The following is a 56103-nucleotide window of genomic DNA, read 5'->3' as shown; positions in this document are numbered from 1 at the left end:
CGATGACGCCGTGGTTGGCCAGGATGGTCAGGTTGGCGCCGCCGATGCGGGCCGCGAGTTCCGCGGCCCGTGCGGGACTATCGATTTCGCCGTCGTAGGTGTCGACCAGGCACAGGTCGTCGAGGAACAGCGAACCCGTCTGGTGCACCAGCTCTGGCAGCCTGCCCAGCGCGGCGAGCACGCACGCGTAGTAGGGATGGTTGTGGATCACCACGCGGGCGTCGTCGCGGACCCGGTGCAGCTCGGTGTGGATGTGGATGGCCGGGGTCACGTCCCAGCGCCCGCGGACCACATGGGCGTCGCGGTCGACCACACAGATGTCGGATGCGGTGATCTCCTGCCACCACAATCCCCAGGGGTTGACGAACATCTCCGTGTGACCGTCGGGCTGCCAGGTGATGTGCCCTGCCATGTTCTCGGCGAATCCGATGCCGGCCAGGTGACGGAAGGCCACGGCCAGCGCCTGTTCGCTGGACAGGTCGACGCCGATGGGCGGCACCACCGAGGGCGCCCAGACTTCCAACCCGCCGCGCCGTGCGTTAGGAGCGTTCATCACCGGCCTCCATTCTGGCTCCAATATCCTCGCGCAGCCGGCCTTTGGCTATCTTTCCGCCCGATGACCGGGGCAGTTCGTCGAGAACGATCAGCCGTTCGGGCAGCAGTTCCTTGGAAATCCCCAGCGCCAGCAGGTGTTCGACGAGCCCGGGCAGGTCGATGCGGGCGGAGTCGGCGAGTTCGGCGTAGAGGCAGACCTTTTCACCGAACACCGGGTCGGGCATCGCGACGGCCGCCGCCATCGCGATGGCGGGATGGGTCATGACGGCGTCTTCGACCTGGCTGGCGCTGATGTTCTTGCCGCCGCGGACGATGAAATCGGAGGTACGCCCGGTGACCCGCAGGTAGCCGTCGGCGTCGATCTCGCAGAGGTCACCCATGCGCATCCACCCGTCGCGGGTGAACAGCTTGTCGTGGTCGGTGCCGCCGAGGTAGCCCAGGCTGGTCGCCGGCCCCCGGCAGGCGGGCTGGCCTCGCCCCGTGGCGGTGACGTCGCGGTCCCCGTCGAACAGCCGGACCGACATTTCGGGGATGAGCCGGCCCGCGGTGCGCAACCGGCGCTCGCGCGAATCGCTGAGCGTTGTCGCGCTGAGCATCCCGGTCTCGTTCGAGCCGTAGAACTGCAGAATGGTGGCGCCCGAGAGTTCCTCGAACTCGGCGGCGGGCCGGTACGGCAACGCCTCGCCGCCGGTGTACACCACACGCAGCGAGCTCAGGTCGTAACCGCGGCTGGCCGGATCCGCCATGAGCATCGTCAGTTGCGTGCTGACGCAACACAATACGGTGACCCTGTGCCGGGCTATCGCTTCGCAGGTGGCGTTGGTGGTGAACCGGTCCAGCAGCACCGCGGTGGCGCCGAGGTGGATCGGGGTGGTGTGGCTGGTCCACAGCCCGAAGCCGAACGGCGTGGGTATGACCGGCAGGAATACCTCGTCGGAGGTCAGCCGACCATTGGCGACGGCTTTCTGGTGGAAGTAGTGCCAACGGTTCTGGGTGTGCACGACGCACTTGGGCAGCCCGGTGGTGCCCGAGGTGGAATTGATCAGGAAGACGTCGTCGGGACCGAGTTGGGCGTCGGGGTCCAGCGGCCTGGGTTCGGCGTCGACGTCGAGGCGAAGCGTCCCGCCGTCGTGACCCAACACCACCTGGGGCAGCCGCAGTGCGTTCGCCACTTCCCCGGCCGCCGCTGCTCGCGGCCCATCGCTGACCAGGATTGTCGGCTGGGCGGTGCGCAGGATCGCCGTCGCCTCCCGGGTGCCGGCCCGCGCACCGATGCCGACCACCACCGCACCGCAGCGTTCGATCGCGACGAACAGCACGTGAATGGCGGTGGAGTCGCCGTGCCATACCGCCACCCGGTCGTCGCGGGCGACGCCGGCCCCGGCCAATGACTCAGCCAAACCGTTTGCCGCACTGTCGAACTCATGCCAGGTGAGGGAGGACCCGCCATGGTCGAGGTAAGCGATGCGGTCCGGCGTCCGTTCGGCGTTGCGGCGCACCGCATCCGACAGCGTCGACAAAGACCACCAGCCGGCGGCGCGAAACCGGGCCGGGTCCTCGTCGGTGAACGCCGGCGAGCCCATGCTTCCCAGCCCCGCGGCGCCCATCACCAAATGATAGGAAAGCCGTCCGCGGTTTCGGCGCTAGGGATTCGGCGGTGCGGGCGCGGAGTGCTGGTTGTTGTCGGCGCTCGGGCGGCGCGGGTGCGGTGCGGGGCAGGTGATGTTGCGGATGCACCCGCAATTGAGGCCGATGATGCAGCCGCCTCCCCCGACGGGTTGCACCGGCACCGCGCCGCCCGGAGCCGGGGGCGCGGGCGTCACGACGGACGGCGTGGCGGTGGCTTGTGCGCCGCCAAACGAGAGGCCCATCGCCACGACGAACGCGGTCACGCAGCCGCACAGCGCGGCTCGCGTCGCGGCGTTCGGGGTCCCCATGAGGCACAACGATAGTGGCTGGTCGCGGTGGGCGCAGGTCGGCGGGGAGAACTGCGAGCACACTCCAAGGATCCTTCCAGGCGCCGGCCGCGGCGTTGCCTCGCCGTGAGTGGGATCGGTAGCGACGCAGGAGGTCTGCGTTGCCTACCCGTCATCACCGGCGGGCACAGTCCCAGCGAGGGCGTCTTCCAGAGCCGCGACGAGGTACGCGAGATCGCGCCGTCGCGACGCGGCCGGCCAGGCCACCCAGGTCCGACGCACCAGCGGGCGGCCGGCGAGGGCCAGCCAGCGCACCGAGTCCGGCAGCGGTTCCAGCCGCCCGGCGGGGGCCAGCGCGAATTTTCCCCCGGCGCTCACCGCGGCCAGCTTCACCTCCGGCAACAGGTCCTGGTCGTAGGACGCCGCGGGCCCCGGATCAATGCCATGGCTGCGTAGCACTGCCGTCAGCTCGTCGTACCAGGCCGGGCTGCCCGCGCGGGGAAACCCGAGCCACTGCAGGCCCGACAACCGGTCCAGGCGAATCTGCCCCTCGGCCGCCTCCATCGCGTCGGCTTGCTCGGCCGCAAGCAGCACGCCGAGCGGTTCCTCGGTGACGATCGAGACGTCCAGATGCTTGGCGATCGGGCGTTCGCGCACCAATCCCACGTCCAACTCCCCGGCCGACAACGCGTCGGTCTGCGCAGCGGTCGACAGATGACGAACCTCCACCACCGTCAGCGGGAACGCCGTCGCCAGCGACGCGAGCGCTCCCGAGAGCGGCTGTGCCGGCAGCTCGAGGGGTACGCCCACCCGCAGTGACCGGCCCTCCTGCGCCGAATGCTTGGCCATGGCGGTGATCGCGTGGTCGTAGCGCGCGATCACCGCCCGCGCCTCGCTCAGCAGGGTCATCCCCGCCGGCGTGGGCGCGACGCCCGAGCTACTGCGGGTCAACAGCTTGACGTCGAGTTCCTTCTCCAGGGCCTGGATCGTCTGGGACAGCGATGGCTGGCTGATGTGCAGGCGGCGCGCCGCCGCGGAGAGGCCCCCGTCCTCGACCACCGCGACGAAAGCCCGCAGATCCCAGATCTCCATGCAGTACTCCAACACGCCGTTCGCCGGCAACTGTTCCATTGCGCCACCCGATGGCGGCTATCGCGGACCGAAATGGGCGACCGCGGCGCCGGCGCCCGGGCATCGGGTTGTATTGAGGGATGCCTGACAGGGAGCCGGCCACATGACCGCCGCGCACGTCACCCGGTTGCTCGAGGAGTATCGGTCCTCGGGGCGCACCTTCAGCGCCGGCGGGCTCTCGTCGTTCGTGATCGAGGCGGGCCCGCCCGACGCGCCGCCGGTCGTGTGCGTGCATGGCGTCCCCGCCTCGGCCTACCTCTATCGCAAGGTGGTGCCGGAGCTGGGCGCTCGCGGGCTGCGCGGCGTCGCGGTCGATCTGCCGGGGCTCGGGTTCGCCGAGCGGCCCGATGACGCCGACTACTCCTGGACCGGGCTGGGCCGTTGGCTGCTCGGCGCGATCGACGCGTTGCGGCTGGACCGGTTCCATCTCGTGGTGCACGACATCGGCGGCCCCGTGGGATTCGAGGTGGCGCACGCGGTGCCCGAGCGGGTGTTGTCGTTGACGCTGCTGAACACCATCGTCGAAGTGGAGTCGTTTCACCGGCCCTGGCCCATGGAACCGTTTGCGCATCGCGGTATCGGCGAAGCCTGGTTGGCCTCGATGCACCTGCCCGGTGCCTTCGCGGCGATCATGCGCCTCGTCGGGGTGAGCCGGCGCGTCCCGTCCGCCGAACTCGCCTGCTGGCCGCCCCTGCTGTTCGGTGACGACGGCGGGCGAGCGTTCCTGAAAATCATGCGCGGGTTCGAACTTACCGCCGCCAAGCAGCAGCGCTACCTCGACGCCGTGCGGCCGGCGCGCTACCCCGTGCAGATCGTCTGGGGCGTCCGCGACGCGATGCTGCCCTGGCGGCGCTACGGCGTCCAGGCCCAGCGCGCCGCCGGTGTCGCAGACCCGATCCTGTTGCCGGCCAAGCACTTTCTTCAAGAGGACCATCCCGCGGAAATCGCCGCGGCGGTTCATCGCCTGACGACGCGGACCGCGTAAATCGCGGCGCTGACCCCGAACATCGCCGCGGTCAACAGCAACCAGCGGCCAAGGTAGGGGTCCTGGGTCTGGCCCGTGGCGGCCGAATAGGTGGCGGCGCCCTGCTTGATGATTCCGGGAAGGAACACCACCAGCGTCAGACCCGCTCCCAGCGCGGGCACCCGGATGTAGTTGACCACCGGCACGCGGGGCGGTTCCGGCCGGACGGCGGCCCGCGACAGCAGCGCGTCGAGGAGCGCATAGACCGGGAACAGCACCAGGTCGTGGACGACGATGGCCGCGGCGAACCACACGACGATCGACTGCCACCACACGCGCGAGTTCCACAGCGTGACCGGATCGATGGTGGCCACCACGTAGCCCACTAGCGCGAACCCGGCGAGCAGGGTCAGCAGGTGCAACGGGCCCGACCCGTAGAGCTTGACGAAAACCGCTCGCGCGCTACGCATTTGCCGCCGCCCGAAAGGCGATCGACTGCACCCATTTGGTGTTGTGCACGCCGGGCAGCGCCGGCACGATGATGCGCGCCGGGAAGCCGTGATCCGGTGACAAGTCGGTGCCGTTGACCAGCAACGCCAGCAGCGCGTCGGGGTGGCGCACCTGGCTCGCCTGCAGGGTCGCGCGGCCGAACGCGCCCGAGCGCTCCAACGACGACACGTGCGCCGATTCCGGTTCGGGCACGCCGGCCAGCCGGGCCAGATCCGCCAGCCGCACGCCGGTCCAGCGTTGGGTGGTCGACCATCCCTCCACGCAGGCGATCGGCAGCACCGAGGTGTGCTGCGGCATGGCCAGCAGCGCGGCGCGGTCCACTGTCACCGGGCGGGAACCACCGGTCAGGGTCAGGCGCCATCGGTCGCCGGTGCTTTCCGCGGAGATCCCGGCCGCCACCGCGGTCCGGTTGACCTCGAAATCGTTGGGTCCGGCCCCGCGGGTGCGCCCCCGCGGCAGCAGCAGCGCAGCCGGCCGCGCATAGCCACCCAGCGTCTGGCCCGCCGTGATGACCGCCATGAACAGCGCGCCGCCGCCCACCAGCGCCAGCGCGCCGCGGCGGCTCATGGTCGCCGGGCGCGGTTCCGAGGCGACCAGCCCGTCCGGCTCCCACTCCTGGGCTCTGGTGCCGGCACGCCCGGTCCGCGCGACGTCGCTCGGTGCGATCGAGCGCAGGCCGGACCACATCTTCGGGAACTTGATCGCGACATGCACGGCGAATCCGGTGATGAACACCCACGCCCCGAAGTAATGCGCGGTGTAGAAGCTGAACCCGAAGATGTAGTCGTACTGGATGTCCAGCACGCCGGTGACGATTTCAAACAGCACGCCCCCGACCAGCATCAGCAGCGAAACCCGTTCCAGCAGTTGGGCTATGGACCTCGCGGGCGGCCACACGAACAGCCGGGGTATCACCGACCACAGTTTGGCCAGCACGACCGGGATCAGGACCAGGCCGAGCCCGACGTGCAGGCCTTGGGTGAGCCGGTACAACCATGACGGGCGGGTGGGCCAGTCGAACGTCGGCAGCTTCAGCCACCCGACGTCACCGGGGATGGCCTGCCCGAACCGGGGCCCATAGGCGATGTACGACAGCAAGCCGGTGAGGATGACGATCGGCAGCGTCACCAGCAGCACCGACCCGAAGACCGATGTCAGCCACGGCCCGCGCAGCGGGCTGCGCCACCGCTGTGCCCGCCGGGCGCCCGGGGGCGGGTGCTCGCCGAGCCAGCGCCACAGCCACGCGGGGAATCCGTAGCCGCCGGGAGACCCCGGCGCCTCGGTGCCTTCGGGAGCGGGTGAGCGGACGGGGCGCATCATCGATGATGATCCACGACGAGTCCGGGAAAATGGTTCAGATTCGGTGCGCGTTCAGGCGGCGGCCCCGCCGCCGTCGACGTACAGCGTCGATCCGGTGACGTAGCCTGCCCGCGGCGACGCCAGGAACAGCACCGCCTGGGCGATCTCCGCCGGGCGCGCGGTGCGGCGCAGCGGGAGGGTGGTGGCGATGTCCTCGATGGACTCCCCCCACTCGGCGAGGACACCCGCGGTGCGCGTGGGCCCCGGCGAAACGCTGTTCACCCGGACACCGTGCGGGCCGAATTCGGCGGCCCATGTGCGCGTCAGCGACGCCAGCGCCGCCTTCGTCGCGCCGTACACCGATGCCCCCGGCATCCCTTTTCGAGCCGCCAGGGACGTGACGTTGACGATGCTGCCGCGCTGACGGGCGATCATGCCGGGGGCGAGTTGCGCGACCAGGAAGTAGGCACCCCGCACGTTGGTGTCGAACATGGCCTCGAACGGGGCGAGACCTTGCTCGACAGTGGGTGCGACGGGGAAGGCGCCGGCGTTGTTGACGAGCACGTCGACCGGTCCGGCTTCGCTCACCAGCTCCGCGATCGAATCCATGTCACCGAGGTCGGCGCGAACGAACCTGACCTTGCCGTCGATTTCGGCCACGGCGCGGGCACCCCGGTCGGCGTCTCGTCCCGAGATCACCACCTCGGCGCCCTCGCCCGCCAGCAGGCGGGCCGATTCGAGGCCGATGCCGGCGGTGCCGCCGGTGACCAGAGCGATCTGGGATTCGAGTTCCATCACCCCATTCAAACCGGCGATCGGCGCGTGGAGTCCTCTCCGGCCATTGGGATCGCCGATGCCATCGATCAACAATCCCGATGAGGTCGGCCGCGGATCAGTCCTTGCCCCGCGGCGGCGGCTGCACCTCGACGCCACCGGAGTCGTGTTCGGGGCCGGCGGAGGGATGCTCGGCGGGCACCCGGTCACGGGAGCGATTGCCCTCGCTCGGCCGCTCGGGATCGGGCCGATGCACGTTGCCGTGGTAGGGACCCGGCTTCGGCCGGGGCTTCCCGCCCGGGAAGGCCAGCCGAAAGATGCTGCGGTGCACCATCGCCCACTGCTTCGAGAAACGGCCGGAGTTGTAAGGCAGCTCGTAGCGCTCGCAGATCTCCTTGACCTGCGGCGCGATCTCGGAGTATCGACTGCTCGGCATGTCCGGGTAGAGGTGGTGCTCGACCTGATAACCGAGATTGCCGCTGATGATGTGGAACAGCGGGCTGCCGTCGATGTTCGCGGCGCCGAGCAATTGGCGCACATACCAACCGCCGCGGCTCTCGTCCTCGACTTCTTCCGGCGTGAACGTGTACGTCTGGTCGGGAAAGTGGCCGCAGAAGATGATGGCGTGGGCCCACACGTTGCGGATGACGTTGGCCAGCGCGTCGGCGGCCAGCGTGCGCAGGTAGGTGCTTTCGACACCCGGCGCGACCTTGTCGAGGAACTTCGCCACGGCGCCCGTGCGGCGGCCCGTGGACACCCTGCGCAGCCGCCTGGCGACGCGGGACTGCGCCGGCTGTTCGAGCCGGCCACCCGTCGCCAATTGCGCGAGCCCGAACGCGCCCGCGCTGATCAGCGGCCACCCGAGATAGTCCTTGACGATCTGCGCGCGCGCCTTGACCCCGATCCCTTTGAGGTCCTTGCGCACCTCGGACCAGGGCTTCTCCCGCTTGCGGATGGCGTCGATGTCCATGTCGTGGACGGCGACGCCCCACTCGAACAGCAGCGTGAGCAACAGGTTGTAGATCGGCTGGCCCAGATACCGCGGCGCCCATTTCTGGTTGGGGTCGATCCGCATGATCTCGTAGCCGAGATCTTTGTCCTTGCCCAGGATGTTGGTGAACGTGTGGTGGATGTAATTGTGCGAGTGCTTCCATGACTCGGCGGTCGACGCCGTGTCCCAGTCCCACACCGAGGAGTGGATATCGGGATCGTTCATCCAGTCCCACTGGCCGTGCATGACGTTGTGGCCGATCTCCATGTTCTCCAGGATCTTGGCCATCGAGAGGCACGCGGTGCCCAGCAGCCACGCGGTCTTCGAGCGCGAGGCCAGCAGCAGCACCCGGCCGGCCACCACGATCTGCCGTTGCGCCGAGATGACGTTCTTGATGTAGCGCCGGTCGCGCTCGCCGAGGTCGGCGAACACGTCGTCGTGAATCGCGTCGAATTCCTTGGCAAGCTTTTCCAGCTCTTGCTCGCTCAAGCGAGCGAGTGGGTTGTCAGCGGCATTCTTTACGGCAGTGGTCACAAGCCGCTCCTTTCGATCAGAGTTCGAGTTCGACGTCGCCCTCAGCGGTGTTGATGCAGATTCGGACGTCTTGTCCGGTCGGTTCGATGACGTCACCCGAGCGCAGGTCACGCAGCTTGCCCGACTTCAGCGTCCCGACGCAGGTGTGGCAGATTCCGATGCGACAGCCATAGGCGAGGTTGAGACCGGCCTTCTCGCCGGCCTCGAGAATCGATGTGCCGCCGTCACATTCGACTTCCTTCTCACTGTCGGAGAAGCAGACGGTGCCGCCCTCGCCGGCGTTGGCGTCGCCGCCGATCTTCGGTTGGAACCGCTCGAAGTGCAGGCGGTCGCAGTCGCCGTGTTCTTTCCAGTGTTCGATCAGCGCGTCGAGCATTTCCCCGGGACCCGAGCAGAAGGCCTCGCGCTCACGCCAGTCCGGGCACACTTCGTCCAGGTCGCCGGGCGTGAACCGGCCCTGTTCGGAGGTGAGGCGAAGATCCAGCCGCAGCCCCTCGTGGCGCTGCTCGAGCTCTTCCAAGGCGGGCAGGAACATGGCCTGCTCGCGGGTTCGCGCGGAATGGATCACCAGCGCGTCGCGCAATTCGTCGCGATGGTCGAGGTCGCGCAGCATGCTGATGATCGGCGTGATGCCGCTGCCCGCGCTGATGAACAGCATCTTGGCCGGCAGCGGTTCGGGCAGCGTGAAGACGCCCTCGATTTCGCCCAACCGCACGAGGTCGCCCGGTTGAATCTTGTGCACGAGGTAGGGCGACACGGCGCCGCCGTCGACGCGCTTCGGCGTGACGCTGATCAGGCCGTCTTCGGGCCTGGGATCCGAGGTCAGCGAGTACGCGCGCCAGTGGTAGACGCCGTCGATGACCACCCCGAGGCGCACATATTGACCGGGCTTGTGGCCGGGCCATTCGTAGCCGGGGCGAATCAGGACGCTGGCCGCCTCCGAGCCCTGCTGCTCGATGCGTTCGACCTTCCCGCGCAGCTCCTTGGTGGTCCACAGCGGGTTGATCATCTCGAGGTAGTCGTCGGGCTGCAGCGGGCTGAACAACCGTCGCACCGCCCGCAGGAATAACCGCCGTCCGCGTGGGACGTTGGGCTGGGCACCGCGTTCAGCCATGTGTTCTAGAGTACACAGTTGTACACCGACTCCAAACATCGAAATGAATTCTGTTGGCGCGCAAGCTTAGACATATGTCGAACGCGCGCACAGCGCAGGCATAGCCGTTCACTGGCTGCTGCGTACCGATGGTTAGGGCTATGGCGTTAGATACCTCTGAGGTGCCCCGGCCGTCCGTCGGCCAAACGTTTGCTCAGCAGTTTGACAGGAGCCAGGCGCCGCGGCGTACGGCCGCCGCGGCGCCTAATGTCGATGGGTGTGCTGATCGGCTTCCTCCTCGCGCTGGGCTGTTCGCTGTGTTACGGGACGGCGACCGTGCTGCAGGCGGCAGGGACCCGCTCCGTGGAAGCCGGCAGCGGCTCGGGCGTCGACGCCGTCCTGCTGTTGCGCGCCGTGCGGCAGTGGCGCTATCTGGCCGGGGTCGGTCTCGACGTCGCCGGGTTCGCGCTTCAAGTCGCCGCGCTGCGCCTGGTCCCCATCTACGTCGTCGCGGCCGCGCTGGCCGCCTCGATCGCGGTCACCGGCGTGGTGGCCGCGTGGGTGCTGTCTGCGCGGCTGTCGTCGGGGGAATGGACGGCCGTGGGCGTGGTCTGCGCCAGCCTGGTCGTTCTCGCCCTGGCCGCCGGCCCCGGCCACTTTCGGCACGCCCCGGCCGGGCTCGGCTGGGCGTTGCTGGGGGTGGTGGCGGCGATCTTCCTCGGCGGCGCCGCCGCGGGGCGCTTGCCCGACCGCGCGCGTGCGCTCGCGCTGGGGCTGGCCGCCGGCAGCGGCTTCGGCGTCGTCGAGGTGGGTGTGCGGCTGATCGAGGCGATCGATCCCACCAAGCGGGCGTTCTACACCAACCCCGCGCTGTACGCGGCGGCCGCCGGCGGGGCCGCGGGTTTTCTGTTGCTCACCTCGGCGCTGCACCGCGGATCGGTGACCACGGCCGTCGCCGGCATGGTGGTCGGCGAGACGCTCGCACCGGCATTCGTCGGGGTGGTGTGGCTGGGCGACACCGCGCGCGAGGGGCTGGGCTGGCTGGTGGTCGCGGGCTTCGCCGTCGCCGTGTGCGCGACGCTGGTGCTGGCGCGGTTCGGGGAGGCACCCCAGCCCGACCCCGTCGAGGAAGCGGGCTGAGGCCGCTTCACGATCCTGCGACGCCGGATGCCGCACGGCCGGCGGCGTTTTCGCTCACCGGGACATAACTGCTGCCACGTGCCGGGCGCGCCCACAACAACCCCTCCTGCGCGGTCACACCCGCGGCGATGAGCGCCCGCTTGAGAATCTTGTTGGTCGCGGTCGCCGGCAGTCGGTCGTTGATCCGCACGTAGCGGGGCCATGCCTTCGGCGACAGATCCGGCTGCGCGGCAAGGAATTTCGCGAAAACGTCCGGGCTCAGGCGGGCCCCGGGGCGCAGCACCAGGGCGGCCATCACCTGGTCGCCGACCCGGTCGTCGGGAACCGCATAGACGGCGACCTGGCTGATCTCGGGCAGCCGCGCCAGAATCCGCTCGATCGGGCCGGCCGCCAGGTTCTCCCCGTCCACCCGCATCCAATCGGCGGTGCGGCCGGCCAGGTAAATCCAGCCGTCGTCGTCGCGATAGGCCAGATCTCCCGACCAGTACATCCCGTGCCGCATGCGCTCCGCGGTGGCACCCGGATCGTTGTAGTAGCCGGCGAAGGGGCCCGCCCCCTGGGTGTTGACGAGCTCGCCGACGGCGTCGTCGAAGTTGGTCAGCGCCCCGTGGGCGTCGAACTTCGCGGGTTCGCATTCCCGCAGCGTCGTCGGGTTGTAGATGCTCACCCCCGGGTACGGCTTGCCGATGGAGCCGGGCGGGGTGCCGTCTTCGCGCACCACGATCACCGCGAATTCACTCGACCCGAAGCTGTCGACGACCCGGCACCCGAAACGCCTTGCGAATTCGGCGATGTCGCGATCGGTCGCCTCGTTGCCGAAGGCCACCCGCAAGGTGTTGTCGGCGTCGTCGGGACGCTCGGGCGTGGACAGGATCAGCGCCAGCGGCTTGCCGACGTAGTTCACATAGGTCACGCGATAGCGACGCACATCGTCGAGGAAGCGGGACGGCGAAAACCGCGCCGGCACCATGGTGGCCCCGCTGCCGATGGCGACCGCCCACCCCGCGGCGACGCCGTTCGAGTGAAAGAGCGGCATCGACAGGTAGCAGACGTCGTCGGCGGTGACGTCGTACTGAAAGATCAGGCTGGCACCGCACATGATCGCCATGCCGTGGGCGAACCGCACCACCTTGGGGTCACCGCTGGTGCCCGAGGTGAAGATCATCATCAGGGTGTCTTCGGCTGCCACCTCGCGATGCGGCGCCAGCGGTGGCGCAGCCGCGACGGCGTCGGCGTAGTGGCCGCCGGTCACATCGATTAGCTGAATACCGTTGAGGTCCAAGTCTTTCAGCAGTTCCAGGTGCTCCGGGTCGGCGAGCAATATCTGGCAGTCGGATCGGCGGATGTCGGCCAGCAATCCCGATCCGCGCCGCGTGGTGTTGATCCCGCACAGCACGTAGCCGCCCAGCGCCGCCGCGGCCATGGCGCGCAGCATGGCCGGGGAGTTGCCCAGTACGGCGCCGACATGCAACGGGCGTGCGGGGTCGGCCAGCGCGATCAGCGCGGCGGCCTCCGCCTCGGCTTCGGCGAGGTGCTCGCGCCAGGTCCAGGTCCGCTCGCCGTGCACCAGCGCCCGGGCGTCGTCATGGCGACGTTGCCGCAGCAGCTGTTGGACCGTCTCCGGCACGGGTTCACCTCCTCGTCGACGTCATCGGGTGGTCAACACCAGCCCCGCGTAGTCGTTCTGGGCCACCTCGTCGCAGCGCCGCCGATAGGTGCCGAAACCGCCGATGTAGGGCATGAAGACTCGCTTCTTGCCCTCGATGTTGGTGCCCAGGTACCACGAGGATGCCGCGCTGGGGAACAGGGTCCGCTCGGCCGCTTGGGCCACGTGTTCGGTCCAGGCGATCGCCGCGTCGTGGCGGGGCTCGACCTCGTCCACGCCGAGGCGTCGCGCGGTCCGCACCAGGTCGACCACCCAGTCGACCTGAACCTCGGCGTGCAGCACCATATTGGACAGCACCGACGGGCTGCCCGGCCCGCTGATGGTGAACAGGTTCGGCAGGCCGGGCACCATCAGGCCGAGGAAGGTCACCGGGCCGCCGGCCCAGAGGTCACGCAGCCGCTGTCCCCCGGGACCTTTCGGGTCGATCCGGGTCAGCGCGCCGGTCATGGCGTCGAAGCCGGTCGCGAAGACCAGCACGTCGCAGGGGTATGTCGTCGCGCTTGTTCGCACCCCGTCGGCGGTGATCGTCTCGATGGGCTCGCGGCGCAGGTTCACCAGCCGAACGTTGTCGCGGTTGAAGGTGGCGTAGTAGCCGTCGTCGGTGCAGATGCGTTTGGTTCCGATCGGGTGATCGACCGGAATGAGATCGGCTGCGACGGCGGGATCGTTGACGATCTCGCGGATCCGCTGCTCGGCGAACGTCCTGGCGATGTCGTTGGCGGACAGGTCGCTGGTCTGGTCGGGGAAGGTCTTGGCGAACAGCACTCCGCCTTCGCGCCAGCGTTTCCACAGCGCTTCGGTCCGTTCCTGCGGTTCGGTGTCGACGGCGTTCTTGTGGTAGGTGCCGTGCGGTGTGCCCGCCGGCGCATAGGCGGAGAGCCGGCGGCGTTCGGGGTACTGCTCCTGGATCTGTCGCTGTTCCTCGGCCGACCACGGCCGGTTGGGCATCGGGATGGTGTAGTTCGCGGATCGCTGGAATACGACCAGGTTTTCGGCGGCGGCCGCGATGATCGGGGCCACCTGGATCCCGGACGATCCCGTGCCGATCAGGCCCACCCGCTTGCCGCGCAGCTCGGGATCTTCGCGCGGCCACGCCGCCGTGAAATACACCTGCCCCGAAAAGTCCTCGGCCCCGGGGATGTCGGGACGATTCAGCGCCGACAGGCAGCCGGTCGCACACAACAGGAACTGTGCGACAAAGCGCTGTCCGGTCGCGGTGTCGACGTGCCAGCGGCCTTCCTCGAAGCTGGCGCCGGTGACGTCGACGCCGAATCGGTAGTGGCGGCGCAGCTCGAAACGGTCGGCGACGTGGCGTAGGTAGGCCAGGATTTCCGGCTGGGCGGCGAAGCGTTCGGTCCACCACCAGCTCCGCTGCAGTTCTTCGTCGAATGAGTAGGAGTAGTCCACGCTTTCGACGTCGCAGCGCGCGCCGGGGTAGCGGTTCCAGTACCAGGTACCGCCGACGTCGGGGGCGGCCTCGATGCCGGTGACCGACAGGCCCGATGAGGCGACCCGGTGCACGGCGTAGAGCCCGGCGAACCCGGCGCCGATGACGATGACGTCGCTGTCGACCGGGTCGTCCATGTGCACCTCCGACCTACCGCCCGGGCTCATGCGGGCCGATATTTCAGAAGGGTGATGCCCTCTTGGGGCAGATCGTAGAACACCGGCCGCACCCGCATGCCGATGCGGATGTCACCCGGGTCGACGTCGACCAACTCGGTGCTGAATTTCGGTCCGGCATCCCACTGCACCACCGCGGGCAGCTGCGGCAGCGCGTCGGCCCACGGCGGCCCGGTGGGCCGGCGGGCGACCGTGAAGGTGTATAGCGTTGCGGCACCGTCAATTTCGCGCCACTGCAGGTCGTCGGCCAGGGTTCCGGGGGTCAGGGTGCGCGGATAGAACACGTAGCGTTGTGCTGACGGCGAGTACTGGACCAGGATGCGGTGCCGGGCCAGGCCGTCCCAGAAGGGCTGCGAGACCGGCGTGGGCTCCGGGATGGGGCGGGTCATGGTTAGTCCCCCCGCAGGAGCAGTGCGACCTGTTCGCTCATGATGCCGCCGTTGCCGGTGACGAACGCCGTGTGGCAGTCGGTCACCTGCGCGTCACCCGCGCGGCCCATGATCTGGCGCGCGCCGTCCACCACGTGGTGCATGCCGCCGGCCATGCCGGCCTGACCGAAGGACAGCTGGCCACCGGCGGTGTTGAGGGGGAAGTCGCCGCGGTAGGTCAGGTCGTGCTCGTTGACCCACGACATGCCTTGGCCTTTCGCGCAGAATCCGGCGTCCTCGAGACTCATCAGCACCGTGATGGTGTAGCAGTCGTAGATCGACGCGATGTCGACGTCCGATCGGTCGAGCCCCGCCATCGCGAAGGCCCGGTCGGCGGCGCGGGCGATCGGGGTGGACAGCAGGTCCTCGGCATAGGTCGGGGTCTTGAAGGCGATGTGTTCGCCGAAGCCCTTGATCCACACCGGGCGGTGGCGGCCGCGGCGGGCGATGTCGGCGTTGGCGATCAGCACCCCCACTCCCCCGTGCACCCGCATCACGGTTTCCAGCATGTGGATCGGGTCGGCGATCATCGCGCTGTCCAGCACGTCGTCGACCGTGATGGGGGTGCCGTGGAAGACCGCGCCGGGGTGCGCACACGCGTTGGTCCGCTGGTCGACGGCGATCTTGGCGACCGCGGCAGGGTCGTAGCCGAATTCGGCCGCGTAGCGCTGAGCGATCTGCGCGTAGGGCGCGTTCTGGCCCACGTTGCCGTAGGGGATCTCGAACTCGGCCTGCGGCGAGCCATAGTTGTTCGACGACGCCCCATACCAATTCGGGTCGGGTGCCGGTCGCCGCTGCGACAGCGGCACCGCGGACGACCCGGGCACCACCGCCAGCACCGCGTCGCAGATGCCGAGTTCGACGGCCGCGGCGGCGCGCCAGATCATCCCGGCCGAGGTTGCGCCGCCCAGATCGACCCGCTCGCCGAAATCCAGTGCCAAGCCCAAATATTCGCACAGTGTCGCCGGTGCGAACATCGCCGATTCGGCGATGCCGTGGGTCAGCAGGCCGTTGACACGGCCGGGATCCACCCCGGCGTCCTCGATCACCAGCTTGGCCAGCATCGCGTACTGGTCGAGGGTGAACAGCGGCGCCCGGGTGGGGCGGCGTTCGGCGGGCAACTCCGCGATGCCGACGATGGCGGCCTCGCCGCGCAGCCCGGTCATGGCTGGGCTCCCCGCATCGGCAACTCGACCGTGGCCATGCCCGGCATCAGGATCGTGTCACCGCGGCGCCCGGCGATCACGAGATCGACCAATCCGGTCCCGTTGTCGCTCAGGCGTTTACCAGTGATCTCGCCACCGAAGCTCAGCGACTCGCCCGGATAGGCGATCGCCCGGTTCTGCACCGAAAAGGACACCAGTCGGCCGCGCCCGCCGATCCAGTCGCCGAGCGCGCGGGCCAGCAGCGCCGCCTGCAGCGGGCCGTGCACCAGGACGTTGTCGTAGCCTTCGGCGTCGCGGGCCCACTCCTTGTCGTAGTGGATGCGGTGGCCGTTGTAGGTGGCGGCGCTGAAGAAGAACATCTGCGTTTCGTCGACGGTGACGGTCAGCACGGGAATATGCTCGCCCACCGCGATGTCGTCGAAGAACGGCTGGTGATCGGTCATGGCGCACAAGGCCTTTCTAGGGGCGGGCGATCATCGACGTCGACGCTTCGGCGAGCAAGTCACGATCCTGGTTGTGGTACACCGTGTTCCAGGTGACGAGAACGAATCTGCCCGAGCGGCCTTGCTTTTCGGCTATCGAGGAGATGGTGCGGACCATTTCGACCTCGTCGCGGTGGTAGGCGGGCAGGTGAAAGGTGAAGCTCTCGCCGCCGGCCATCCGCTTGGGCGCGCGCGGGAACGCCAGGCCGCCGGAGACCGCGCCGGACGAGCCGTCGGGACGCAGCGATCCCAGCGGGGATACGCCGAGGACGGCGTACTGCAGGAACAGCGGGGGGCAGACGATGTCGCGATATCCGTTGGCCCTGGCGTAATCCGGGTCGAAGTACAGCGGGTTGTGGTCACCGACCGCCGCCGCCCACCGCTGCCAGTCGCGCCGGTTCACCTCGCCGCTCGCCGACGCGGCGACGGTGCCCACCCGCGCCGCCGATTCCGCATCGATCAAACTGTCCTCGCTCAAAGGCGCTCCCCTTCGTCGTCCATGCTCTGCTCAAGCCAGGCCGCGGCGACGTCGGCCCCGCCGCCGAATGTCGAACCCAGCCGCGCCCGCTCGCTCCACAGATGCAGGTCGGTCTCGGTGACATAGCCCATGCCGCCGTGCAATTGGTGCGCGTCGAGCGTGATCAGCCGGGCCGCGGTCGCCGCGTGCATGCGCGCGATGGCCGTCTCCCTGCTGGCGACGCGCCCCCGCCCCAGCCAGAACACCGCCGCGTGCGCCGCCAATCGCGCCGCCGCCAGCGCGATGTGCATGTTGGCCACCAGATGCTGGGCGGCCTGAAACGACGCGATGGGCCGGCCGAATTGATGACGCAACTTGGTGTAGTCGACGGTGCGGTCCAGCACCGCCTGTCCGACGCCCACCAGGTCCAGTGATCCCAGCGCCACGGCCGTGTTGGCCACCCGGCGCAGGGCCGCTGCGGTGATCCCGTCGAGCGCCGCGTCGGCCGTCGCGTTGTCGAAGCACACGGTGAAAGCCCGGATGCCACCGGCCATCTCGAGCGGTTCGAGGCCGACGCCACCGGCGCGGACGTCGACGAGGAAGACGAGCGTGCGCCCGGCCGCCGTGGCGGAGACCACCAGGAGATCGGCGACGTCGGCATCGAGGACGTAGTCCGCGGTTCCGTGCAGCCGCCACCGCCCCGCGTCGGGATCGGCGCGCAGCACCGGGGTGACGACGGCGGCATCGCGGGCGTTGTGCAGGGCGGTGCTGGCCCGCACGCTCCCCGACGCCAGCGCCGGCAGCCAGCGGCCCTTGAGCTCCGGGGAGCCGAGCTGATCGACGGCCAGCGCGGCGAGAACGCTGCTGTGCACCGTCGTCGGGCACAGCGCGCGGCCGGCCTCGGTGTAGAAGACGGCGAGGTCGTCGAGGCGGCCGCCGGCCCCGCCGTACTCCTCGGCGATGGCGAGGCCGAAGACGCCCGCGTCGGCCAGCGCCTTCCACAACGCCGGCGTGCCGCGGTCGGCGCCGGGTTCGGCGAGCGCGCGCACCAGGGTGGTCGGATTCTCGGCGGCCAGCAGCGCGCGCAGCGCCGCGGCGAACTCGCGCTGTTCGGCGGTGGGGATGATCTTCATCGGTGCCGTGCGGGGGCCGGGGTCAGCGTCCATAGGAGGGCATCGCGTGCCCGCGCTGGGCGATGATGTCGCGCAGCACCTCGTTGGTGCCGCCGCCGAAGCGCATCAGCGGGGCGGCCCGGTAGAGCCGCTCGAATGTGCCGGCCAGCGGGGCCTGTTCGCTGCGATGCGCCAGCAGGCCGTCCGGACCGAGGAGGTCGAGCGCCAGGCCGGCGATGCGCTGGCGCAGCTCGCTGGTGAACACCTTCTCGACGCTGACCTCGACGGTGGGGATGACACCGCTGTCCAGGATCGACGCCGCCTCGTAGCCCATCAGCGTGGCGACCGCGACGTCGGCCTCCGCCTGCACCAGGCGGCGGCGAAGCGACGGATCGTCGGCCGGCACGGTCCCGTCGCGTCGTGGCCGGCGCGCCAGCCCGCGCAACTCCTCGACGGCGCGGCGCAGGTCGCCGGCGTTGGTCAGCGCACCGCGTTCGAGATCGAGCGCACCGGTGATGTAGGTCCAGCCTCGATCGACCTCGCCGACAAGGTTGCCGGCCGGCACCCGAACGTCACGGAATCCCACCTCGTTGGTGCGATACCCCGACCACGCATACAGCGGCCGAATTTCCACACCCGGGCTGTCGATCGGCACGATGATGACCGAGATGCCCCGATGCCGGACGCCGCCGGGATCGGTGCGGACGCACAGCCATTCGTGCGTCGCGCGCTGAGCGCCGCTGTTCCAGATCTTGGTTCCGTTGATCACCCATTCGTCGCCGTCACGGGTGGCGCTGGTCCGCAGGCTGGCCAGGTCGGTCCCCGCCTCGGGCTCGGAATACCCGACGGCGCAGATCATTTCGCCCCTGGCGATCAGGGGCAGCCATTCGGTCTTGTTGCGCTCAGTGCCGTGCCGCATGATCATCGGCGCCACCGACGTCACCGTCAGATCCGGGCCGGGCACGCCCCAGTATTCGAATTCGCTCATCAGCAGGTGCAGGTGCATCGCGCCGAGCCCCAGACCGCCGTACTCGCGCGGCCAGTTCAGCCCGAACCAGCCCCTCTCGCCGATCTTGCGGCGGAACCGGGCCACCTCGCCCTGGGGATATTCCAGGTCGTGCTCGGCGAGCTCGGCCCGCAGTTCCGGGGTGACGTTCTCGCGCAGAAATTCGCGAATCTCGCTGAGCCAGGCCCGCTGCCCAGCGTCGAGTTCGAAATCCATTCCGGCGCCTATGCCTTTCTGCCGGCCTTACACGGGGCAGCGCCAGCGTAACGCCACGGCGAGAATGCGCCCGGGATTTCGCGGTGGCGTTACGCCCGTCGGGCACCGAGGGGTCGCGCGCCCCGGCTGTAAACGCGCTGTCAAACTCCCGTTAAAACACGGCCGCGCTCTCGCGGATACGCCAACGGGCTGGGAGGATTTTCAGATCGGCTGGTCGACGCGGACCAGGCTCGCCGCCCAGTTCCGGCCCGAGGGAGAAGTCATGCCCACTGTTGAGATGCGCCTTCGCGAAGACCTGAGAAACTACGCCGTCGAATTGCGGCAACTCGCGTACACGCTGCCGCTGGGCGTGGGCGAGCACGGTCTGCTGCAACTGTCCGACCGCATGCGCGCCGCGGCCGACCAGATGGTCCGCAAGGGCGCCTGACCGGCCCGCGGGCGCTCAGCCGCCCCGCAGCCGGATCTTCCAGCGCACGAACCCCAGGTACACGGCGCTAATCACGAACAGCATGCCGACGTCGAACCACCACGTCGCCGGGGTGTGCCGCCAGTGCGAATCCTTCGGGGTCAGCGGGCCGGGCACCAGCTTGGTCAGGTCGGCGGTCGACGCCGACGCCGCGAATCCCCACCGCGCCGGGGTGGCCCACGACATCTGGTCGAGCCCGACGCGCGCGGTGACCGGAATCATCCCGCCGGAGAACACCAGCTGCGACATGACCGCCACCACCAGCAGCGGCATGATCTGCTCGTTGGACTTGGCGACCGCCGACAGGGCCAGCCCCAGCATCGCGGACGCGACGCACGTCAGCGCGACGTCGGCGAACAGCTCCAGGCCGGGCTTGCCCAGCGCCACCGCCCCCTGGGTCGGGGCGCCCTTGCCGAGGACCGCGATGACGCTGACGATCGCCGACTGGACGACCGCGAAGACGGTGTACACGCAGACCTTGGCCAGCAGGTACGCCGACGTGGACAGCCCGACCGCCTGCTCGCGCAGGAAGATGGCGCGCTCACCGATGAGGTCGCGGATGGTCAGGGCGGTCCCCATGAACACCGCGCCGACGTTGAGCAGCACCAGGATCTGGCCGGGTTCGTTGGGCGCGGCGCCCATCGGGTTAGGGATGCCGAACCCGACATCGCCGGGCACCGACATGGACAACGACCCCATGATGAACGGCAGCAGCGCGAGGAAGACGAAATAGCCGCGGTCGGAGACGATCAGCCGCATCTGGCGGCGCGCGATCGTGGAGAACTGCCGAACCAGGCTGGTGTGCGCGGGGTCGCCGAGTTCGGCGGGTTTCTCCGCGGGCGGCGGGGCGGGCGGCGGGCCCGTCCGGGCCAGGTAGCGCGCGCGGGACCCGTCCGGGTCGTTGGCGACGGTGCTGAAGATGTCGGCCCAGTTGGTGGTGCCCATCGCGGCGCCGATCTGGCTGGGCGGCCCGCAGAACGCCGTCTTGCCGCCGGGGGCGAGCAGCAACACCTGGTCGCAGACGTCCAGGTAGGTCAGGGAATGGGTGACCACCAGCACCACACGACCGGCGTCGGCCAGCTGCCGCAGCATGGTCATCACCTGCCGGTCCAGCGCCGGGTCCAGGCCGGAGGTCGGCTCGTCGAGGATCAGCAGCGACGGCCCGGTGAGCAACTCCAGCGCCACCGACGCCCGCTTGCGCTGGCCGCCGGAGAGCTTGTCCACCCGGGTGTGCAGGTGCTGGGTCATCTCGAGCTCTTCGAGCACCCGGGCCACCACCTGGGCGCGGTCGTCCTTCGTGGTGTCCGGGGGCAGCCGCAATTCGGCGGCGTACATCAGCGCCTGCTGCACGGTCAGCTGGCCGTGCACCACGTCGTCCTGGGGCACCATCCCGATCCTGCTGCGCAACGAGGCGTATTCGGCGTGGATGTTGTGACCCTCGAACGACACGGCCCCCGTGGTCGGGTGCGTGTACCCGGCGACCAAGCGGGCGAAGGTGGACTTGCCGGCGCCGGAGGGCCCGATGATCGCGGTCAGCGTGCCGGGCAGCGCGGTCAGCGAGATGTTGTCGAGCAGCGTCTTGTTGTTCTCGATCGTCCAGGTCACGCCGCGCACGTCGAGGCCGCCGCCGCGGGTTGCGGTCGCGGCCTGGTCGCGGCGGGCCAGGTTGCCGCCGTGAAAGACCAGGTCGATGTTGCCGATCGTGACGACGTCGCCGTCGCGCAGCACGGCCGAGTCGACCCGGACGCCGTTGACGAAGGTGCCGTTGATGCTGCGGTTGTCCTGGATCTCGGTGCCGGAGGGCGTCGGGATCAGGGTGGCGTGGTGGCGCGAGGCCAGGACCTCGGGGATGACGATGTCGTTGTCGTTGGCGCGCCCGATCTTGATCGCGCCGGGGACGTCCGGCCCGGCCCGGCCCGGCCGCAGGATTTTCATCATCGACGTCGCGAGGATCGACGAGTCGCCGCCGATGCGGCCCGTCGGGGGCACCGCCGGCTGCGCGGTGGTCGGCGGCGCGGAGTGCATCGACGGCGACCGGTAGATCTGCGGTGCGGGCTGGGAGCCACTCGGCGGGGCGCTCGGCAGGCCGCTGGTCGGGTAGCGCGCTTGCGGCGCCGAGGGGTGACTCGGGGTGGGTCCGCTGACCGGCTGGCTCGGCTGCGCGGCCGTGGGCGGATGGACGGGGTGGCGGAACGAGGCGGACGCCGGCTGCTGGGGATGGCCGGGGCCCTGCGCGTCGAGCGGTTGGCTCTGCGACGCCCGCGCCGGCGGTTCGCTGGGGTAGGTGACGATCGGTATCGACGTGGTCAGGGGCGGCCGCCCGGCCGAACCCTGATGGCGGCCGACCTCGAAGGTCAGCGCCGGGCCGTCCGGATTGCCGACGTTGACCCGCAGGCCGTCCTGGATGTCGACGCCCGGGACGCGGCGGTTGTGCACATAAAGCCCGTTGAGGCTGCCGTTGTCGATGACGACCCATCGGCCCTGGTCAAATCGCACGATGAGGTGGGTGCGGGAGATCAGTGGGTGCGCGACCCGGACGTCGGCGCGGAGGTCCCGCCCGATCACGACATCGTTGCCTGGCGCGAAGGTGCGCTCGGCTCCGTCGTACCGCACGGTCAGCGCAGGCGGGGCTGGTGGGCTCATCGAGACCAACTGTAACGGCAGCGGCGCAACTTATCCGCCTGGTTCACCGCCGGGCACCTTTCGCACGCGCCGCCGGCGGGCAAGCCCGCGCCGAAACCGTGCGAACCCGCCGAGGCGGACGGCGGCGAACGAGTGGCGAACCGGCCTGCGGGGCAAGTACTTTCGCTGTCTTCAACCCGCAACCGCGGCGTTGCGCAGGCCCCGTACGCTCGGGGCCTTGCTGCGCGCGGCGGTGACATCCTTGACGAAATCACCGATGTACTTCAGGGCCCGCCTGCCCTCGGGCAAGACGTCGGCCGCTATCGGGAAGTCGTGAATCTGGCCGTCCCACAAATGCAGATCGCAGTGGATCCCGCTGGCTTCCAGGCGTTTCGCCATCAATTCGGCGTCGGCGACCAACAGCTCGTCGGAGCTGGCGTGAATGGTGACCGGCGGCATCGAGGACAGGTCGGCGTCCACCGGCGAGGCCACCGTGGCATCACCGCGGCCCTCCAAAACCTGTGCCTTGCTGAGGTATTGAGCGAACATCGAGAATGCGCGGCGGGTGAACATGGAGCACTTGCGGGCGTTGCGGTGCTTGAGCTTTCGCACGGGGTCCGCATCGGTGAACGGCGAGATGGTCGCCACGCCGGCCGGCTCCATGATGTCGTCGCTGATCGCCAGCAGGGTGGTCATGAACGCCAGATAGCCGCCGGCCGAGTCGCCCGCGACGACGATCTGGTCGCCGTCGAAACCGCGATCCTGAAGCCACCGAAGGCCGTTGATCCCGTCGTCGATGGCATCGGTGATCTGGTGGGCGGGCAGTTTCCGGTAGGCAACGGTCAGCACCGCGGCATCGGCCGCTTTCGACAGGCGGGCCACCATCGAGCGATGGGTGTTGAGGCCGCAGGTGAGGAAGGCGCCACCGTGCAGATACAGGATGGCCCGCTCCCCCGATACGCCGGGCGCGCGGACCCATTCCGCGGCGCAGTGCTCCAGTCGCACCGGCTCGATTGTCGCGTCGGACCCGACACGCGGGACCAGGCCCGCGACGCCGTCGACGAATTCGAACGGCCAGCGGAGGTTGGGCGTCAGCGCCCACGCGCGGACGGTGTTCTTGACGATCAGGCGGCTGGCGAGCCCGACTGCGACCGATTGCGGGCTGTGGCGATGGTGGACGCGCCGCGTGATCGCCACGCTCGGCAATATGCGGGCCGGTTCGGTTGCACTCACCATTGGGCTTCAACCTCCTAAGTGGAAGGCGGGTACCCGCCGCAGCGCGAGGTTAATGGGAAACGAACGGAAGACAATTGTCGGGTACGTCACGTTTGCTGCGCGACGAGATGGGTACCACTGGTCTAACTCTTTCGCGGTCCTTGCGCGGGCTCGATCCGGGCGGACCGGCTGTTGGCCAGCCCATCGCATGCCCGAAGATATGAGCGATGACACACGCGAAGCGCCCCGTTCCGTTGCTGGCCGGCAGGGTGGCGGTCGTGACGGGCGGCGCGGGCGGTATCGGCGCGGCGACCGCGCGGCTGTTCGCCGAACACGACGCGGAGGTGGTCATCGCCGACATCGACGCCGACCTGGCCGCCGCGACGGCCGCCTCGATCACCGAATCCGCCGGGTCCGCCCTGGCGGTCGCCACCGACGTCCGTGACCCCCATCAGGTCGCCCGCTTGGCCCGGGCGGTCCTCGACCGGTTCGGCCGGGTCGATGTGCTGGTCAACAACGTGGGCCACTGGCTGCGGCACCCCGGAAGCTTCGCCGACACCGACCCCGGGCTGTGGAACGACCTCTACCGCATCAACCTGCACCACGTTTTCCTCGTCACCCACGCGTTCCTGCCGACCATGGTTGAGCGGCGCGCCGGTGCGATCGTGAACGTCTCGTCGGTCGAGGGGCTGCGGGGCTATCCGGAGGATCCGGTCTATGCCGCTTTCAAGGCCGCCGTCATCGCGTTCACCCGCAGCCTCGCCGTCCAGGTAGGCAACGACGGGGTGCGGGTCAACGCGATCGCACCCGATGTCACCGAATCCCTGCAAGTGCCCTGCTCCCAATGGCTTTCGGCCGAGGAGCAGGCGCAGTGGCCGCAGTGGGTCCCGGTCGGGCGGATGGGCGTGCCCGAGGATCAGGCCCGGGCGATCCTGTTCCTGGCCTCGGACCTGTCCGGGTTCGTCACCGGTCACACCATCCCCACCGACGGGGGCACCGGCGCGGCCGGCGGATGGTTCCGCTCGGCGCGCCGCCCCGACCGCCAGTGGACCAATCGGCCCATCGCCCCCTGATCGGGGCCGGCGCCGGTCAGGCGTAGCCCAGCGCGGCGTTCTCCGCGCGGATCCGCACGTTCAGCACCGCGGCGTTGGCCGCGCTGAACACGACCGCGGTCAGCCACGCGGAATGCACCAGCGGGACCGCGGCGACCTCGGCGGCGACCGCGGCGTAGTTGGGGTGGCGCATCCAGCGGTACGGTCCCCGCCGGACCAACGGCGCGTCCGGGATGACGATCAGCCTCGGATTCCAGCGCCTGCCCAGCACGGTGACGCAGCGCCACCGCACGGCCGTGCTGAGCGCGACGACGGCCAGCATCGGCCAGCCCAGCCACCAGATGAACGGCCGCCCGAGGCTCCAGGTCTCGACGACGCACGACATCAGCAGCAGCGCATGCATGCTGACCATCGCCGGGTAGTGATCGCGGCCGAACTCCTTGCCGCCGTTCGACATTGACCATCGGGCGTTGCGCCGGGCGACCACCAACTCGGCCAGCCGCTCGGCTGCGATCGCGAGGACCAACAGGTAGTAGTACATCTCGATGCCCCCCGTCACCACTGCAGCAGGAGTAGCTCGAAGCAGAACCCCGGCCCCATCGCCAGCATCACCCCGAACGCGCCGTCGGACGGCGGCGCGGCGACCGTGCGGCGCAGCACGTCCAGCACGGAGACCGACGACACGTTTCCGTTCTCGCGCATCGAGTTTCGGCTGTGCGCCAGTGCCTCCGCCGGCAGGCCGACCGCCCCCTCGATCGATTCGAGGACCTTCGGACCGCCGGGATGACAGACCCACGCCGAGATGTCGGCGACGGTCAGCCCGTGGCCGGCCAGAAACGCGTCGACCTCGGCGCGCAGGTGGTCGTCGGCCATTTTCGGGACCTCGCGCGACATCACCAGCTGGAACCCGCTCGAACCGACGTTCCAACCCATCACGTCAACGGAATCGGGGACGACGCTGCTGCGGGTCGCCAGGATGCGCGGGCCGCTGGCGCTGTCCGCCAGGGGAATTCGGTCTCCACCGGAAACGACGGCCGCGGCGGCGCCATCGCCGAACAACGAGACGCCGATGAGGGCGGGGATCGAGGTGTCGTCGCGCTGCAGCGTGAGCGAGCACAGTTCGACAGAGAGCAGCACCGCCACGTGGCCGGGGTAGCCGCGCAGGTAGTCATGCACGCGCGCCATGCCCGCGGCGCCAGCCACGCAGCCGAGCCCGAACAGGGGGACGCGTTTGACGTCGGGCCGCAGCCCGATTCGCGTCATCAGTCGTGCGTCGATGGTGGGCACGGCGATTCCGGTGCTGGAGACCACCACGATGGTGTCGACCTCGTGGGCGGCCACGCCGGCGGCCTCCAGCGCCGAATTGATCGCCCGCTCACCGAGGTCGACGGCCACCTCGAGGTACACGTCGTTGGCCTCGGTAAAACCGCTCAGCCGCGGATACCGCGACAGCGGCAGCGCGAGGCTGCGCTGGTCGACACCGGCGGACTGGGCGAAGCGCACGAATCCCGGATCGGTGAATTCGGTGAGTTCGCGCGCGACCTCGTCCTGGTTGTAGCGGTGCGCCGTGAAAGCCACCGCGGTACCGGCGATCCGGGGAGCGCCGCATCCTCGGCCCGCGGCCCGAGGCGGGAAGGGGGAATACGTTATTGCAGTCATGCCTATCCGGACGACGGCCACCCCGTAAAAGGTTCATCGGATCGGCGCCGGGGTGAGATGAACCACAACGGGACATCGCCCGTTAATCAGCAGACCAATCAGGTTGGCGCGGGCGAGAATCGCGCTTGATCATCGATGATCGTGACAGGAATGCCGTTGAGCACGCCGTTGCCGGAGGGCTCGTCGATGAAGGTCGGCGGGGAGAGCACGTTGGTGTTCGCGCCGGGTGAGTTGTTGGCCACCGACATCCGGGTGCCCGGCTTGCCGTGCCCCCAGCCGTGGGGCATCGACACGACCCCGGGCTTGATGGAGTCCGTGACCTCCACGGGCACCTTGATCTCGCCGGCCTCCGATTTCACCGTCACGACGTCGCCGTCGGCGATGCCGCACCGGGCCGCGTCGTCGGGATGGATCAGCAACGTGCACCGGTCTTTTCCCTTCATCAGCGCGGGTACGTTGTGCAGCCAGGTGTTGTTCGATCGCAGGTGCCGGCGGCTCACCAGGACGAGCGGTTCGGCGGGCCGCTCCATGCGTGCGGCCAGCCGCGGCAGGTCGTCGAGCAGGTATTGCGGGGCGAGCCGGACCTTCTTGTCCGAGGTGGCCAGGAGGTCGGGCAGCTGCGGCACCATGGGGCCGAAATCGATCCCGTTCGGGTTGGCCTTGAGCATGTCCAGCGTGAGACCGCCCGGGTTCTTGCCGTACTGGTCGCCGAACGGCCCTGTCCGCAAGGTGAGGTCGAGCATTCGCTCGGGTCCACCGTGGTCGTAGAGCGTGCGGATCTCGGCCCCCTCGAGTCCGCGGGTGAAGGCCAGGTAGTCGAAGAAGCCGTCGTCGATCGCCGCGACGTCCACGTCCTCGGCCGGGGTGCCGGTGCACAGGCCGGTCAGCCGGATCAGGATTTCCCATTCGTGCGGGCGATCGCCCGGATCGAACACCGGGGCCGAATAATTCACGATGCTGCGGATGGCGAAGAGCAGGATCAGATCGTCGTGGTGCGGTTGCTCGAGCGGGGACAGCCCGGGCAGGATCACGTCGGCGTGCCGCGTCGTCTCGTTGAGCCAAAGATCAACGGAGATCATCGCTTCCAGCATCGGCAGCACTTCGTCGAGCTTGTCACCGGCCGGGGTGGACAACACCGGATTGCCCGCCACCGTGATCAGCGCCTTGAGCTGCCCATCGCCCGGTGTGGCGATCTCCTCGGCCATGCATGACACCGGCGCCTGACCGAGCACCTCCTTGGCGCCGCGCACCCGGGTGTGCCAGCGACCGAATTCCGGTGCGCCGTCCTCCAACCCGGGCAGCGGCGCGGTGGTGATGGACCAGGCGGCCGGGGTGGGAAACATCGCCCCGCCTGGGGTATCGAAGTGACCGGTCAGGATGTTGATGACGTCCACCAGCCAGCTGGCAAGGCTGCCGAACTCCTGATTGCACAGGCCGATTCGGCCGTACACCACCGATCTCTCGGTGCCGGCGAGTTCGCGGGCCAGCCGTCGGATGCGGTCTTCATCTATGCCCGTGACGGCGCTGACCCGCTCCGGTGGCCAGTCCGCGACGGCGGCCCGCATGGTGTCGACACCGTCGACATGTGGCCCCGGGTTGGTCAGGCCTTCGTCGAAGAGGGTGTGCGCGACGGCCAGCAACAGCGCCGCGTCGGTTCCCGGCACGATGGGAAGCCACTCGTCGGCGCGCGCGGCGGTCAGGGTGCGCACCGGGTCGATCACGATGACCTTGCCGCGCTTGCGGATACCGTCGATCAGGCCCATCACGTTGGGCGCGGCCAACAGTGAACCCTGCGAGGCGGCCGGGTTGGCGCCCATGATCACCAGCAGGTCGGTGCGTTCGATGTCGGGCACCGGGAAGTTCCACCACAGGCCGTACATCAGGTGCGAGGACAGGTTCTTCGGCCACTGGTCGACCGTTCCCGGCGAATACGTGACGGGCATGCCGGACATCCCCATCAGCACGCCGGCATAGCGGGCCAGCGAGAACGAGTGCGCCAGCGGATTGCCGGTGTAGGCGGTGACCGCGCCGATGCCGTACTTCTCGATCACAGGGGTCAGCAGCTCGGTGCAACGGCGAAACGCCGCGTCCCAACTGACTTCCTGCCACTGGCCGTCAACCTTGATCATCGGCGCTCGGATGCGGTCCGGATCGTCGTGCAGGGCCGCAAGCGAGGTGCCCTTCGGGCACAGATGTCCGCGGCTCCACACATCGTCACGGTTGCCGCGGATGCCGGTGACGCGGCCGTCCTCGACATGAATTTCCAAGCCGCACATGGCCTCACACAACGGACACGTGCGCAGGTGGACGCCGTCCTCGCCGGGTTTCATCCACCCACTGTATTCCGCTACCGCGAGTCGCGGAAGTGGGGAATATCGGGGCCCGGCCACGCGTGCGACCGGGCCCCTCGAGTACCGCTACTGCTCGGCTTTTTGCCGCGCCTCGTTGATATCGGCGGCCTTGCGGGCGCTCTCGGCTTCGGCCTCTTTCTGGGCCGCCTCGCGCTGCGCGTCGGCCTTGTCCTGCTGGGCCCGGCCTTCGCGCATCAGGTCGTCGCGCCCGGCGACGGCGCCTGCGACTTCCTTGACCTTGCCCTTGACGCCCTCGACGATGCCCTCGATCGCTTCCTCGGGGCCACTCTTGTCCGACATGCGTTCTCCCTCCATGGCGTGCACGCGCCCGTGTCGTGCGGTCGCCCCCTTTATTGCCCAACCGCGAGATTCTCGAAACGTCGGCGGCGGGTAGCCTTCGCCACAGCCCGCACCGGTGGCTCAAAGCCGTTGCGACCCGGTGTTATTGGCCATACCGGCCCGCCTCGCTGCGGCGCGCCCGCCCGACGGGCCTAGGCTGTTCACCCGAAACGGTCGGCGGGCGAGGAGTCGAGACGGTGGAGATGTGGGAACTGGTCGCCCGCGAGCGAATACGCGACGTCCTGGCGCGCTACAACTGGTCCGGCGACGCCGGCCGGCTCGACGATCTGGCGGCGACGTTCTGCCGCGACGGGGTCCTCGAGATCCGGGGTCTCGAGCCCTTGCACGGGCGGGCGGAGATCGCGACCTTTCTGGGCGGTGTCAGCGGACGGATCGCCGTCGACGCCGACGTCAAACCAATTGTGCGCCATAACGTCGCGAACGTGTTGTTCACCGAGGTGACACCCGACCGGGCCCGGGTCGACTCCTATTTCACCGTGGTCACCCACATCGGTCTGAACCACTACGGCCGGTACCGTGACATCCTGGTTCCCGAGGGTGGCGACTGGCTGATCCAGCACCGCAAAGTCTCGACCGACTGGGCGGCGCCCGACTCCGCGATGGCCCGCCAGCCGTAGGAGGCGGAGCTCGCCGGCGCTGCGAAACCTGTTGTCCGCCAGGCGGTTTTACGCCGCGGGCGGTGGGCGAAAGGGGTCGGCCATGGGACAGCCGCCGGCCGCGGCGAGCGTCCGCGGCGTGGCGATTTCGTTAAATGTCTTGACGAATGTTTGCCAAAAGCCCCTCAACGGCTACAGATAGAAGTCACACACCAAAAGACTGCGGTCTTCCGATCGTGTGCGCTCGAGGAGCCCCGCGACGACTGCGGGTCATGTGACCAGCGGTCATGGCCGCACAAACGAGACGAGCAATAAATGCAACGACTCAGCGGATTGGACGCGTTCTTTCTGCATCTGGAATCGCCGACGCAGCCTTTGAATGTTTGCTGCGTGATGGAATTGGATCCCGCGACGATGCCGGGGGGCTACTCCTTCGACCGCTTCCGCGCGGCGCTGTCCGCACAGCTCGATGCCGTGCCCGAATTCCGCCTCAAGCTGGCCGACAACGAACTCAACTTCGACCATCCGGTGTGGGTCGACGACGACCGGTTCGACCTCGCTCGCCACCTGCACCGGGTGGCCCTGCCCTCGCCGGGGGGCCCCAGAGAATTAGCGGACATCTGCGGTCACGTCGCGGGACTGCCGCTCGATCGCGACCGGCCGCTGTGGGAGATGTGGGTGATCGAGGGCCTGCACGGCACCGACGCCCTGTCCGTGGTCCTCAAGGTCCACCACGCGGTGGTCGACGGCGTGGGCGGTGCCCACCTGCTCGCGCAGCTGTGCAGCGGCGTGCCGGACGCGCCCCCACCCGAACCGGCCGAGCGCGCCGCCGCGGCGAATCCGCTCCAGATCGCCGCGAGCGGGCTGATCGGGGCGGCGTTGCGGCCGTGGCGGCTGGCCAGGGTCCTGCCGGCCACGGCGCTCACCGTGGCGGAGACGGTGCTGCGCGCCGGCGGCGGGGGCAAGACGATGGCGGCCCCGTTCGCGGCGCCGCCGACGGCGTTCAACGGGGCGTTCACCCGGCGCCGCAACATCGCGCTGACCAGCATGGACCTCGAGGACGTCAAAGCCGTCAAACGCCGGTTCGGGGTGACGGTCAACGACGTCGTGACCGCGCTGTGCGCCGGGGCGTTACGGCAGTACTTCCAGGACCGCCACGCGCTGCCCGACGTCCCCCTGGTCGCGAGCGTGCCGGTGTCGGTCCGCGGTAAGTCCACCCGCACGGGCCGCAACCAGATGACCTGGATGCTGTGCCGCCTGGAAACCCACATCGACGACCCCGTGCAACGGCTGGCGAGCATCGCCGCCGGAAATGCCGCCGCGAAGGACCACTCCGCGGCGCTGGGCCCGACCCTGCTACACGACTGGACGCAACTGGCCGGGCAGACCGTGTTCGGCGCCGCCCGAAGGCTGCTGCCGCGCCTCCCCCTGCCCGAGAACCCGCCGCACAACCTGGTGATGTCGAACGTCGCCGGCCCGCAGGAACAGCTCTACTTCCTGGGCTGCCGGCTCGACGCGATGTATCCGCTCGGCCCAATCATCGCCGGCGCCGCGCTGAACATCACGGTGATGTCGCTGGGCGGCCGGCTGGGCATCGGCATCATCTCCTGCCCGGACCTGGTTCCGGACCTCTGGGATCTCGCCGATGCGTTCCCCGCCGCGCTCAAGGAGCTGCTGAATTGCGGCGACCCGGGGGATCGCCCGGGCTGATCCGCCCGGTCAGCGGAACCCCGTCCATCCTCGCCGGCACGGCATGGCAGGGTGACATCCGTGGCAGACACTTCTGAACCGGTGAGCGTCGCGGCGCACGACCTGCGCGAAATCGGCACTGACAAGGGCGCTTTGCGCTACTACGACACCGGTGGATCCCATTCGGGTCCTGCGCTGCTGTTCCTGCACGGCTCCGGTCCCGGTGTCACCGGCTGGCGCAACTTTCGCGGGGTGCTGCCCGCTTTCGCCGCGCGGTTTCGCTGCCTGATCCTCGAGTTCCCCGGCTTCGGGGTCAGCGACGACTTCGGCGGCCATCCGATGGTGACCGCCTTCGGCACGGTCGCGCCCTTCCTGGACAAGCTCGGCGTCGACAAGGTGCACATCGTCGGCAACTCGATGGGCGGTGGCGTCGGCATCAACTTCGCGACCCACAGTCCGGACCGGGTCGATCGGCTGGTGACCATCGGCGGGATCGGCACCAATATCTTCAGCCCCAGCCCCAGCGAAGGGATTCGGCTGCTGCAGGAATTCGTCGAAGACCCCACGCGGCAGCGGCTGGTCGACTGGCTCAAGTCGATGGTCTACGACCAGGCGCTGGTCACCGACGAGCTGATCGAGGAACGCTGGCAGCTGGCCACCGACGACGGCACCCTGGCCGCGGCGCGCCGCATGTACGGCAAGGCGGCATTCGCCGGGATGAACGCCGCGCTGAACGCCTCCGACCGGCCGCTGCCGTGGGCGACGATGCACAAGCTCACCGCGCCGACCCTGCTGACCTGGGGCCGCGACGACAGGGTGAGCCCGCCGGACATGGCGCTGATCCCGATGCGCACCATTCCCAACGCGGAGCTGCACATCTTCCCCAACTCCGGGCACTGGGCGATGATCGAGGCCAAGGCGGCGTTCGAAAGCACCGTCCTGGCGTTCCTGTCCCGCGGCTAGCTAGTCGCCGCATCGAGCGCGATCACGTCGGCGCCCTCGTCGGCGAACCGCTCGCAGTGCACCCGGCCGGTCCCCTTCGCGGCGCCAGTGACCACGACGACCTTGTCCCGCAATCCCGTCATCATTCGATTAGATCGAAGCCGCGGTAGCCGGCACCGGCGACCTCGGCGCAGATGTCGTTGTACGTCGCGAAGCCCCCGGTGAACAGCATGAAGCCGCGCGGCTTGCCCGGCACGTTGGCGCCCATGTACCAGGAGTTCGCCTTGGTGAACAGCGTCGTCTCGGCGCGGCGGGCGCATTCGGCGCCCCACCCGTCCACGCTGTCCACGGTGGCTTCCAGGGCGGCGTACCCGTTCAGGTCGAGGAAGGCGATGGCGTCGGCGATCCAATTCACCTGGGCCTCGGCGTGCAGCACCATGTTCGCCAGGACGGCGGGTGCCCCCGGGCCCGACACCAAGAACAGGTTGGGGAAGCCGTCGACGCCGAGCCCCAGATACGTGCGGGGGCCGTGCGCCCAATCCTCGCGCAGGGCGGTGCCGTGCCGGCCGACGATGTCGATCTTGCCCAGCGCCCCGGTCAACGCGTCGAAACCCGTTGCCAGCACGATCATGTCGACGTCGTGGTGGGCTTCGCTGCCATCGATGCCGGCGGTGGTGATCCCGGTGGCATCGACGGATCGGATCGGGGTGGCCCGCACGCTGATCAGCGACACGTTCGGCCGGTTGAAGGTCTGAAAGTAGTTGCTGTCGGTGCAGATTCGCTTGGTGCCGATCGGGTGGTCGGTGGGAATCAGCAGGTCGGCGACGGCCGGATCGTCGATGACTGCCCGCACCTTCTCCTCGTAGAACCTGCGGGCCTCGTCGTTGGCCTCCAGGTCGGTCATCTGGTCCGGGAACGTCTTGGAGAACAGCACCCCGCCTTGCTGCCAACGCTTTTCGAACGTCGCGCGCCGCTCCTCGGCGGTGAACTGCATCGTCGGCTTCGGCGCGGTGACGTGCGGCGAGCCGCCGCCGCTGCGCCACGACAGCGCACGGCGCTGCGCGTAACCCGCCTTGATCTCGTCGAGCTCCGCGGCGGACAGCGGCTTGTTGCCGGCCGGGACGCTGTAGTTGGGGGTGCGCTGGAACACGTAGAGATGGGCGGCGGACTCGGCGATGACCGGAATCGACTGAATGCCCGACGATCCGGTGCCGATGACCGCCACCCGCTTGCCGCGGAAGTCGACGGGCCGGTGCGGCCACCTCGCGGTGTGGTGGATTTCGCCGGCGAAGGTGTCCAGGCCGGGGAAGTCCGGGGTCAGCGCGTCCGACAGCGGGCCGGTCGCCATCACCACGAAGCGTGCCGAAAAACGTTGTCCCGCATCGGTGGTGACGGTCCAGCGCAGCGTCGCCTCATCGAGGTGCACCGAGGCCACGCGGGTGCGCAGCGCGATGTCGCAGCGCAGGTCGAGCTTGTCGGCGACCCAGTTCAGGTACGCCAGGATCTCGGCCTGGGTGGCATACCGTTCGGTCCAGTTCCATTCCTGCTGGAGTTCGTCGGAGAACGAGTAGCAGTAGTCGACGCTCTCGACGTCGCAGCGCGCGCCCGGATACCGGTTGTGGTACCAGGTGCCGCCCAGCTCGGGCGCGGCCTCCAGCACCCGCACCGACAGGCCCTGGCCGCGCAGTTTGTGCAGGGCGTACAGGCCGGCGAACCCCGCGCCGACCACGACGACGTCGAGGGACGCTGCGCCGGGCTCACTCACAAGCAATCACCGTAGGGCCTTGGCCCGCGCGGACCGCGCCGCCTCCCGGTGACCGGACGCTTGCGGTGAGTCTTCCCGGCCACCGGGCGTGCGGGCCCGCCGCCCGGTGGCCATCGCCCGACAATCGGCTCATGCCCGACGCCACACGCCTTGAGGTCGAGCTGGACGGCCGGCGGCACCGGTTGGGCTGGCCTCCCGGACAAACGCTGGTCGAGACGCTGCTCGACGCGGGTATCGCTGTGCCCCATTCCTGCCGCGAGGGTCGGTGCGGCTCGTGCGTGGCGACCGTGGCCGCTGGGCGGGTGGACATGGCGCCGTGCGACGTCCTGGACGCGGCGGATCTCGAGGACGGCCTGATACTCGCCTGCCAGGCGAGGGCGGCCGGCGTCGAGGTTCACGTCGAATTTTGACGCCGATGGCGTCCGCTCATCGGGATTTCCTTTGGGACCGGCGCCGACTGCGGTAGACCATTACTGAGCCCACACACGTAAGGACGATGACATGAGCGAGCGGGTACTTGACCGGGTCGTCGAGATGGCCGACCAATTGCGCGAGCAGGCGCCCACGGCCGAGCAGATCGGCCGGCTTACCGACGACACCGTCAAGCTGATGAAGGGCGCCGGGTTGATCCGGATGCTGCAGACCAAGCAGTACCAGGGCTTCGAGGTGCACCCCCGCGAGTTCGCCGAGACGACGATGGCCACCGCGGCACTGGATCCGGCGGCCGGCTGGATCGTCGGCGTCGTCGGCGTGCACCCCTACCAATTGGCCTACGCGGATCCGAAAGTCGCCGCCGAAATCTGGGCCGACGACGTCGACACCTGGATGGCCTCCCCCTACGCGCCGCAGGGCGTGGCCAAACCGGTCGACGGTGGATACCTCTTCAACGGCCGCTGGCAGTTCAGCTCGGGCACCGACCACTGCGACTGGATCATCCTGGGCGCCATGCTCGGCGACGAGAAGGGCATCCCGCTGATGCCGCCGCAGATGCTGCACATGATCTTGCCGCGCAAGGACTACGAGATCGTCGACGATTCGTGGAATGTGGTGGGGCTGCGCGGAACCGGCTCCAAGGACGTGATCGTCAAGGACGCGTTCGTGCCGAGCTACCGGACCATGGACGCGACCAAGGTGATGGACGGCACCGCCCAGCGCGAGGCCGGGATGACCGAACCGCTCTACCTGATGCCGTGGTCGACGATGTTCCCGCTGGGCATCTCCGCGGCCACCATCGGCATCGCCGAGGGCGCGCTCGCCGCGCATCTGGACTATCAGCGCGAGCGCGTCGGCGCCACCGGGACCGCGATCAAGGACGACCCCTACGTCATGCACGCGATCGGCGAGGCGGCCGCCGACATCAACGCCGCGCGCCAGGAACTGCTGGCCAACGCCGACCGCATCTACGACATGGTCGCCGCCGGCAAGGAGGTGTCGTTCGCCGATCGCGCTGCCGGGCGCCGCACGCAGGTGCGCGCGGTGTGGCGCGCGGTGTCGGCGGTCGACGAGATCTTCGCCCGCTCGGGCGGCAACGCGGCGCGGATGGACAAACCGCTGCAACGATATTGGCGCGACGTGCACGTCGGCCAGATGCACGCCATCCACGTGCCCGGCACCACCTACCACGCGTCGGCGCTGAGTTCGATCGGCATCGACCCGCCCGAGGGTCCGCTGCGGGCCCTGATCTAGGAGCAGACGTGAGCGACCTGAAAAGCCTTGGCTACATCACCATTTCGACCAACGACATCGACCGCTGGCGGCAGTTCGCCTTCGGCGTGCTGGGGTTCGCCGAGGGTAAGGGCCCCGATCCGTCGGCGCTGTATCTGCGGATGGACGAACGGGCGGCCCGGCTCATCGTGGTGCCCGGAGAGTCCGACCGGGTGCTGACCGTCGGCTGGGAGGTGCGCGACCACCCGGCCCTGCAGCGAGTGCAGGTCACCCTGGACGGCGCCGGCGTGGCCTACAAGCAGCTGTCCCCCGACGAGGCCGAGGCGCGCCGCGTCGAAGAGGTGATCACGTTCGAGGATCCCGCCGGCACCACGCTGGAGGTGTTTCACGGCGCGGTGCTCGACCACAGCCCGGTCGTCACGCCGTTCGGCGCGCGATTCGTCACCGGCGACCAGGGCTTGGGGCACGTGGTGGTGCCGGCCACCGACCCCAACGGGCTGTTCGACTTCTACACCGAGGTCCTGGGGTTCCGGGCCCGCGGCGCCTTCCGGGTGCCGCTGCCCAAAGAGTTTGGGCCGGTGCGGGTTCGGTTCCTCGGGATCAACGAGCGCCACCACAGCCTGGCGATCGTGCCGGCCGCACATCAGCGCGACCCGCGCCTGGTCCACATCATGGTGGAGGTCGACAGCCTCGACGCCGTCGGGCGGGCGCTGGACCGGGTCAACGCCGAGGGATTCCAGCTCTCGTCCACCCTGGGCCGGCACACCAACGACAAGATGGTCTCGTTCTACGTCCGCGCACCCGGTGACTGGGACATCGAGTTCGGTACCGACGGGATGCGGGTCGACGAAACCTATTACACCGCAGAGGAAATCACCGCCGACAGCTACTGGGGCCACCAGTGGGTCGGCGAAATGCCCGCGGCCATGCGGCTGTGACGCCCGAATCGGACGTGACGCCGCTCGCGGCGTCCTCGATCGCCTCGTGGGATGACGAGGCCGACGTCGTCATCGCCGGCTACGGGGTCGCCGGCGCGGCCGCGGCGGTGGAGGCGGCCCGGTCCGGCGCCGACGTCCTGGTGCTCGAGCGCACCGGCTCGTGGGGCGGCGCTGCGTCGATGGCCGGCGGCTTCATCTACCTCGGCGGCGGCACACCGATCCAAAAGGCCTGCGGTTTCACCGATTCCGTCGACAACATGGCGGCGTTCCTCAACGTGGCGATGGGCCCCGGCGCCGACGAGCAGCGGATCGCCGACTACTGCGCCGGCAGCGTCGCCCACTTCGAGTGGCTGGTCGGCTGCGGCGTGCCGTTCAAGGCGGAGTTCTTCTCCGAGCCCGGTTGGGAGCCGATGGGCGATCAGGGGCTGATGTACAGCGGCGGCGAAAACTCCTTCCCGTTCAACACCATCACCTCCCCCGCCCCGCGCGGGCACGTGCCGCAGATGCAGAACAAGAAGCAGGGTGAGGCCAGTGCCGGCTACATGCTGATGAAGCCCATCGTCGAAACAGCCACCGCCGCAGGCGCACGCGCGCTCTACGACGTGCGGGTGCAGCGACTGATCACCGAATCCGACGGCCGGGTGGTCGGCATCCGCGCCCGCCGGTACGGCACCGAGATGAGCATCCGGGCGCGCACCGGTGTGGTGCTGGCGACGGGCAGCTTCGCCTACAACGACGCGATGGTGGCGCGCTATGCGCCGCGGATCGCCGGGCGCCCGGCCGCCTCGATCGAGCAGCACGACGGGCAGGCGATCCGGATGGCGCAGGCGCTGGGCGCCGACCTGGCGCACATGGACGCCACCGAGGTCGCGATCTTCATCGACCCGCAGCAACTGGTTCGGGGCATCCTGGTCAACGGCCGCGGGCAGCGCTACGTCGCCGAGGACACCTACCCGGGCAGGATCGGCCAGCTGACCCTCTATCACCAGGACAACGTCGCCTACCTGATCATCGACGGCGACGCCCAGGAGGAGGCGATGGCCTCGTGGTCGCCGAAGTTCATGCTGCGCCCGGCGACCTGGGTGGCCGACACCGTCGCCGACCTAGAACGCGACATGGGACTGCCGCCGGGGTCGCTGCAGGCGACGGTCGCGGCGTACAACGAGGGCGCCGCGCGCGGCGAGGATCCGCTGCTGCACAAGAAGCCGGAGTGGATCAAGCCGATCGGCTCCCCCGTCGGCGCGGTGGATTTGCGGGAGAACACCGGCGGTTTCACCCTGGGCGGACTGGCCACCACGCTGGACGCCGAGGTGCTGCACGTCAGCGGCGCGCCCATCCCGGGGCTCTTCGCCGCGGGCCGGTGCACCGCCGGGCTGGCCGCCTGGGGTTACGCCAGCGGCGTCTCGCTGGGTGACGGCAGCTTCTACGGCCGCCGGGCCGGCCGGTCGGCCGCCAAGGGCTGAGTCGCCCCTTTATCGCGAGCGTGACCGCACCGCGATCCGCGGCGTGGTCACCTCGCGCGCCCCACCGATGGTGTGTGACAGCGACCACACCGGTGTGATAGAACTATATTCCTAATAGGAATATTCCAGCCAGGAGGTTCAGTGTCCGCGCCCGCCGAAACCCCCACCGCGGTCATCGACCGCATCTCGCTCGTCCTGGACGCGTTCGACGGCCCGGGCCGGCTGACGCTGGCCCAGATCGTCCGGCGCACCGGCCTGCCGCGTTCGTCGGCGCACCGGATGCTCGAGCGCCTGGTGCAGCTGCGCTGGCTGCGCCGCAGCGGCCGCGACTACGAGCTCGGCATGCGCCTTGTCGAGCTGGGATCGCTGGCCGTGCATCAGGACCGACTGGTGCGCGCTGCCGCTCCCTTGCTGGGCGAATTGCACCGGGCCACAGGGCTTGTCGTGCACCTCGCGGTGCTGGACGGCCCCGACGTGGTCTACCTCGACAAGGTCGGCGACTCGCCGCTTACGCCGATGCCCACGCGGGTGGGCAGCCGTCAGCCCGCTCATTGCACGGCCGTCGGGAAGGCGATCCTGGCCTACCGCGACGAGGACGCGCCGGTGGACCTGCGGGTGCGAAAGACGAAGTACTCGATCGCCACCGGTTCGCAGCTGGCCGTCGAGTTGTCCCGGGTGCGCGCGCACGGCGTCGCCTTCGAGCGCGAGGAATCGCTGCCCGGATTCGGATGCGTGGCGGCGCCCATCGGCGATCCCGGTGAAGCCGTCGCGGCGGTGTCGGTGTGCGGTCCGATGAATCGGATGACGTTCGACCAACGACTGATCGCCCCGGTTCGGATGACCGCGATGGGCATCTGGCGGCACGCCGAGGACGGCCCGCACCGCGTCGCGCCCACCCTGCAGCCCTTGCGTCCGCTGCGTTTCCCGCGCCCCGCGTTGCAGTACGCGTGAGCCTCGACCCCCAGATCGCCGCGATCATCGGGCAACTGGATGGCGGCTTCCCACCGGTTCAGGAGATGAGCGGCGCCGAGGCCCGGGCGCTCATCCGGTCCAGGGTGGTGCCGGCGGCGCAGCCCGAACCCGTCGCCGAGGTCGCCGATCGCTGCGTCGACGGTCCGGGCGGACCGATCCCGGTGCGCGTATACCGACCGGAGGCCCTGGGGCCCCTGCCCATCGTGGTGTACGCGCACGGCGGCGGTTTTGTGTTCTGCGACCTGGACAGCCACGACGGTCTCTGCCGCAGCATCACCAATCTTGTTCCCGCCGTTGTTGTTTCGGTCGACTACCGGCTGGCTCCGGAGAATCCCTGGCCGGCGGCCGCCGAGGACGTCTACGCCGTGACGTGCTGGGCCCACGCCAACGCCGCCGCGCTCGGGGCCGACCCCGGGCGTCTGGTCGTGGGCGGTGACAGCGCCGGGGGCAACCTGGCCGCGGTGACCGCGATCATGGCTCGCGACCGCGGCGGCCCGGCGCTTGCGAGTCAACTGCTGCTCTACCCGGTGATCGCCGCCGATTTCGACACCGAGTCCTACCGGCTGTTCGGCCAGGGCTACTACAACCCGAAGCCGGCGCTGCAGTGGTACTGGGATTGCTACGTGCCATCGCTCGAGGACCGCGCGCACCCCTACGCCGCCCCGCGCAACGCCGACCTGAGAGGGCTTCCGCCCGCCGTGCTGGTGGTCGCCGGCCATGATCCGCTGCGCGACGAGGGATTGGCGTACGGCGCAGCGCTGGCCGCGGCCGGCGTGCCGACCAGCCAACTGCGTTACGACGGCGGAATCCACGGGTTCATGACGATGCCGATGCTCGACATCGCACACCGGGCGCGCAAGGAGACGGCCGCGGCGCTCACCGAGCTGCTGCGCCGGTAGGTTCCCGGTGGCCGGGAGCCGACGACGCCACATGCTCAAGATGCCATACGGTCGGCTCATGGCCGACGGCGAAGTCTTCGTGATCGACCGGGTTGTGACCCGCCCCGGGTGCGCCCAGCGATTCGTGGACACGTACCTCGCCGAATACGCGCCCGGAGCGCGCGAACGGGGCATGACCTTGCGCAACGTCCTGGTGAGCCCACCGATCTGGTTGGACGACGACGTCAACGTCGTCACAGCGACCTGGACGCTGCCCGGTGCGCGGGCGTGGTGGGAGATGACGTGGCAGGGTCGATCGGACCCGGCGCTGGGCGAATGGTGGTCGCGGATCGGCGAATTGGTGACCGAGCGGTCGAGGTCCTTCGCCGCGGCTGCCGATGACGTCGACGGACTGTGCGATGTATAGCGTCACGCGCCTGATCGACGTCGCCGAGCCCGATCGCGACCGGATCCTCGGCGAGTTACGCGGCGCCGCGACCGCGGCGGCGTCCCGGCCATGGGTCGTGGAGCCGACGCTGCCCGCCTCGCGCAACGGGGGCGATATTCTCATGCGGCTGCGCTTCGCCTCGAAGGATCAATGGGATCGCGCGGCAATGCGTTTCGCCGAGATCCTGGACGACCCCGCGGTCAGCCGGGTGAACGGCGCGGCCTATTCCGGGACGCCCGTGCGCACCGGCGACAAGCCTGGAACCGTGTACCGAGCGCTGCTCTTAAGCGTGACGGCGGGCACCGACGGGGACACCGTTGCCCGGTTCGAGGCCGACCTGCAACTGATGCCCCGGTACGTGCACACCATCACCGACTGGCAGCTGAGCAGGGTCGACGAGGCGACCGGTGTCTCGGCGTGGAGCCATGTGTTCGAACAACTCTTCACCGACACGGACGGGTTGATGGGGCCCTACCTGATGCATCCGATCCACTGGGCGGTGGTGGACCGTTGGTTCGACCCCGAATGCCCCGACGTCATCGTGCGCGATCGCGTCTGCCACAGTTTCTGCCAGAGCGACGCAGCCGTTCTTCGGCTCGACGGATAGGTCAGGCGATGCGGTACTCGATTCGGTTCGAGCGAGCATGCGCAGCGCCGCATCACATCCCCGCCGAAGCGATATTCGGATTGGCGGTCGCCGGCGGCTCTAACGGGGGCAGCAATTCGGTGCCGTCCAGGCTATGCACCGGTAGACGTTGCGACCACGGGTAATGCAGGCTGAATGCGACCAAGCCGGTGCGCTCGGCAGCCGGCAAATGACACATCGCCAGCACGGTCTCGGCCAAATACTCGACCGGTTCGGTCGGGAACGTATCCGGAATCAGCTGCGCGGCACCGGGTGTGCGGACCGCGGTCGACGGGCCGACGCAATTCACGGCAATGTTGGCGTCGAGGAGCTCGGCAGCCACACCCTGCGTGAAGCGGTGCAGCGCCGCCTTGCATGACGCGTAGATGACGTCGCCGGATGTCTTGTTGTATTCGCGATAGGGACGCACCGGTGCCACTCCGGTCACCGAGCCGATGTTGACGATCCATCCGGCGCCTTGCCTACGCATGTGCGGGACAGCGGCTTTGGTCAACACAAACGGTGTCCGCAGGTAGTGCTCCACGGTGCGGTCAAAGGTGTCCAGGCTCATGTCCTCGACCACCGAGTAGTCGGCGAAACCGGCGTTGTTGACCAGGATGTCGATGCGGCCGGTCCGGTCGAGGACCGCGTCGACCAAGGCGTCGCGTTGCGCGGGGTCCTCCAGGTCGCCCGCAATGCCGAAGGCCGACCCCCCGGCGGCCTCGATCAGCCCCACCGTTTCGCCGATGGTGCCGGGCAGGGCGGCGGTCATACCGGCCCGCATCGACAAAGAAGGGGCGTGCGAACGGGCCGTCACCGCCACCGTGGCACCCTCGGCCGCCAGCCGCTGCGCGACGGCACGGCCGATACCTCGGCTGCTACCCGTAACCAAAGCCGTTCTGCCGCAGAGCAGCCCGTCGCTCATCGAAGCTCGAGATCCTCTTCGACCGGGGCGCGGTGGTCGTGCCAAAAATCGATGAGGCGGTACGGGAAGGCGATCACGATCCGGCCGCCCGAGCGATAGTAGGTGTGGGCCGATGGCGTGTGGCGCCATACGGTACCGGCCATGGTCGCATCGATGCCGTCCACGTAATCTTCGTAGGCGCGTTGCGTCACCTCCAGGCTGGCGGCCTCGCGCAGCGCCATCAACTGCAGGCATTCCATCACGTAGTGCACCATCACCTCGACGCCGAAGTTATGGCCGGCCCCGTGACCCGGGCTGTAGTTGGGTGCCGAGGAAATGAACATGTTGGGGAATCCGGAAACCATCCCGCCGCGGTAGGCCCTGGGAGCGTCGCCCCACTCGTCGGTCAGCTTCTTGCCGTCTCGGCCCCGGATATCCACCGTGGAAAGGAAATCCAGGTAGTAGCCGGTGGCGTAGATGATCACGTCGAGGTCTATTTGTCTGCCGTCTTCCGTCACGATCCCGGCCTCGTTGACCCGGGCCGGCTCACTGGCCTCGACGTCCACGTGCCCGCGGGCGAGCGCCGCGTAGTAACCGCCGGGATCACGGATGATCCGCTTGCCGTACGGAGCGAAGTCGGGCGTGAGCTTGCGGGCGAGCTCGCTTCCCGCGCCGAACGTGCGATCGATGTAATCGAGGCACATCTGCAGCAACACGTCGTTGGCCGGCGAAATCGACAGATGCTCGGCAGCCCAGTCCTCGTCATGCAGGATCACCGGATAGTTGTTGTCCGATGTCCCCCAATACGACTTGAGCCGAATCCAATTGGCGTAGTACGGCAACCGGGTTCCTAGCCACCGTCGGTAGGCCGGAACATCGTCGGACGTCCGCCGTCGCGGCGCGACCCAGTGCGGCTGCCGTTGAAACACCGTCATGTGCGCGACTTGGTCCACGCACGCGTCGACGATCTGGACCGCGGTGCAGCCTGCCCCGATGATCGCGACCCTCTTGCCCGTGAGATCGAGCTCGGGATCCCACCGCGCCGAATGGATGGAAGTTCCCGAAAAGGTCTCGCGGCCAGGCAGATCCGGCCAGCGCGGCCGGTTGAGATACCCGGCGGCCGGAATCACCACATTCGCATAACTGACGTCGCGGTTTCCGTCTGGGCCGACCGACCGGATCTGCCACTGCCGGCGCCGCTCCTCCCACCACAGCGCTTCGACCGTCGTACCGAACCGGGTGTGTGTGCGGAGATCGTTCTTGTCGGCTACCGAAACCAGGTAGGCCTGGTACTCCGCGCCCTGCGGGTAGTAGCTCGACCAGTCACCGTTGATGTCGCGCGACAGTGAGTAATACGCCGACGGTGTATCCACGCCGATACCGGGATACCTTGTGGTGTACCAGGTCCCGCCCACCTCGTCGTTGCGCTCAATGATCTGGTAGTCGATGCCGGCGTCGGCACACGCGAGGGCGGCGGTTATCCCTGCGATGCCCGCGCCAATGATGACAACCCGGAAGTCGGCGGGGAGTTTTGCGGTGCGCGGCAGCACCGGTTGCGAAGGCTGGAATCCGCCCTGTTCCAGCAGCAGTCCGAGGTACTCGGGGGCGACCTCTCCCCCGAGCGCGATGGGGGCGATGCGGGCGAACAGGTCGCGGTCGTCGGCGGGTACCGCGTCCGCCCGGCGCGGCTCCCGCAGTGCCGTGACGATCTCCTCGATGAGCTGCGCGGCCGTCTCCGGATCGGTGACGCCGGCTTGCTCCGGCGGGTCGGGCACATGGGCGATTTTGGATCCGAAGCGCGTGGCGACGGCCGGATCACCGGTCAGCTGCGCCAGAACGGCGACCAGAACGCCGGGGTCCGCCTGGCGCAGGTTTGCCCGAAGCTCGTCGACTTCATCGGGATCCGCGCCCGCCCATCCGGCGGTTTCAGTGACGGGGACACCAGTGCTCATGGCGACGAGTATCGGCGCGATTCCCGACCGTGGGCAGCGCTTGTCTACTCAGCGGGACACGCGCGACCCGCGAACCGGCGTTGGCGCTTACCGTGACCGACATGCAGTCCGATGACCTCGACGTCATGATCGAACGGGCGCGTCGCCACGGGCTCGGCGACATTCCCCGGCGATCGGCCCGCCGGCATCCGGACAAGATCGCGATCATCGACGACGGTGTCACGCTGACATTTGCCGAATTCGACAGTCTGGTAGACCGGGCCGCGGCAGCGTTGCACGACAGCGGTTTTGGTCCCGGCGGCCGATTAGGACTCTTATCACGCAACTGCTGGCAGTACGCCGTGCTGGCCTTCGCGACGGCGCGCGCCGGAGTGGTCTTGGTGCCGATCAACTTCATGCTGACCGCCGAGGAGATCGCTTACATCCTCGGCCACAGTCGGGTCGGCGGCGTGGTGGTCGAGGCGGATTTGACCGCGAGGGCCGACGAAGCGATGCGGCGCGGCGGTGTGGTCAGGACCAAAGTCGCCCTGGTGCCGAGGGGACACCAGGGCGTACCCGGGTGGGCCGATTTCGCCGGATGGCTGACCACCGACTCACCGGCCCCGAACCCGCACATCGACGACGACCAGCCGGTGCGGCTGATGTACACCAGCGGAACCGAATCCCGTCCCAAGGCCGCCATCCACACCAGCCGTAGCCTGATGTGGCAGTACGTCAGCACGATCGTCGCCGGCGAGATGTCGCACGACGACGTCGAGATCCATTCGCTGCCGCTGTATCACTGCGCGCAGCTGGACAACTTCCTGGCCACCGACCTCTACCTCGGCGCCACGAGCATCATCCTGCCGCGGCCCGAGCCCGAGGCGGTCCTGCGCACGATCGAGCGCTACCGCGTCACCAACTATTTCGCTCCCCCGACGGTGTGGATCTCGCTACTGCGCTCACCGGTGTTCGATCAGGTGGATTTGTCCAGCCTGCGCAAGGGCTATTACGGCGCCTCGGCAATGCCGGTGGAAATCCTGCACGAGATCCGCGAGCGGCTGCCCCACCTGCGGCTGTGGAACTTCTACGGACAGACCGAGATGGCGCCGCTGGCCTCCGCCCTCGGACCCGACGAGCAGGACGCGCACGCCGGTTCGGCCGGCAGGCCGGTGCTCAATGTGGAAACCACCATCCTCGATGACGACGACGTCCCCGTCGCCGCCGGCGTGGTCGGCGAGATCGCCCACCGCAGCCCGCATTTGGCGCTGGGCTACCTCGACGACCCGGAACGCACCGCCGAGGCCTTCAAGGGCGGCTGGTTTCACTCCGGGGACCTGGGTTACTACGACGAACACGGACTGCTGCACGTCGTCGACCGCAAGAAGGACATGATCAAGACCGGTGGCGAGAACGTGGCCGGCCGGGAGGTAGAGGAGATCATCTACCGCCACAACGGTGTTGAAGAAGTCGCGGTGTTCGGCCTGCCCCATCCGGTGTGGGTGGAGGCGGTGGTGGCCGCCGTCGTCCCGCGCGACGGCGCCGTTCTCACCGAGGACGACCTACTCGCTCACTGCCGCGAGCACCTGGCCGGATTCAAGACCCCCAAACGCGTCTTCTTCGTGGACGCCCTGCCGAAGAACCCCAGCGGAAAACTGCTCAAGCGCCTACTGCGGGAGCGCTTCAGTCTCGAACAGCACGCCTTCAGTTGATCTCGAACCAAGCAGTGCTCACTAGAGTTGCCGGCATGAGCTCACGTCTGGATACCGCCACCCCGGGGACGCGCTGATGGCACTCCACCGTTTGGTGCCACCCGTCAGCGCCGACGCCGCGGCGACCGATGAGTTGCGCAACGAGGTGCGCGACTTCCTTGCCGACCAGTTGGCCGCCGGCGCGTTCACCCCGTCGGTCGACGCCTGGCTGACGGGCTGGGACGAAAACTTCACCGCCGCCCTCGCGGCCCGCGGTTGGCTGGGCATGACGGTGCCGGCCGAATATGGTGGCCACGGGCGCTCGTTCCTGGAACGGTTCGTCGTCACCGAGGAACTCCTGGCCGCCGGGGCACCCGTGGCGGCGCACTGGATCGCCGATCGCCAGATCGTGCCCTCGCTCCTCAAATACGGTACGGAACACCAGAAGTCGGAATTCCTGCCGCGAATCGTGCGCGGGGAATGCTTCTTCGGCATCGGGATGAGCGAGCCGGACTCGGGCTCCGATCTGGCCAGCGTGCGCACCCGCGCGACCCGCGCCGACGGCGGCTGGTCACTGACCGGCACCAAGGTGTGGACGTCGGGCGCCCACCTCGCGCACGCGTTCATCGCCCTGGCCCGCACCGCGCCGGTGGACCCGGCGAACCGGCACGCGGGACTGAGCCAGTTCATCGTCGACCTGCGCGGCCCCGGCATCGAGATCCGTCCGATCGTGTCGATGAACGGCGCCCACCACTTCAACGAGGTGATCCTGGATTCGGCATTCGTCACCGACGCCATGGTCTTCGGCGATATCGGCAACGGCTGGCAGCAGGTGACTTCCGAGCTCGCGTTCGAACGCAGCGGACCCGAGCGGTTCCTGTCCACGTTCGTGCTGTTGGCGGCGTGCGCCGATCGCATGGCGGCGAACACCATCCCCCGCGACCCCACGCTGGGCCGCCTGGTCGCGCGCATCGCCGGCTTACATCAGATGTCCGCCGCGGTGGCCGGCGCGCTGGAACGGCACGAACCCGCAGACCTCCCGGCCGCGGTCGTCAAGGTGCTGGGCACCACCACCGAAGGCGACATCGCGGAATTCTCCGACCAGCAGGACTCGCCGGACTCGGCCTTCTCCGACCTGATGAATGCGGCCGTGGATCAGCGGCCCGGCTTCACGCTGCGCGGCGGCACCAACGAAGTCCTGCGTGGCGTGCTCGCGCGCGGGTTGGGCATGCGATGAGCACCGGGCCCTCCGTTGACGGCGCCCTCGTCGAAATGATGGACGCGGTTTTCTCCGATTACCGCGAAACCCACCCGCCCGCGGCGACGATCGAGCGCGACCCCGCCCTGTGGCGGCACCTCGACGAGCTCGGGCTGGTGCGCTTGACCGGTCCGGAACAGCACGGCGGCAGTGGCGCGACCTGGTACGAAGCCGCCGAACTCGTGAGCGCGGCCGCCAGCCACGGCGTCCGAATCCCGTTGGCCGAGCACGACTTATTGGCCTGCTGGCTGCTGGACGCGACGGGGCTTCCCGTCGACGACGCGGTTCGGACCGTGTGCGTGCTCGACAAGCGGGGCGGCGCGACCGCCGCGCCCTGGGCCGCTTCCGCCGATCGGATCGCGGTCGTGTGGCGAGCCGAGGGCGGGCACCGGGTCGCCGACGTCGCCACCGAGCAGCTCACCATCACGCCGGGCAGCAACCTGATCGGCGAGCCGCGCGACACGGTGTCCGCCGATCTGGCTGGTCTGCACGGGGTTCCGGTCACCGCGGCCCGGCTCACCCAGCTACGGCTGAAAGCCGCCCTGGTGCGATCTATCCAAGTGACCGCCGCCCTGGATCGGATCCTGGCGCTGTGCATCGACCACGCGGCCGCGCGGATTCAGTTCGGCCGCCCGCTGTCCAGCTTCCAGGCCGTACAGAACTTGATCTCCGATATCGCCGCCGAGGCCGCGCTCGCCCGGGCGGCGACCGAGGCCGCACTGCACGCCGGGATCGTCAGTCAATGGTCGGCGCTCAACTTGGAGTTCCTTGTGGCGGTGGCGCGTTCGTGCGCCGGCCATGCGGCCTCGGTGGTGGTGCGCAACGCCCATCAAGTGCACGGCGCGATCGGCACCACCCGTGAGCACCGATTGCACGAGTTCACCCGCGCGGCGCTGGCGTGGCGCTCGGAGTTCGGCTCGGTGCGGTATTGGGACGAGCGGGTCACCGACGCGGCGATGCACGCGAGCGCCGGAGCCCTGTGGGACCTGATCACCGGCTGAGTCCCAGACCCGTGTTCCACTGACCGGGCATCCGCGCTGTTACCGTGCCACACCCGGAGTTGACTGGCGGGATGAGCGAGGACATCACGCTGCCGGAATTGCAGGAATTCATCGCATCCTTCTGGTACCACTACGACGAGGCCCACTACGACGAGCTGGCCGCCAGTTACGCCGAAGATGTGCGCTACCTGACCCGAAGCGATTCCGGCGCAAGCCCTTTCGAAGAGCTGATGTCACCGGAGCTCCAGGGCCGCGACGCGGTGATGGAATGGCTGTCCGAGCACCGCGAGCAAAGCCCCTACCCGCTGCGGCACCACGCCACCAACGTCCACCGCACCGGCTCCGACGGCTCCGATGACGGGGCCACCCGCGCGCGGTTCTACATCTTCGTCAACCAGATCGCGAACTTCGTGCCGTTCGCGGTGTCCAGTGGGACGGTCAACGTCGGCGTCAAGCGCGGCGCCAATGGCCTGGAGTTCACCGAGATGGACGTTGTCCTCGACGCCACCAATTCGGTCCTGCTCTCGCAGCTGCACGCCGAAAGCGGCGCCGGCGCATCGTGATGGACGCTCGACAAGCGTTCGGCGGCGGGGTCGCGGTCATCACCGGCGCCGGGTCCGGCATCGGTGCCGGGCTGGCCCGGTACGCCAGCCGGCTGGGGATGACGGTGGTATTGGCCGACGTCGACGAAGCGGCCGTCGCGGCGCTGCGCGACGAGTTGTCCGCGGCCGGTGGCGTGGCACACGACGTCGTCTGCGACGTGCGCGATCCCGATGCCCTCCGCGACCTCGCCGACCGCGCCTACCGCGACGTCGGACCGGTGCGCCTGCTGGTCAACAACGCTGGCATCGAGCAGTTCGGCTACCTGTGGGACACGCCGGTGGCCAACTGGCAGCGCATCATCGACATCAACGTCAGCGGCGTGTTCTACGGTGTGCGTGCCTTTCTGCCGAAAATGGTGGCCACCGACGAGCAGGCCTGGGTGTGGAACATCGCGTCAGTGGGCGCAGTGGTGGCGATCCCCTTGCAGGCGCCCTACATCGTGAGCAAGCACGCGGTGCTGTCGCTGACCGAGTGCCTGCACCTCGAGGTGCGGGCCACCGGGCACCACCATCACATCCACGTCCAGGCAGTGCTGCCCGGACCTGTGCGCTCGAACATCTTCGAGTCCGCGGGCGGCGTCGAACCGGGCGAGGCCGGCGACGCGGCCGCCGCCGAAGCCCAACGTTCGACCATGCTCGGCATCAAGGCGGCGGCCATGGATCCGTTGGAAGCCGCCGAAATGATCTTCGGCCAGTCCGCCGCGGGCCGCTTCTACCTGCACACCCACCCGGACAGCGTCGGTGCGGCGATGGCCGAGCGCGCGAATGTCCTAGCCGCGCAACAGCCTCCACAACTACGGGCCGAGACGCGGTTCGAGTCCGCGCCGCAGTGACGTGACGACGACATGACCCCGTATGCAATGGATCCCGACGCGGCCGCGCGGGTCGCCTCGTTCGGCGAGATCGCTCCGATGCGGCAACGGGGCCTGGCCGCGGTACGCGCCGGGCTCGAATCCGCGCCGCCGCCCGAGGCAATGCCCGAGATGGCCCGCGTCACCGAGGTTCTCATCCCCGGCGCGCCGGATGACATCCCGCTCAGGATCTATTGTCCGACACAGGAATCCGGTAGCCCGGTGTTGATCTACCTGCACGGTGGCGGACTGGTCATGGGCTCCAACCGCTCATTCGAACCCTTGGCGCGTGAGCTCGCCGCCGCGGCCGCGGCGACCGTCGTGGCCGTCGACTACCGGCTGGCCCCCGAGGCACCGCCCCCCGCCCAGTTCGACGATGCCTATGCGGCCACCGAGTGGGTGTCGCGCAACGCGGGTGAATTGGGCGTCGACGCTGATCGGCTCGCTGTCGTCGGCGACAGCGCGGGCGGCTCGCTGGCGGCGGCGGTCGCACTGGCCGCGCGGGATCGCCACGGACCGGCCATCTTTGCGCAGGTGCTGCTGTATCCCGGACTGGACCGCGACATGTCCGTTGCCTCGGTCGCTGCGATGCCCGATGCACCGCTGCTCGCCCACGACGATATCGACTACATGCACACGCTGGTTGATGGCGACGCCGGACCACCCACGGATCCGTATCAGATCCCGGCGTATGCGGCCGATCTCTCGGGCCTACCGCCCGCGATCGTGGTCACCGGGGGTTGCGACCCGATCCGGGATTGGGGTGAGCGCTACGCCGACCGGCTACGAGACGCCGACGTGCAGACCACCGTCACCCGCTATCCCGGGATGTACCACGGCTTTCTGATGCGATCCGATGCCACCGCGCGGGGCCGGCTGGCCATCGCGGAGGTCGGGGCGCTGCTGCGCGCCAAGTTCGCGCACCCGCTTCGGTTTGACGTCCCGATCACCGGACAGCGGTCGACCGTATCGCGGTGACGCTGCGCACAATCAACCAACCTTGAACCGCAAAGGAGACCGCTGATGCTCACCGACGAGCGCCGGATGGAGCTTTCCGACGTGCTGCGGCCGGCCGCCCCGCCCCGCGAAATCGACCACGTCTACACCGACGACCAGCGCGAGCGGCTTCTCGACGTCGTGCGCACCCAGGGGCCGTGGAAGCTGATCATCGCCCAACATTTCGCGTCCGCCGACGAATTGATGGCGACGATGAGCGGCATGTTTCCCGACGGGTTCACCCCGTCGCTGGATTTGTTCCTGACCCCGACCTTCCGCGGCTACCTCGCCAACTACGGCGCGGTGCTCTACCCACAACTGCACGACTGCTTCTACAACGAGCGTTTCCTCGACATGGCCAAGAGCTACTGGAACGCCGAGTACGCCAAGCCAGAGTTGATGCTGTTCAACATCAACGGCCCGTGCGCGAATCGCGACCCCGGCCACCTGGATTCGCCGAGCTTTCGCGGTGTGCGGCACGAAAATGCCCCGACGTGGCTTACCAGCGTCATGGGCAAATCCGGGCTGTTCCGCGATTACCTGATCAAAATGGCGCAGGTCATCACCTGGTTCTCGCTTGACGCCGGCAGCGGCTTCACCTACTGGCCGCAGGGGCCGCTCAGGGCGCCGCAACGCATCCTGCCCCCGATCAACAACCGCGGCGTGGTGGTGCAGAACGAGATGATGGTGCATCGCGGCGAGGCGAATGGCCCACTGGACCAACAGATTCCGGCCGGCCTGGCGTTCGACACCGTGTTCGCCGGAGACCCTGCAAGCCGCGAGCATTGGCTGCTGAAAAACGGTGACGACGTGATCGCCCGTCACCACACCGACGAACTCCGATTTCTGGTGCACTGGTCGGCCGAGGTCTTCTCCGACTACGACGAACTCAAGAAGAACATGGACGGCTCCGAAGACCTGACCGTCGACAAGGCCATCGACATCATGGTCGACGACCTCAAGGGCAAGGGCATCAACCTCGACATCCCGAGCGAACCCCTGCACGATCCCGCGTTCATCGGCGCGCTGAACGCCGCCTACGACCTGGGCGGCCCGGCCACCTACCCGGAGGAGGCCCCAATCAGCGCGTTCCAGCTGACGTGACGGAAAGGTCTGCACCGATGGTTCGTTTCGCCGATCGGCGGGTCATCGTCACCGGAGCCGGCTCCGGCATCGGACAAGCCACCGTCGCCCGACTGCTCGACGAGGGGGCCACCGTCGTCGCCTACGACATCGCCCCCGACGGCTTGGCGCGCACGGCGGCCGCCGCCGACGACGCGGGCACCGGCACACGTCTGAGCACCGCCGTCCTGGACATCTCCGACGAGGACGCCGTCACCGCCGCGGTCGACACAGCGGTGATCGGACTCGGCGGGCTCGACGCGCTCGTCAACGCGGCCGCCATCCAGCGTTGCGCCAACACCCACGAACACACATTGGCCGACTGGAACGCCACCATCGCGGTCAATCTGACGGGCACCTTCCTGATGACCCGCCAGGCGCTGCCGGCGCTACTGGAATCCGGGCGGGGCGTGGTGGTGAACTTCACCTCCACCGCAGCGTCATTCGCACACCCGTACATGGCGGCCTACGCGGCCAGCAAGGGTGGAGTGTTGTCGTTCACGCACTCGTTGGCCCTCGAGTACTCCAAACAAGGGTTGCGGGCGGTCAACATTCAGCCGGGCGGGGTCGCGACCGCGCTCGCGATGAGTACGCTGGACAAGATGCCACAGGGATATGACCTCGGGCTGTGGGCCAAGCAGACACCGCTGCTGCACGGGACAGAGAACGAGATCCTGGGCGACCCGAGTTCGGTCGCCGCGGTGATCGCCATGGTCGCTTCCGACGACGGCGCATTCATCACCGGCACCGAGATCCGTATCGACGGCGGCGCGCACGCCTGACATGGTTGCTGATCGATTGCAGGCTCTCTGCGACGAGCGTGACGTGCAACGCGCGCTGATCCGGTTCGCCCGGGCCATGGACGACCGCGATTGGGCGGCGACGGCCGAAATCCTTGCCGAGGATGCGCAAGGGGACCTCGGGACGGGCCGGCTGCAGGGACGCACGGCGATCATCGAACTGATTCGCCAGTACCTCGACAGATGCGGTCCCACCCAGCACCTCTTGGGCAACGTCATCGTCGACGTCACGGGAGACAGCGCAGTCAGTCGCGCGTATATCCGCGATGTGCACTTGAACTCGACGGCTGACCCGACGAAGCGGTTCTACACCATCGGCGACTACCACGACACCTGGCGGCGCCGACCCGATGGATCATGGTGCTTGACGGAGCGGGTCAAGATCAACCGCGCTCACGTCGGACCAATGGAGATATTCGGCGACTGACCGGTTCCGCTGTGCGCCTGAGACTTTCAAGTCCCGATCGGAACGCCGTCGTCGACCATCGCCAGGGCGCCGTGTCGCACCGCGTCGACTATCGACTCGCTCAGCGCCGAGCATGCCACGAACACGCCGCGACTGCCGGGCACCGAAATCTGTTGCGCCTCGGCACGTTCAGCGCATTGGGCCGTTGCCTCGGCGTTCCACTGCACGCTGGTCTGGTTCCAGCTGCTCTTGCGTGCCAGCACCCGCGCACCACAGTTGCGGCACGTCACCGGCACCATCGGCATCTCGTCGAGCCGATTGTCCTCGCGCAGGGACGATTTCAAAGACATCAGGCCTGAGCCGCCATGTTGGCCTCGACCTCTTTCATCCACGCCTCGTAGGGGCGGGTAGTGTCGAGCTCGAATTCGAAGCGGTCCACCATATCCGCCTGCACGTCGGCGGCGTCGACATAGAACTGCTGATACCAGCGGCGCAGCTGGTAGACCGGGCCGTCCTCCTCGACCAGCAGTGGGTTGTCGATGCGGGCCTTGTGTCGCCAGATCTCGACGTCCTGCTCGAAGCCGAGTTTGACGTAGTCGCCAAGGGTGATCGCGGTCTGCATGGCCTGATCGTCGGGCAGCGTATCCGATTTCTTCACGATGATGCCGTATTGCAGCACAAAGGAATTCGAGTCGATCGGATAGTGGCAATTGATGAGGATGGTCTTGGCGTCGCCATGCTCGTAGTGATACGTCAGGTCGTCAATCATGAACGAGGGGCCATAGTAGGACGCCACCGACGTCGTCCCCAACATCTGCGATCCGGTGCCACCCATGTCGGGTCGGCTTCCACCGTTCATGTATTGCGTGGCCACGTGGCCCTCGAAGATGTTCTTGAAGTACGTCGGCAGCGAGCCGTGAATGTAGAAGAAATGCGCCATATCGACGACGTTGTCGATGATTTCGCGGCAATTGCTCCCCACCACCGTGGTGTACCAGTGCCAGTCGGTCCACTGGTCGCTGGTGGCTCCCTCGATGCGCGGGATCGTCACCTCCGATGGCGGCGGTTTGCGCTCGGGGTCATTCCAGACGAACAACATGCCGTCCTGCTCCAGCGTGGTCCAGGCTTGGGTGCGGGCCAGTTTGGGGGTGCGCCGGCTGTAGGGCACCTGCTTGCACCGCCCGTCGCCGCCCCACCGCCAGTCGTGGAACGGACAGGCGATCTCGTCGCCCTTGACCTCCCCCTGGGACAGGTCACCCCCCATGTGGCGGCAATAGCTGTCGAGCACATTGATGTTGCCGTCACCGCCCCGGAAGACGACGAGTTTCTGCCCGAAGGCGTTGATCGCGTGGGGCTTGCCGTCCCCGAAATCCCTGAGCAGGCCCAGGCAGTGCCAGCCGCGGGCGAACCGCGTCGGCGCGGCCTGCGCTTCTATCAGACGAACCTCGTCGGCCTCGATGTGCGACGTCATACGCCTGATTAAACTCGCTGCGGCCCGTTCGCGGGACCCCTTGTTCCACTGATCAGGACGGCTATTCCTGCCCGGCGACGTCACGGCCTACCGTTGCCGACGTGAGGACGCACAGCGCGACGATTCCCGCCGGACTTCCCGTGGCCGACGCATGCGTTGACCTGCTCGTCGTCGGCTCCGGTACCGGCATGGCCGCGGCGCTGGCGGCGCACGAGTTGGGGCTGTCGGTGTTGATCGTGGAGAAATCGTCGTACGTGGGCGGATCGACCGCCCGGTCCGGCGGCGCGCTGTGGCTGCCGGCCAGCCCGGTGCTGACGGAGGCGAACGCGGGCGACACCGCGGAGCGCGCCGGTGCCTACCTAGACGCGGTGGTCGCGGGCTCGGCGCCCGCGCAGCGGTCCGCCGCGTTCGTGGCACACGTGGCCGCGACGGTCGACATGCTGCGCCGCACGACACCGCTGCGGCTGTTTTGGGCCCGCGATTACTCCGATTACCACCCCGAGGAACCGGGCGGCAGCGCCGCGGGCCGCACCTGCGAATGCCGCCCCTTCGACACCTCGCTGCTCGGCGAGTACCGCACCCGCTTGGAGCCCGGCCTGATGGAAGTCACCGTTCCGATGCCCACGACGGGCGCCGACTATCGCTGGATGAACCTGGTGACCCGCATGCCACGCAAGGGAATTCCGACCTACGGCAAGCGGCTGGCGCAGGGCGTGGGCGGCCGGATGGTGGGCCGGCGTTACGCCGCGGGCGGACAAGGCTTGATGGCCGGGCTGTTCACCGGGGTGCTGCGCGCCGGCATCCCGGTGTGGACGGGCACCGCACTGGCGCGCCTCGCCCGCGATGGCGACCGCGTAACCGGCGCCGTCGTCGAGCACGACGGCCACGAGGTGACCATCACCGCGCGGCGCGGCGTGGTGCTTGCCACCGGCGGTTTCGACCACAGCATGGACATGCGCTGGAAGTTCCAATCCGAATCGTTGGGCGCCCACCTCAGCCTCGGCACGACCGCCAACACCGGCGACGGGATCCGCGCGGGACAGGAAATCGGGGCCGGCATCGATCTGATGGATCAGGCGTGGTGGTTTCCGGCCGTCGCGCCGTTGCCGGGCAAGGCGCCGGTGGTGATGCTGGCCGAGCGCTCGCTGCCGGGGTGCCTGATCGTGGATCAGCATGGGCGCCGGTTCGCCAACGAAGCGACGGACTACATGTCGTTCGGGCAGCGATTGCTGGAGCTGGAGCGCTCGGGTAGTCCGGTGGAGGCGATGTGGATCGTCTTCGATCAGCAGTATCGCAACAGTTACGTCTTTGGCGCCGAACTCTTTCCGCGGATGCGCATCCCGCAGGGGTGGTATGACGCCGGCATCGCGGCGCGCGCGGACAACCTCACCGACCTGGCTGCCCGGATCGGCGTTGACGTGTCGGAGTTCTTCGCGACCATGACCCGATTCAACCAAAACGCTTCCGCCGGTGAGGATCCCGACTTCGGCCGCGGACGCAGCGCCTACGATCGCTACTACGGGGACCCGACCAACAAGCCGAACCCGAACCTGCGTCCGCTGGTCAACGGCCCGTTTTACGCGGTGAAAATGGTGCTGTCCGATCTGGGCACCTGCGGTGGGCTGCGGACCGACGAGCGGGCGCGGGTGTTGCGCGAGGACGGCGGGGCGATCGCGGGGTTGTACGCGATCGGCAACACCGCCGCCAACGCGTTCGGCGCGACGTATCCGGGTGCGGGCGCGACGATTGCGCAGGGGTTGGTGTACGGCTACATCGCGGCCAAGGAGGCGGCGCGGGACCCGGCCGTCGCGAGCGCGGGGGTCACTCCTCCCCCGGGCCCGCCCCCTCGTCGTCGTCTCCATCGCGGAGCAGTTTCTCGGGATGATGAAAGCTATTGAGGCGCGGCTGGCCCCGGTCGAGTTCGGGCGGCGGTCTCCATTCGGTGTCGCCGCGGGCGGTTTTGCGGGTGGTCCAGCCGCCGGGTTTGAGCAGTCGGTGATGCGGGCCGCAGGCGAAGGTGAGGTCGTTACCGTCGGTGGTGTGGCACGCGGCGTAGTCGGTGACGTGGTGGACTTCGCAATAGTAACCGGGCACGGTGCAGCCCGGGTGTGAGCAGCCGCGGTCCTTGGCGTACAAGACTATTCGCTGCCCGGGTGAGGCCAGGCGTTTGGTGTGATAGAGCGCCAGCGCCTTGCCCTTGTCGAAGATCGCCAGGTAGTGATGGGCGTGGCGGGCCAGGCGGATCACGTCGCTCATCGGCAAGATGGTGCCCCCGCCGGTCAGGCCGCGCCCGGCGGCGGC

General features: G+C 68.7%; 54 protein-coding genes and 1 pseudogene (1 of these 55 only partly in view). 25 read left to right on the top strand and 30 right to left on the bottom strand.

Features of this window, described 5'->3' with window-relative positions; genetic code table 11:
* The 4 genes from AC5Y5B_RS17620 to AC5Y5B_RS17605 form a co-directional block, all read right to left on the bottom strand.
* Nucleotides 1-553 carry the 5' portion of a class II aldolase/adducin family protein gene (locus AC5Y5B_RS17620; RefSeq protein WP_112633320.1) on the bottom strand. It extends 221 nt beyond the left edge of the window, so 553 of the gene's 774 nt are visible here — the first part of the coding sequence; its start codon is at nt 551-553; the stop codon falls past the left edge of the window.
* A complete protein-coding gene (locus AC5Y5B_RS17615; RefSeq protein WP_112633319.1) occupies nt 540-2162 on the bottom strand; it encodes a class I adenylate-forming enzyme family protein in 1623 nt (540 codons plus the stop codon). The genes AC5Y5B_RS17620 and AC5Y5B_RS17615 overlap by 14 nt, the downstream gene beginning before the upstream one ends.
* Nucleotides 2163-2198: 36 nt before the next feature.
* Nucleotides 2199-2492, bottom strand: coding sequence for a hypothetical protein (locus AC5Y5B_RS17610; protein WP_112633318.1), 294 nt, complete (start codon nt 2490-2492; stop codon nt 2199-2201).
* A 144-nt stretch (nt 2493-2636) separates the two neighbouring features.
* Nucleotides 2637-3602 carry a LysR family transcriptional regulator gene (locus AC5Y5B_RS17605; protein WP_112633317.1) on the bottom strand — a complete coding sequence of 322 codons (966 nt, stop codon included), beginning with the start codon at nt 3600-3602 and terminating at the stop codon, nt 2637-2639.
* A gap of 103 nt (nt 3603-3705) precedes the next feature.
* Here AC5Y5B_RS17605 and AC5Y5B_RS17600 point away from each other — a divergent pair, with 103 nt between their 5' ends.
* Entirely contained in the window at nt 3706-4587 is an 882-nt protein-coding gene (locus tag AC5Y5B_RS17600; protein WP_112633316.1) for an alpha/beta fold hydrolase, read from the top strand.
* Here AC5Y5B_RS17600 and AC5Y5B_RS17595 read toward each other — a convergent pair.
* From AC5Y5B_RS17595 to AC5Y5B_RS17575, 5 genes are all read right to left on the bottom strand, one after another.
* On the bottom strand, nt 4560-5036 hold the full coding sequence (locus AC5Y5B_RS17595; RefSeq protein WP_112633315.1) for a hypothetical protein: 477 nt from the start codon (nt 5034-5036) through the stop codon (nt 4560-4562). The two genes, AC5Y5B_RS17600 and AC5Y5B_RS17595, sit on opposite strands and share 28 nt — an antisense overlap.
* Nucleotides 5029-6393, bottom strand: a complete 1365-nt coding sequence (locus AC5Y5B_RS17590; RefSeq protein ID WP_240631753.1) for a molybdopterin-dependent oxidoreductase — start codon at nt 6391-6393, stop codon at nt 5029-5031. Before AC5Y5B_RS17590 ends, AC5Y5B_RS17595 begins: the two co-directional genes overlap by 8 nt.
* Before the next feature lie 54 nt (nt 6394-6447).
* Nucleotides 6448-7170 carry an SDR family NAD(P)-dependent oxidoreductase gene (locus AC5Y5B_RS17585; RefSeq protein ID WP_112633314.1) on the bottom strand — a complete coding sequence of 241 codons (723 nt, stop codon included), beginning with the start codon at nt 7168-7170 and terminating at the stop codon, nt 6448-6450.
* Between the two features lie 97 nt (nt 7171-7267).
* Nucleotides 7268-8674 (bottom strand): fatty acid desaturase family protein, encoded by a 1407-nt coding sequence (locus tag AC5Y5B_RS17580; protein WP_112633313.1) that lies wholly within the window; start codon nt 8672-8674, stop codon nt 7268-7270.
* A 16-nt stretch (nt 8675-8690) separates the two neighbouring features.
* Nucleotides 8691-9788, bottom strand: a complete 1098-nt coding sequence (locus tag AC5Y5B_RS17575) for a ferredoxin reductase (RefSeq protein WP_112633312.1) — start codon at nt 9786-9788, stop codon at nt 8691-8693.
* Nucleotides 9789-10034: 246 nt separating this feature from the next.
* Here AC5Y5B_RS17575 and AC5Y5B_RS17570 point away from each other — a divergent pair, with 246 nt between their 5' ends.
* Nucleotides 10035-10907, top strand: coding sequence for a DMT family transporter (locus AC5Y5B_RS17570; protein WP_112633311.1), 873 nt, complete (start codon nt 10035-10037; stop codon nt 10905-10907).
* A 7-nt stretch (nt 10908-10914) separates the two neighbouring features.
* Here AC5Y5B_RS17570 and fadD1 read toward each other — a convergent pair whose 3' ends face one another.
* Genes fadD1 through AC5Y5B_RS17530 form a run of 8 tightly spaced genes read right to left on the bottom strand, consistent with a single transcriptional unit; the run spans nt 10915 to nt 19063 of the window.
* Nucleotides 10915-12534 carry a fatty-acid--CoA ligase FadD1 gene (gene fadD1, locus AC5Y5B_RS17565; RefSeq protein WP_112633310.1) on the bottom strand — a complete coding sequence of 540 codons (1620 nt, stop codon included), beginning with the start codon at nt 12532-12534 and terminating at the stop codon, nt 10915-10917.
* Between the two features lie 21 nt (nt 12535-12555).
* Complete coding sequence (locus tag AC5Y5B_RS17560) at nt 12556-14157, bottom strand: flavin-containing monooxygenase (RefSeq protein ID WP_112633309.1); 1602 nt, start codon at nt 14155-14157, stop codon at nt 12556-12558.
* A gap of 26 nt (nt 14158-14183) precedes the next feature.
* Entirely contained in the window at nt 14184-14585 is a 402-nt protein-coding gene (locus AC5Y5B_RS17555; protein WP_500006026.1) for a Zn-ribbon domain-containing OB-fold protein, read from the bottom strand.
* A gap of 2 nt (nt 14586-14587) precedes the next feature.
* On the bottom strand, nt 14588-15790 hold the full coding sequence (locus AC5Y5B_RS17550) for a thiolase family protein (RefSeq protein ID WP_112633308.1): 1203 nt from the start codon (nt 15788-15790) through the stop codon (nt 14588-14590).
* Complete coding sequence (locus tag AC5Y5B_RS17545; RefSeq protein ID WP_112633307.1) at nt 15787-16233, bottom strand: MaoC/PaaZ C-terminal domain-containing protein; 447 nt, start codon at nt 16231-16233, stop codon at nt 15787-15789. Before AC5Y5B_RS17545 ends, AC5Y5B_RS17550 begins: the two co-directional genes overlap by 4 nt.
* Nucleotides 16234-16249: 16 nt before the next feature.
* The gene (locus AC5Y5B_RS17540) at nt 16250-16750 is read right to left on the bottom strand and encodes a MaoC family dehydratase (protein WP_500006025.1); all 501 of its coding nucleotides are present in this window, start codon (nt 16748-16750) and stop codon (nt 16250-16252) included.
* Nucleotides 16747-17862 carry an acyl-CoA dehydrogenase family protein gene (locus AC5Y5B_RS17535; RefSeq protein WP_500006050.1) on the bottom strand — a complete coding sequence of 372 codons (1116 nt, stop codon included), beginning with the start codon at nt 17860-17862 and terminating at the stop codon, nt 16747-16749. The genes AC5Y5B_RS17540 and AC5Y5B_RS17535 overlap by 4 nt, the downstream gene beginning before the upstream one ends.
* Before the next feature lie 22 nt (nt 17863-17884).
* Nucleotides 17885-19063, bottom strand: coding sequence for an acyl-CoA dehydrogenase family protein (locus tag AC5Y5B_RS17530; RefSeq protein ID WP_500006024.1), 1179 nt, complete (start codon nt 19061-19063; stop codon nt 17885-17887).
* 262 nt (nt 19064-19325) lie between these two features.
* Between AC5Y5B_RS17530 and AC5Y5B_RS17525 the strand changes: the two genes are divergently transcribed.
* Complete coding sequence (locus AC5Y5B_RS17525; RefSeq protein WP_165821806.1) at nt 19326-19490, top strand: hypothetical protein; 165 nt, start codon at nt 19326-19328, stop codon at nt 19488-19490.
* Nucleotides 19491-19505: 15 nt separating this feature from the next.
* Here the strand turns inward: AC5Y5B_RS17525 and AC5Y5B_RS17520 are convergent, their stop codons facing one another.
* Together AC5Y5B_RS17520 and AC5Y5B_RS17515 are read right to left on the bottom strand one after the other, a co-directional pair.
* A complete protein-coding gene (locus AC5Y5B_RS17520; protein WP_500006023.1) occupies nt 19506-22172 on the bottom strand; it encodes an ATP-binding cassette domain-containing protein in 2667 nt (888 codons plus the stop codon).
* Between the two features lie 171 nt (nt 22173-22343).
* Nucleotides 22344-23348, bottom strand: a complete 1005-nt coding sequence (locus AC5Y5B_RS17515; RefSeq protein WP_500006022.1) for an alpha/beta hydrolase — start codon at nt 23346-23348, stop codon at nt 22344-22346.
* 245 nt (nt 23349-23593) lie between these two features.
* Here AC5Y5B_RS17515 and AC5Y5B_RS17510 point away from each other — a divergent pair, with 245 nt between their 5' ends.
* Entirely contained in the window at nt 23594-24439 is an 846-nt protein-coding gene (locus AC5Y5B_RS17510; RefSeq protein ID WP_500006021.1) for an SDR family NAD(P)-dependent oxidoreductase, read from the top strand.
* 16 nt (nt 24440-24455) lie between these two features.
* Here the strand turns inward: AC5Y5B_RS17510 and AC5Y5B_RS17505 are convergent, their stop codons facing one another.
* From AC5Y5B_RS17505 to mbp1, 4 genes are all read right to left on the bottom strand, one after another.
* Nucleotides 24456-24959: an isoprenylcysteine carboxyl methyltransferase family protein gene (locus AC5Y5B_RS17505; RefSeq protein WP_500006049.1), complete on the bottom strand. Its 504-nt coding sequence runs from the start codon at nt 24957-24959 to the stop codon at nt 24456-24458.
* A 14-nt stretch (nt 24960-24973) separates the two neighbouring features.
* Nucleotides 24974-25996 (bottom strand): type III polyketide synthase, encoded by a 1023-nt coding sequence (locus tag AC5Y5B_RS17500; protein WP_500006020.1) that lies wholly within the window; start codon nt 25994-25996, stop codon nt 24974-24976.
* Between the two features lie 179 nt (nt 25997-26175).
* Nucleotides 26176-28407, bottom strand: coding sequence for a molybdopterin-dependent oxidoreductase (locus tag AC5Y5B_RS17495; RefSeq protein WP_500006019.1), 2232 nt, complete (start codon nt 28405-28407; stop codon nt 26176-26178).
* A gap of 87 nt (nt 28408-28494) precedes the next feature.
* Entirely contained in the window at nt 28495-28728 is a 234-nt protein-coding gene (mbp1, locus tag AC5Y5B_RS17490) for a microaggregate-binding protein 1 (protein ID WP_112633330.1), read from the bottom strand.
* 236 nt (nt 28729-28964) lie between these two features.
* Here mbp1 and AC5Y5B_RS17485 point away from each other — a divergent pair, with 236 nt between their 5' ends.
* The 3 genes from AC5Y5B_RS17485 to AC5Y5B_RS17475 all read left to right on the top strand — a co-directional run bounded on the left by AC5Y5B_RS17485 (nt 28965) and on the right by AC5Y5B_RS17475 (nt 32036).
* Nucleotides 28965-29405 (top strand): nuclear transport factor 2 family protein, encoded by a 441-nt coding sequence (locus AC5Y5B_RS17485; protein WP_500006018.1) that lies wholly within the window; start codon nt 28965-28967, stop codon nt 29403-29405.
* Between the two features lie 294 nt (nt 29406-29699).
* Nucleotides 29700-31094: a WS/DGAT/MGAT family O-acyltransferase gene (locus tag AC5Y5B_RS17480; RefSeq protein ID WP_500006017.1), complete on the top strand. Its 1395-nt coding sequence runs from the start codon at nt 29700-29702 to the stop codon at nt 31092-31094.
* Nucleotides 31095-31154: 60 nt separating this feature from the next.
* The gene (locus AC5Y5B_RS17475) at nt 31155-32036 is read left to right on the top strand and encodes an alpha/beta fold hydrolase (RefSeq protein WP_500006016.1); all 882 of its coding nucleotides are present in this window, start codon (nt 31155-31157) and stop codon (nt 32034-32036) included.
* Nucleotides 32037-32044: 8 nt separating this feature from the next.
* On the opposite strand, the pseudogene AC5Y5B_RS17470 reads toward AC5Y5B_RS17475, so the two are convergent.
* Nucleotides 32045-32158: pseudogene (locus tag AC5Y5B_RS17470) on the bottom strand (SDR family NAD(P)-dependent oxidoreductase); the annotation flags it as partial.
* The gene (locus AC5Y5B_RS17465; RefSeq protein ID WP_500006015.1) at nt 32158-33780 is read right to left on the bottom strand and encodes a flavin-containing monooxygenase; all 1623 of its coding nucleotides are present in this window, start codon (nt 33778-33780) and stop codon (nt 32158-32160) included. The pseudogene AC5Y5B_RS17470 and the gene AC5Y5B_RS17465, both read right to left, overlap by 1 nt.
* Nucleotides 33781-33911: 131 nt before the next feature.
* On the opposite strand from AC5Y5B_RS17465, the gene AC5Y5B_RS17460 reads away from it, so the two are divergent.
* From AC5Y5B_RS17460 to AC5Y5B_RS17425, 8 genes are all read left to right on the top strand, one after another.
* Nucleotides 33912-34190, top strand: a complete 279-nt coding sequence (locus AC5Y5B_RS17460) for a 2Fe-2S iron-sulfur cluster-binding protein (RefSeq protein WP_112633296.1) — start codon at nt 33912-33914, stop codon at nt 34188-34190.
* Between the two features lie 91 nt (nt 34191-34281).
* Nucleotides 34282-35466 carry an acyl-CoA dehydrogenase family protein gene (locus tag AC5Y5B_RS17455; RefSeq protein WP_112633295.1) on the top strand — a complete coding sequence of 395 codons (1185 nt, stop codon included), beginning with the start codon at nt 34282-34284 and terminating at the stop codon, nt 35464-35466.
* A gap of 8 nt (nt 35467-35474) precedes the next feature.
* Nucleotides 35475-36383 (top strand): biphenyl-2,3-diol 1,2-dioxygenase, encoded by a 909-nt coding sequence (bphC, locus tag AC5Y5B_RS17450; protein ID WP_500006014.1) that lies wholly within the window; start codon nt 35475-35477, stop codon nt 36381-36383.
* Nucleotides 36380-37846: an FAD-dependent oxidoreductase gene (locus AC5Y5B_RS17445; RefSeq protein ID WP_500006013.1), complete on the top strand. Its 1467-nt coding sequence runs from the start codon at nt 36380-36382 to the stop codon at nt 37844-37846. Before bphC ends, AC5Y5B_RS17445 begins: the two co-directional genes overlap by 4 nt.
* 141 nt (nt 37847-37987) lie before the next feature.
* Nucleotides 37988-38797: an IclR family transcriptional regulator gene (locus AC5Y5B_RS17440; protein WP_112633293.1), complete on the top strand. Its 810-nt coding sequence runs from the start codon at nt 37988-37990 to the stop codon at nt 38795-38797.
* On the top strand, nt 38794-39717 hold the full coding sequence (gene lipP1 / locus AC5Y5B_RS17435) for a LipP1 family hormone-sensitive lipase (RefSeq protein WP_500006012.1): 924 nt from the start codon (nt 38794-38796) through the stop codon (nt 39715-39717). The genes AC5Y5B_RS17440 and lipP1 overlap by 4 nt, the downstream gene beginning before the upstream one ends.
* 58 nt (nt 39718-39775) lie before the next feature.
* Nucleotides 39776-40123 carry a hypothetical protein gene (locus AC5Y5B_RS17430; RefSeq protein ID WP_500006011.1) on the top strand — a complete coding sequence of 116 codons (348 nt, stop codon included), beginning with the start codon at nt 39776-39778 and terminating at the stop codon, nt 40121-40123.
* Complete coding sequence (locus tag AC5Y5B_RS17425; protein ID WP_500006010.1) at nt 40116-40751, top strand: Dabb family protein; 636 nt, start codon at nt 40116-40118, stop codon at nt 40749-40751. The genes AC5Y5B_RS17430 and AC5Y5B_RS17425 overlap by 8 nt, the downstream gene beginning before the upstream one ends.
* Before the next feature lie 52 nt (nt 40752-40803).
* Here the strand turns inward: AC5Y5B_RS17425 and AC5Y5B_RS17420 are convergent, their stop codons facing one another.
* Together AC5Y5B_RS17420 and AC5Y5B_RS17415 are read right to left on the bottom strand one after the other, a co-directional pair.
* Complete coding sequence (locus AC5Y5B_RS17420; RefSeq protein ID WP_500006009.1) at nt 40804-41694, bottom strand: SDR family NAD(P)-dependent oxidoreductase; 891 nt, start codon at nt 41692-41694, stop codon at nt 40804-40806.
* Nucleotides 41691-43625, bottom strand: a complete 1935-nt coding sequence (locus AC5Y5B_RS17415; RefSeq protein ID WP_500006008.1) for a flavin-containing monooxygenase — start codon at nt 43623-43625, stop codon at nt 41691-41693. The genes AC5Y5B_RS17420 and AC5Y5B_RS17415 overlap by 4 nt, the downstream gene beginning before the upstream one ends.
* A gap of 92 nt (nt 43626-43717) precedes the next feature.
* Between AC5Y5B_RS17415 and AC5Y5B_RS17410 the strand changes: the two genes are divergently transcribed.
* The 9 genes from AC5Y5B_RS17410 to AC5Y5B_RS17370 all read left to right on the top strand — a co-directional run bounded on the left by AC5Y5B_RS17410 (nt 43718) and on the right by AC5Y5B_RS17370 (nt 52352).
* Nucleotides 43718-45316: an acyl-CoA synthetase gene (locus tag AC5Y5B_RS17410; RefSeq protein ID WP_205869107.1), complete on the top strand. Its 1599-nt coding sequence runs from the start codon at nt 43718-43720 to the stop codon at nt 45314-45316.
* 76 nt (nt 45317-45392) lie between these two features.
* Nucleotides 45393-46532: an acyl-CoA dehydrogenase family protein gene (locus tag AC5Y5B_RS17405; RefSeq protein ID WP_112633288.1), complete on the top strand. Its 1140-nt coding sequence runs from the start codon at nt 45393-45395 to the stop codon at nt 46530-46532.
* Nucleotides 46529-47554 carry an acyl-CoA dehydrogenase family protein gene (locus tag AC5Y5B_RS17400; RefSeq protein WP_112633287.1) on the top strand — a complete coding sequence of 342 codons (1026 nt, stop codon included), beginning with the start codon at nt 46529-46531 and terminating at the stop codon, nt 47552-47554. The genes AC5Y5B_RS17405 and AC5Y5B_RS17400 overlap by 4 nt, the downstream gene beginning before the upstream one ends.
* A 71-nt stretch (nt 47555-47625) precedes the next feature.
* The gene (locus AC5Y5B_RS17395; protein ID WP_500006007.1) at nt 47626-48117 is read left to right on the top strand and encodes a nuclear transport factor 2 family protein; all 492 of its coding nucleotides are present in this window, start codon (nt 47626-47628) and stop codon (nt 48115-48117) included.
* Nucleotides 48117-48989 carry an SDR family NAD(P)-dependent oxidoreductase gene (locus AC5Y5B_RS17390; protein WP_112633285.1) on the top strand — a complete coding sequence of 291 codons (873 nt, stop codon included), beginning with the start codon at nt 48117-48119 and terminating at the stop codon, nt 48987-48989. The genes AC5Y5B_RS17395 and AC5Y5B_RS17390 overlap by 1 nt, the downstream gene beginning before the upstream one ends.
* A 12-nt stretch (nt 48990-49001) precedes the next feature.
* A complete protein-coding gene (locus AC5Y5B_RS17385) occupies nt 49002-49985 on the top strand; it encodes an alpha/beta hydrolase (RefSeq protein WP_112633284.1) in 984 nt (327 codons plus the stop codon).
* Nucleotides 49986-50030: 45 nt separating this feature from the next.
* A complete protein-coding gene (locus AC5Y5B_RS17380) occupies nt 50031-51107 on the top strand; it encodes a hypothetical protein (protein WP_112633283.1) in 1077 nt (358 codons plus the stop codon).
* A gap of 17 nt (nt 51108-51124) precedes the next feature.
* Nucleotides 51125-51907 (top strand): SDR family NAD(P)-dependent oxidoreductase, encoded by a 783-nt coding sequence (locus tag AC5Y5B_RS17375; RefSeq protein WP_112633282.1) that lies wholly within the window; start codon nt 51125-51127, stop codon nt 51905-51907.
* A 1-nt stretch (nt 51908) separates the two neighbouring features.
* Nucleotides 51909-52352, top strand: coding sequence for a nuclear transport factor 2 family protein (locus tag AC5Y5B_RS17370; RefSeq protein WP_240631749.1), 444 nt, complete (start codon nt 51909-51911; stop codon nt 52350-52352).
* Nucleotides 52353-52378: 26 nt separating this feature from the next.
* On the opposite strand, the gene AC5Y5B_RS17365 is transcribed toward AC5Y5B_RS17370, so the two are convergent.
* Both AC5Y5B_RS17365 and AC5Y5B_RS17360 read right to left on the bottom strand, forming a co-directional pair.
* Nucleotides 52379-52681: a ferredoxin gene (locus AC5Y5B_RS17365; protein ID WP_112633281.1), complete on the bottom strand. Its 303-nt coding sequence runs from the start codon at nt 52679-52681 to the stop codon at nt 52379-52381.
* Entirely contained in the window at nt 52681-53802 is a 1122-nt protein-coding gene (locus tag AC5Y5B_RS17360; RefSeq protein WP_112633280.1) for a 3-ketosteroid-9-alpha-monooxygenase, oxygenase component, read from the bottom strand. The genes AC5Y5B_RS17365 and AC5Y5B_RS17360 overlap by 1 nt, the downstream gene beginning before the upstream one ends.
* Nucleotides 53803-53903: 101 nt before the next feature.
* Between AC5Y5B_RS17360 and AC5Y5B_RS17355 the strand changes: the two genes are divergently transcribed.
* A complete protein-coding gene (locus tag AC5Y5B_RS17355; protein ID WP_240631748.1) occupies nt 53904-55700 on the top strand; it encodes a 3-ketosteroid-delta-1-dehydrogenase in 1797 nt (598 codons plus the stop codon).
* Here the strand turns inward: AC5Y5B_RS17355 and AC5Y5B_RS17350 are convergent.
* The coding region (locus tag AC5Y5B_RS17350) for an HNH endonuclease signature motif containing protein (RefSeq protein ID WP_500006006.1) at nt 55624-56103 on the bottom strand (480 nt) is incomplete at its 5' end. The two genes, AC5Y5B_RS17355 and AC5Y5B_RS17350, sit on opposite strands and share 77 nt — an antisense overlap.

Source organism: Mycobacterium sp. NGS33 (assembly GCF_059812885.1).
The sequence above is the reverse complement of the archived record's forward strand: the minus strand, read 5'-3'. Positions and strand labels throughout refer to the sequence as shown.

Coding starts and splice junctions, on each gene's coding strand:
- AC5Y5B_RS17365 (WP_112633281.1), bottom strand. CDS start 52,681: ATGTCTTTGAAATCGTCCCTGCGCGAGGACAATCGGCTCGACGAGATG.
- AC5Y5B_RS17460 (WP_112633296.1), top strand. CDS start 33,912: ATGCCCGACGCCACACGCCTTGAGGTCGAGCTGGACGGCCGGCGGCAC.
- AC5Y5B_RS17595 (WP_112633315.1), bottom strand. CDS start 5,036: ATGCGTAGCGCGCGAGCGGTTTTCGTCAAGCTCTACGGGTCGGGCCCG.
- mbp1 (WP_112633330.1), bottom strand. CDS start 28,728: ATGTCGGACAAGAGTGGCCCCGAGGAAGCGATCGAGGGCATCGTCGAG.
- AC5Y5B_RS17560 (WP_112633309.1), bottom strand. CDS start 14,157: ATGGACGACCCGGTCGACAGCGACGTCATCGTCATCGGCGCCGGGTTC.
- AC5Y5B_RS17415 (WP_500006008.1), bottom strand. CDS start 43,625: ATGAGCACTGGTGTCCCCGTCACTGAAACCGCCGGATGGGCGGGCGCG.
- AC5Y5B_RS17455 (WP_112633295.1), top strand. CDS start 34,282: ATGAGCGAGCGGGTACTTGACCGGGTCGTCGAGATGGCCGACCAATTG.
- AC5Y5B_RS17430 (WP_500006011.1), top strand. CDS start 39,776: ATGGCCGACGGCGAAGTCTTCGTGATCGACCGGGTTGTGACCCGCCCC.
- AC5Y5B_RS17390 (WP_112633285.1), top strand. CDS start 48,117: ATGGACGCTCGACAAGCGTTCGGCGGCGGGGTCGCGGTCATCACCGGC.
- AC5Y5B_RS17575 (WP_112633312.1), bottom strand. CDS start 9,788: ATGGCTGAACGCGGTGCCCAGCCCAACGTCCCACGCGGACGGCGGTTA.
- AC5Y5B_RS17385 (WP_112633284.1), top strand. CDS start 49,002: ATGACCCCGTATGCAATGGATCCCGACGCGGCCGCGCGGGTCGCCTCG.
- AC5Y5B_RS17600 (WP_112633316.1), top strand. CDS start 3,706: ATGACCGCCGCGCACGTCACCCGGTTGCTCGAGGAGTATCGGTCCTCG.
- AC5Y5B_RS17535 (WP_500006050.1), bottom strand. CDS start 17,862: ATGAAGATCATCCCCACCGCCGAACAGCGCGAGTTCGCCGCGGCGCTG.
- AC5Y5B_RS17525 (WP_165821806.1), top strand. CDS start 19,326: ATGCCCACTGTTGAGATGCGCCTTCGCGAAGACCTGAGAAACTACGCC.
- AC5Y5B_RS17555 (WP_500006026.1), bottom strand. CDS start 14,585: ATGACCCGCCCCATCCCGGAGCCCACGCCGGTCTCGCAGCCCTTCTGG.
- AC5Y5B_RS17505 (WP_500006049.1), bottom strand. CDS start 24,959: ATGTACTACTACCTGTTGGTCCTCGCGATCGCAGCCGAGCGGCTGGCC.
- AC5Y5B_RS17495 (WP_500006019.1), bottom strand. CDS start 28,407: ATGAAACCCGGCGAGGACGGCGTCCACCTGCGCACGTGTCCGTTGTGT.
- AC5Y5B_RS17610 (WP_112633318.1), bottom strand. CDS start 2,492: ATGGGGACCCCGAACGCCGCGACGCGAGCCGCGCTGTGCGGCTGCGTG.
- AC5Y5B_RS17480 (WP_500006017.1), top strand. CDS start 29,700: ATGCAACGACTCAGCGGATTGGACGCGTTCTTTCTGCATCTGGAATCG.
- AC5Y5B_RS17605 (WP_112633317.1), bottom strand. CDS start 3,602: ATGGAACAGTTGCCGGCGAACGGCGTGTTGGAGTACTGCATGGAGATC.
- AC5Y5B_RS17550 (WP_112633308.1), bottom strand. CDS start 15,790: ATGACCGGGCTGCGCGGCGAGGCCGCCATCGTCGGCATCGCGGAGTTG.
- AC5Y5B_RS17375 (WP_112633282.1), top strand. CDS start 51,125: ATGGTTCGTTTCGCCGATCGGCGGGTCATCGTCACCGGAGCCGGCTCC.
- AC5Y5B_RS17405 (WP_112633288.1), top strand. CDS start 45,393: ATGGCACTCCACCGTTTGGTGCCACCCGTCAGCGCCGACGCCGCGGCG.
- AC5Y5B_RS17395 (WP_500006007.1), top strand. CDS start 47,626: ATGAGCGAGGACATCACGCTGCCGGAATTGCAGGAATTCATCGCATCC.
- AC5Y5B_RS17570 (WP_112633311.1), top strand. CDS start 10,035: ATGTCGATGGGTGTGCTGATCGGCTTCCTCCTCGCGCTGGGCTGTTCG.
- AC5Y5B_RS17370 (WP_240631749.1), top strand. CDS start 51,909: ATGGTTGCTGATCGATTGCAGGCTCTCTGCGACGAGCGTGACGTGCAA.
- AC5Y5B_RS17545 (WP_112633307.1), bottom strand. CDS start 16,233: ATGACCGATCACCAGCCGTTCTTCGACGACATCGCGGTGGGCGAGCAT.
- AC5Y5B_RS17530 (WP_500006024.1), bottom strand. CDS start 19,063: ATGGATTTCGAACTCGACGCTGGGCAGCGGGCCTGGCTCAGCGAGATT.
- AC5Y5B_RS17510 (WP_500006021.1), top strand. CDS start 23,594: ATGACACACGCGAAGCGCCCCGTTCCGTTGCTGGCCGGCAGGGTGGCG.
- AC5Y5B_RS17420 (WP_500006009.1), bottom strand. CDS start 41,694: ATGAGCGACGGGCTGCTCTGCGGCAGAACGGCTTTGGTTACGGGTAGC.
- AC5Y5B_RS17380 (WP_112633283.1), top strand. CDS start 50,031: ATGCTCACCGACGAGCGCCGGATGGAGCTTTCCGACGTGCTGCGGCCG.
- AC5Y5B_RS17590 (WP_240631753.1), bottom strand. CDS start 6,393: ATGCGCCCCGTCCGCTCACCCGCTCCCGAAGGCACCGAGGCGCCGGGG.
- AC5Y5B_RS17425 (WP_500006010.1), top strand. CDS start 40,116: ATGTATAGCGTCACGCGCCTGATCGACGTCGCCGAGCCCGATCGCGAC.
- AC5Y5B_RS17615 (WP_112633319.1), bottom strand. CDS start 2,162: ATGGGCGCCGCGGGGCTGGGAAGCATGGGCTCGCCGGCGTTCACCGAC.
- AC5Y5B_RS17360 (WP_112633280.1), bottom strand. CDS start 53,802: ATGACGTCGCACATCGAGGCCGACGAGGTTCGTCTGATAGAAGCGCAG.
- AC5Y5B_RS17400 (WP_112633287.1), top strand. CDS start 46,529: ATGAGCACCGGGCCCTCCGTTGACGGCGCCCTCGTCGAAATGATGGAC.
- AC5Y5B_RS17585 (WP_112633314.1), bottom strand. CDS start 7,170: ATGGAACTCGAATCCCAGATCGCTCTGGTCACCGGCGGCACCGCCGGC.
- AC5Y5B_RS17520 (WP_500006023.1), bottom strand. CDS start 22,172: ATGAGCCCACCAGCCCCGCCTGCGCTGACCGTGCGGTACGACGGAGCC.